41 protein-coding genes are annotated in these 53,582 nt (G+C 39.2%); 22 read left to right on the top strand and 19 right to left on the bottom strand.

Annotated features, from left to right (window positions below; genetic code table 11):
- The first annotated feature begins 254 nt into the window (after positions 1-254).
- From H5201_RS14885 to H5201_RS14870, 4 genes are all read left to right on the top strand, one after another.
- Positions 255-2,192 carry a hypothetical protein gene (locus H5201_RS14885; protein WP_182784996.1) on the top strand — a complete coding sequence of 646 codons (1,938 nt, stop codon included), beginning with the start codon at positions 255-257 and terminating at the stop codon, positions 2,190-2,192.
- Positions 2,193-2,627: 435 nt separating this feature from the next.
- Complete coding sequence (locus H5201_RS14880; protein WP_182784995.1) at positions 2,628-3,860, top strand: M23 family metallopeptidase; 1,233 nt, start codon at positions 2,628-2,630, stop codon at positions 3,858-3,860.
- A 141-nt stretch (positions 3,861-4,001) separates the two neighbouring features.
- Positions 4,002-4,826, top strand: a complete 825-nt coding sequence (locus tag H5201_RS14875) for a M90 family metallopeptidase (protein WP_149982835.1) — start codon at positions 4,002-4,004, stop codon at positions 4,824-4,826.
- A 106-nt stretch (positions 4,827-4,932) separates the two neighbouring features.
- On the top strand, positions 4,933-8,115 hold the full coding sequence (locus H5201_RS14870; RefSeq protein WP_182784994.1) for an amidohydrolase family protein: 3,183 nt from the start codon (positions 4,933-4,935) through the stop codon (positions 8,113-8,115).
- Between the two features lie 46 nt (positions 8,116-8,161).
- Here the strand turns inward: H5201_RS14870 and H5201_RS14865 are convergent, their stop codons facing one another.
- Positions 8,162-8,743: a TetR/AcrR family transcriptional regulator gene (locus H5201_RS14865; protein ID WP_182739944.1), complete on the bottom strand. Its 582-nt coding sequence runs from the start codon at positions 8,741-8,743 to the stop codon at positions 8,162-8,164.
- 99 nt (positions 8,744-8,842) lie between these two features.
- Here H5201_RS14865 and H5201_RS14860 point away from each other — a divergent pair, with 99 nt between their 5' ends.
- A complete protein-coding gene (locus tag H5201_RS14860; RefSeq protein ID WP_182784992.1) occupies positions 8,843-9,316 on the top strand; it encodes an HPP family protein in 474 nt (157 codons plus the stop codon).
- 33 nt (positions 9,317-9,349) lie between these two features.
- Here the strand turns inward: H5201_RS14860 and H5201_RS14855 are convergent, their stop codons facing one another.
- Positions 9,350-9,715 carry a hypothetical protein gene (locus tag H5201_RS14855; protein WP_182739946.1) on the bottom strand — a complete coding sequence of 122 codons (366 nt, stop codon included), beginning with the start codon at positions 9,713-9,715 and terminating at the stop codon, positions 9,350-9,352.
- Positions 9,716-9,865: 150 nt separating this feature from the next.
- Here H5201_RS14855 and H5201_RS14850 point away from each other — a divergent pair, with 150 nt between their 5' ends.
- Positions 9,866-10,618 carry a Nif3-like dinuclear metal center hexameric protein gene (locus H5201_RS14850; RefSeq protein WP_182718427.1) on the top strand — a complete coding sequence of 251 codons (753 nt, stop codon included), beginning with the start codon at positions 9,866-9,868 and terminating at the stop codon, positions 10,616-10,618.
- Positions 10,619-10,652: 34 nt separating this feature from the next.
- Here the strand turns inward: H5201_RS14850 and H5201_RS14845 are convergent, their stop codons facing one another.
- Together H5201_RS14845 and H5201_RS14840 are read right to left on the bottom strand one after the other, a co-directional pair.
- Complete coding sequence (locus tag H5201_RS14845; RefSeq protein WP_182784997.1) at positions 10,653-11,417, bottom strand: ElyC/SanA/YdcF family protein; 765 nt, start codon at positions 11,415-11,417, stop codon at positions 10,653-10,655.
- Positions 11,418-11,469: 52 nt separating this feature from the next.
- Complete coding sequence (locus tag H5201_RS14840; RefSeq protein WP_182718425.1) at positions 11,470-12,357, bottom strand: LysR family transcriptional regulator; 888 nt, start codon at positions 12,355-12,357, stop codon at positions 11,470-11,472.
- A gap of 289 nt (positions 12,358-12,646) precedes the next feature.
- Here H5201_RS14840 and metE point away from each other — a divergent pair, with 289 nt between their 5' ends.
- Entirely contained in the window at positions 12,647-14,920 is a 2,274-nt protein-coding gene (gene metE / locus H5201_RS14835; protein ID WP_182784990.1) for a 5-methyltetrahydropteroyltriglutamate--homocysteine S-methyltransferase, read from the top strand.
- A gap of 39 nt (positions 14,921-14,959) precedes the next feature.
- On the opposite strand, the gene H5201_RS14830 is transcribed toward metE, so the two are convergent.
- Together H5201_RS14830 and H5201_RS14825 are read right to left on the bottom strand one after the other, a co-directional pair.
- Positions 14,960-15,106 (bottom strand): DUF2897 family protein, encoded by a 147-nt coding sequence (locus H5201_RS14830; protein ID WP_145241011.1) that lies wholly within the window; start codon positions 15,104-15,106, stop codon positions 14,960-14,962.
- Positions 15,107-15,160: 54 nt separating this feature from the next.
- Positions 15,161-15,703, bottom strand: coding sequence for an acyloxyacyl hydrolase (locus H5201_RS14825; protein WP_182718423.1), 543 nt, complete (start codon positions 15,701-15,703; stop codon positions 15,161-15,163).
- Between the two features lie 238 nt (positions 15,704-15,941).
- Between H5201_RS14825 and H5201_RS14820 the strand changes: the two genes are divergently transcribed.
- Both H5201_RS14820 and H5201_RS14815 read left to right on the top strand, forming a co-directional pair.
- Positions 15,942-16,538 (top strand): phospholipid-binding protein MlaC, encoded by a 597-nt coding sequence (locus H5201_RS14820; protein WP_149982826.1) that lies wholly within the window; start codon positions 15,942-15,944, stop codon positions 16,536-16,538.
- Positions 16,539-16,798: 260 nt separating this feature from the next.
- Positions 16,799-18,136: an ankyrin repeat domain-containing protein gene (locus H5201_RS14815; protein WP_182718421.1), complete on the top strand. Its 1,338-nt coding sequence runs from the start codon at positions 16,799-16,801 to the stop codon at positions 18,134-18,136.
- Positions 18,137-18,267: 131 nt separating this feature from the next.
- On the opposite strand, the gene H5201_RS14810 is transcribed toward H5201_RS14815, so the two are convergent.
- From H5201_RS14810 to H5201_RS14790, 5 genes are read right to left on the bottom strand one after another with little or no spacing between them, the layout of a single operon-like run.
- Entirely contained in the window at positions 18,268-18,732 is a 465-nt protein-coding gene (locus H5201_RS14810) for a DUF2069 domain-containing protein (protein WP_145241003.1), read from the bottom strand.
- Positions 18,729-19,283 carry an NAD(P)H:quinone oxidoreductase gene (gene wrbA / locus H5201_RS14805; protein ID WP_145241001.1) on the bottom strand — a complete coding sequence of 185 codons (555 nt, stop codon included), beginning with the start codon at positions 19,281-19,283 and terminating at the stop codon, positions 18,729-18,731. The genes H5201_RS14810 and wrbA overlap by 4 nt, the downstream gene beginning before the upstream one ends.
- The gene (gene arsC, locus H5201_RS14800; protein WP_182784987.1) at positions 19,283-19,630 is read right to left on the bottom strand and encodes an arsenate reductase (glutaredoxin); all 348 of its coding nucleotides are present in this window, start codon (positions 19,628-19,630) and stop codon (positions 19,283-19,285) included. Before arsC ends, wrbA begins: the two co-directional genes overlap by 1 nt.
- Positions 19,631-19,684: 54 nt before the next feature.
- Positions 19,685-21,145: a M48 family metalloprotease gene (locus tag H5201_RS14795; RefSeq protein WP_182718419.1), complete on the bottom strand. Its 1,461-nt coding sequence runs from the start codon at positions 21,143-21,145 to the stop codon at positions 19,685-19,687.
- 1 nt (position 21,146) lies between these two features.
- The gene (locus H5201_RS14790; RefSeq protein WP_149982822.1) at positions 21,147-21,812 is read right to left on the bottom strand and encodes a hypothetical protein; all 666 of its coding nucleotides are present in this window, start codon (positions 21,810-21,812) and stop codon (positions 21,147-21,149) included.
- A 133-nt stretch (positions 21,813-21,945) separates the two neighbouring features.
- Here H5201_RS14790 and H5201_RS14785 point away from each other — a divergent pair, with 133 nt between their 5' ends.
- The 3 genes from H5201_RS14785 to H5201_RS14775 all read left to right on the top strand — a co-directional run bounded on the left by H5201_RS14785 (position 21,946) and on the right by H5201_RS14775 (position 25,658).
- On the top strand, positions 21,946-22,164 hold the full coding sequence (locus H5201_RS14785; protein WP_149982821.1) for a sulfurtransferase TusA family protein: 219 nt from the start codon (positions 21,946-21,948) through the stop codon (positions 22,162-22,164).
- Positions 22,157-23,230, top strand: a complete 1,074-nt coding sequence (locus H5201_RS14780; RefSeq protein ID WP_182718418.1) for an AI-2E family transporter — start codon at positions 22,157-22,159, stop codon at positions 23,228-23,230. The genes H5201_RS14785 and H5201_RS14780 overlap by 8 nt, the downstream gene beginning before the upstream one ends.
- Before the next feature lie 178 nt (positions 23,231-23,408).
- Positions 23,409-25,658: an aminotransferase class V-fold PLP-dependent enzyme gene (locus H5201_RS14775; RefSeq protein ID WP_182718417.1), complete on the top strand. Its 2,250-nt coding sequence runs from the start codon at positions 23,409-23,411 to the stop codon at positions 25,656-25,658.
- 81 nt (positions 25,659-25,739) lie between these two features.
- On the opposite strand, the gene H5201_RS14770 is transcribed toward H5201_RS14775, so the two are convergent.
- Complete coding sequence (locus tag H5201_RS14770; RefSeq protein ID WP_182718416.1) at positions 25,740-26,768, bottom strand: LacI family DNA-binding transcriptional regulator; 1,029 nt, start codon at positions 26,766-26,768, stop codon at positions 25,740-25,742.
- A 349-nt stretch (positions 26,769-27,117) separates the two neighbouring features.
- Between H5201_RS14770 and pgi the strand changes: the two genes are divergently transcribed.
- From pgi to H5201_RS14745, 5 genes are all read left to right on the top strand, one after another.
- A complete protein-coding gene (gene pgi, locus H5201_RS14765; protein WP_182767865.1) occupies positions 27,118-28,764 on the top strand; it encodes a glucose-6-phosphate isomerase in 1,647 nt (548 codons plus the stop codon).
- A 302-nt stretch (positions 28,765-29,066) separates the two neighbouring features.
- Positions 29,067-30,539: a glucose-6-phosphate dehydrogenase gene (zwf, locus tag H5201_RS14760; RefSeq protein WP_145240983.1), complete on the top strand. Its 1,473-nt coding sequence runs from the start codon at positions 29,067-29,069 to the stop codon at positions 30,537-30,539.
- Between the two features lie 2 nt (positions 30,540-30,541).
- Entirely contained in the window at positions 30,542-31,252 is a 711-nt protein-coding gene (gene pgl / locus H5201_RS14755; RefSeq protein WP_149982816.1) for a 6-phosphogluconolactonase, read from the top strand.
- 1,016 nt (positions 31,253-32,268) lie between these two features.
- Positions 32,269-34,890, top strand: coding sequence for a TonB-dependent receptor (locus tag H5201_RS14750; RefSeq protein WP_182761277.1), 2,622 nt, complete (start codon positions 32,269-32,271; stop codon positions 34,888-34,890).
- Between the two features lie 57 nt (positions 34,891-34,947).
- Positions 34,948-36,504, top strand: coding sequence for a tryptophan halogenase family protein (locus H5201_RS14745; RefSeq protein WP_182718413.1), 1,557 nt, complete (start codon positions 34,948-34,950; stop codon positions 36,502-36,504).
- A 2-nt stretch (positions 36,505-36,506) separates the two neighbouring features.
- Here the strand turns inward: H5201_RS14745 and H5201_RS14740 are convergent, their stop codons facing one another.
- A complete protein-coding gene (locus H5201_RS14740) occupies positions 36,507-37,187 on the bottom strand; it encodes a DUF6445 family protein (protein ID WP_182739952.1) in 681 nt (226 codons plus the stop codon).
- A gap of 362 nt (positions 37,188-37,549) precedes the next feature.
- Between H5201_RS14740 and H5201_RS14735 the strand changes: the two genes are divergently transcribed.
- Both H5201_RS14735 and H5201_RS14730 read left to right on the top strand, forming a co-directional pair.
- Entirely contained in the window at positions 37,550-38,254 is a 705-nt protein-coding gene (locus H5201_RS14735) for a SapC family protein (protein WP_145240973.1), read from the top strand.
- 123 nt (positions 38,255-38,377) lie between these two features.
- Complete coding sequence (locus tag H5201_RS14730; RefSeq protein WP_182784985.1) at positions 38,378-39,412, top strand: isoaspartyl peptidase/L-asparaginase family protein; 1,035 nt, start codon at positions 38,378-38,380, stop codon at positions 39,410-39,412.
- Between the two features lie 32 nt (positions 39,413-39,444).
- On the opposite strand, the gene H5201_RS14725 is transcribed toward H5201_RS14730, so the two are convergent.
- The 6 genes from H5201_RS14725 to dinG are packed head-to-tail and all read right to left on the bottom strand — an operon-like array spanning position 39,445 to position 44,294.
- A complete protein-coding gene (locus H5201_RS14725; RefSeq protein ID WP_182718410.1) occupies positions 39,445-39,612 on the bottom strand; it encodes a DUF2496 domain-containing protein in 168 nt (55 codons plus the stop codon).
- Positions 39,605-39,877 carry a late competence development ComFB family protein gene (locus H5201_RS14720; RefSeq protein ID WP_182739954.1) on the bottom strand — a complete coding sequence of 91 codons (273 nt, stop codon included), beginning with the start codon at positions 39,875-39,877 and terminating at the stop codon, positions 39,605-39,607. The genes H5201_RS14725 and H5201_RS14720 overlap by 8 nt, the downstream gene beginning before the upstream one ends.
- Positions 39,878-39,915: 38 nt before the next feature.
- Positions 39,916-40,818: a histone deacetylase gene (locus H5201_RS14715; RefSeq protein ID WP_182761274.1), complete on the bottom strand. Its 903-nt coding sequence runs from the start codon at positions 40,816-40,818 to the stop codon at positions 39,916-39,918.
- Positions 40,819-40,820: 2 nt separating this feature from the next.
- Complete coding sequence (locus tag H5201_RS14710) at positions 40,821-41,441, bottom strand: primosomal replication protein (protein ID WP_182767869.1); 621 nt, start codon at positions 41,439-41,441, stop codon at positions 40,821-40,823.
- 1 nt (position 41,442) lies between these two features.
- A complete protein-coding gene (locus tag H5201_RS14705) occupies positions 41,443-42,219 on the bottom strand; it encodes a TSUP family transporter (protein WP_182718406.1) in 777 nt (258 codons plus the stop codon).
- On the bottom strand, positions 42,219-44,294 hold the full coding sequence (gene dinG / locus H5201_RS14700) for an ATP-dependent DNA helicase DinG (protein WP_149982808.1): 2,076 nt from the start codon (positions 44,292-44,294) through the stop codon (positions 42,219-42,221). Before dinG ends, H5201_RS14705 begins: the two co-directional genes overlap by 1 nt.
- A gap of 60 nt (positions 44,295-44,354) precedes the next feature.
- Between dinG and H5201_RS14695 the strand changes: the two genes are divergently transcribed.
- The 3 genes from H5201_RS14695 (at position 44,355) to H5201_RS14685 (ending at position 53,127) form a co-directional block, all read left to right on the top strand.
- Positions 44,355-46,730 carry a DNA polymerase II gene (locus H5201_RS14695; protein WP_182784983.1) on the top strand — a complete coding sequence of 792 codons (2,376 nt, stop codon included), beginning with the start codon at positions 44,355-44,357 and terminating at the stop codon, positions 46,728-46,730.
- Positions 46,731-47,006: 276 nt separating this feature from the next.
- A complete protein-coding gene (locus H5201_RS14690; RefSeq protein ID WP_182718403.1) occupies positions 47,007-49,880 on the top strand; it encodes a TonB-dependent receptor domain-containing protein in 2,874 nt (957 codons plus the stop codon).
- A gap of 499 nt (positions 49,881-50,379) precedes the next feature.
- Positions 50,380-53,127, top strand: a complete 2,748-nt coding sequence (locus H5201_RS14685; RefSeq protein WP_182718402.1) for a TonB-dependent siderophore receptor — start codon at positions 50,380-50,382, stop codon at positions 53,125-53,127.
- Positions 53,128-53,582 lie beyond the last annotated feature (455 nt).

Raw genomic sequence — 53,582 nt, 5'->3', positions numbered from 1 at the left:
AATACTTTAACTTTAACTTTAACTTTAACTTTACTTATTGCTAATGTTATTTTCTATATTAAGTGGACAGTCGATTTTATATATAAATTGCTATAAAAACAAACAACCCAGTTAGTTGTGGGGGATAAATAGACAATTTATCTTATGTTCAGATACTTAAGTCCTGGGATTGTATTGTTGCGTTATAAGCAAGTACTTCGGTATACTTCACATGAGCCCTATCTGGGTAAAAATAATAAATACATGGAGTTTAAATGTTAAGAAAATCTGCTATTGCACTTGCCATTTCATCTAGTTTTTTCCTTTCTGGTTGCCTAGAAGTTGAAGATAATAATGACGATATAGTAGCTGCTATTGAAAATAATACTGATGCTCAAGCTGAGCTAGAAAGTGTAACTTTAACTGGATCAGTTAAACACTTATTAACAGGTGAGTCTGTTAATAATGCCCAAGTATCAATTAAAATTGGTAATGACTGGAGCGAGCCTGTCGCTGCTTCAAACGGTTTATTTGAATTAAATGAGCTACCAAAAAACTCTGACTTTGTTCTGCTTGTCTCCAGTGCTGATGGTTCTTTTCAGGAGCGTGCTTTTTACGGTAAAACGAATTACGGTATAGCTCAATTGGGAAGTTTAGAAGTTTCAAGTGCTGAAACTGTGCAGTTTGAAGTACTGCTTAATGGTGAAAATACACCTGTAGCAGGGCTTGAATTTAGTTACAGTATTTCCACTGCATTTAATATGTACAATGAATTTTCGAATCGTAATGAACATTTTATTCGTTCTACCTATAATGCAGATACTGGTATGTACTCTATTGCTAAAGTAGCCGGTTTTACTGATCTGCTATTAATGGACCTTGATGTTGACAATGATGCTGTTGATGATTTTAGTTATAACAATCAGTCAGACAGTATTAGCCAAATTAATATAAGCGAGTTAACCAACGGAAATACTTTGTATGTTTCTAAAACAGCTGAAAACGCAAAGTTTGAAGTCCGTGTTTCAGTAATTAATGAACTTGGTAATACATTTGATAATTTGAACTTTGTTTCATTAAAAAATCTTACTAAAGGAACGCCAGCAACTTTCGATGCTGATAGTAAAGAGTATATTTTTGAATATAATGGTAGTTCAAAGATGAAACTACTTTTACCTAGTTTCGTAGATAGTTCAGGTAATCGCTATGATACAGGTGAAGTAAATCTTTATGCTACAAATGGTGGGGTGTCAGTTACTAACTCAAGCTTTAATAATTTAAATCGTTTTTATGAACTAGACGATGGTGTTTTATCACTAGTAATAAAGCCAAGAGTATCGTCGTTTTCCTCTAGGCCGCGAGTTGTTAGTGCCATAGCAGATGAAACATCTCAAAACTTCTATATGTTTATGGAAGCGCCTATTGAGTTAGTTGATAGTGCTGCGTCATTAATTAAGAAACGTCAAATAACGGTTGTTAAAGGTACTGATGATGAAAACGATTTTATTGCACAAGGCGTAACGCAAATTTCGTTTAATGACGTTTCTGTTCCTTTTACCTCATCGCTTAAATATAACGATACATTTGTTACTCTGTCACCAGCCGCTCCTCTTGTCGGCGGCCATTATGAGTATAACATTGAAAAAGTCAGTGTGAAGTCTACAGGTGAAGTCGTGAATATCTCAGCCGCAAGCTCATTTCGTATTGCAGATCAATCTCCTTTTGATATCAATCAATTGCGTTGGGATAATAATAACGGATTAACTGACGGCAAAACTATAGTACTTAAGAATACAGCTAATGAAGATGTTGGTTTTAAGCGTAAATCAAACAATGGTAGTCTTTACTTACCAGCATCAATAGCAACCTTAAGTCATTTTAAAGTTAATTTGCTAGGCTATACAGCCAATGGAAAAGTAAATCCTGCACTAATTGAGAGCACAATTGTATCTGATGGCAACATAAATATTAGCGAGATTAATACAGTTTCAGTTGCTGTTAATGAAACTATTTTAATTGATGACTACTCTGTTGATTTCTACACAAGCCTTCCTGATCGTCAGTGGTATAAGTTATCAAATAATACTTATCAAATAGAAAATCTTGATGACAATCAATTAAGCAGTAAAAATAATGTTACTTTTGGTTATGAGTATGCTGTAAAAGGCAGTTCTGAAATTGTTACAGGCAAAATTACCTTACCTGTGCTTTAAAGGTTAGCTGTTTCTACGGGGGGAGTTTTGTACTCTCTCCCTTTTTTATCTTCCTTAAAAGGGGGGTCTCACTGAGTTAATAATGTATTCGACAGATATATTTCCTGTTATTAGATATTGACTATTCTGGGGTCAGATAAACTCGTAAGTGTCATTAACAAAGAGTGCTATACGATGGACTTGTGTATTGATAATTAAGATGATCCCAAATTCAATTTTGAGGTTATATATTTAAATCGCCTAGAAGCTTGGTTTGTTGACAATATGGGTGTATGTTTTTTTGGTAGATAAACACGCTACAGGCCATTGCTTTTCGAGTATATAATATATACTAATACATATATTAAAACATTTTATTAACATTTAGTTGAATTTGATGCTATACCTTTTGTTCCCGCTTTGGGGTCTTTTTGATGTGAACAGAAGGAACAAAAGATGAAAAGTAAGATGATATATGTAGCTTTAGCAGGTGTTTTAGGTGTGTCGCCAGCGTTGTTTGCACAAGGCCATAAGCATAATGATTTTAACTTTACTGCACAGTCCATTGAGTCACTTAAGTTAACCTCCTTGGTGGCTGTGGACGATACTCAGTTTGTGTTCAATAATGACTTGTTGCGTGAAGATTGGGATAATTTCTTTGCACTGCATGCGCCTGTACTGGAAGATAAAAAAGAGCGTGTTTTGCACTGGGCAGGTTATACAAGTATCAACCCTAAAGTTATCTTAGCGTTGATTGAGCTGCAAAGTGGCTTACTTTCTGATCCTGACGCAGATATTAATAATGCTTTTGCAGGTTTATCGGACGAACACGGTTTTGATGCCCAGCTAGAAGATGTGGTAATGATGTTAAGTCAACGTTTTTATGCATATAAACAGTGGCAAGATAGCCAAGCCACCCCGGAAACATCAAAGTATACGGGCGAGGAAATCACCAATAGAGTCAATACCAACAGCAGTACTGCAGCGACAGTAGCATTGGTCAGTGTTCTTAAAAAACAAGTATTAAGCAAAGATAATGTTAATTACGCTAAGAGCGATCTAACCGGCTTTTTAGCGACGTTTGAGCTTCTATTCCCTGATAGTCGCGCTCAGTTACAAAGATCCTCTAAAAGTGCACTACAAAGTAGCAATCAGCAGTTTGCCGCGGCTAGTTTTTCAATGAACTTACCATGGTCATCAGGTTATTATTGGTACAGCGGTGGGGCTCACTCTAATACTGGCTCTGGTTATCCATATTCATCGCTTGATTTTAATGATGGCTCTGGTGGTTGGGGCGCAAATACACCATATGTTCAAGCGGCGCATGGCGGTACTATCACACGTTTTTCGTCATGTAATATCCGCGTAACGCATTCGAGTGGATATTCAACCAACTATTATCATATGTCTAATCTGCAGTATAGTAGCGGTGATTTTGTGCAGCCAGGTGCATGGCTCGGTCGTTATGCGAACAATTATAACCAAGCACTATGTGAAGGGGGACAATCATCAGGTCCTCACGTGCATTTTACTTTGTTGTATAACGGCCAGCAGGTGTCATTACATAATCAATATATTAGTGGTCATCGTATTGATGTCGGCAATAGCAACTACGATGACAATTGTAATCGTTTCTACTTTGAGCGTAATGGTTACCGTACTTGTGCATGGGACCGTTTATATCGTTAATATAATTGATTTTACGTAATAATATAGTTGACCGCCTTTAACATAGTTATGGGCGGTTTTTTAGCTGTTGCTAGGCTAGATGATTGAATTTTATCCTCACAGGACATATTAATAAGCTACACCTGTTGATAGGACCTCGTAATGGTAAATGGATTATTAATATTTGCGCTGATTGCGTTTGTAGTTGTTTATTGGCGTTGGCCGGTTATTCAAAACCGCTTGTGGCAAAAAAAGTATCAAGATTATCGTTTAGATGAAAAGCAAAAAACATTATTGTTACGGTATATGCCTATCTATCAAAAAATGACGGATGCTGATCGGGAAAAATTAGAGCGTCATATTGTCTGGTTTCTAAATGAAAAACGCTTTATTGGTTGTGATGGTTTAATTCTAAACGAGAGTATGAAGTTAATAATTGCTGCGGATGCATGTGTGTTGGTGCTTAATAAACCATGGCCACTTTATCAAAATGTGAAAGAAATTTTGCTGTACCCAAGTGCCTATTACGCGCCGCAGACATCTCGTGATAGTGCCGGATTAGTAAGCTATCATAATACTGTTCGTCAAGGCGAGTCATGGCCTGGAGGGACTTTAGTTCTAAGCTGGCACGATGTGCTTGAAGGGAATCGCTTACCCAGTGACGGACATAATTTAGTGTTTCATGAATTTGCTCACCAACTTGATCAAGAAACAGGTAAAACCACAGGCACGCCTATATTAGCTAAAGAGGCAGATTATAAACAGTGGGGGCGTGTTTTTAGCCGCGCTTATAATCAGTTAAAAACTCATGTTGCGTATAATATGCCGCATGTTATTCATAGTTATGGTGCAACTAATGAAGCCGAATTTTTTGCCGTGATCACCGAAACTTTTCTCGAAAAGCCCAGTGAGCTGCGCCATTATGATCCTGAAATATACAGTTTATTGGTCGGCTATTATCAGTTTGATCCAATAAAATGGCATTAACCGCCAAATAACGACGCTTTATCAGATATCGCTGGTAACTTGCTGCCGTTTTTGTTGCAATCATGTTTATAAGATGAAAACCGCAATAAAAATAAGCGAGAAGGCGATGAAACAAATGCTTCATACAGCAATGGCTGTAGCTGTGTCACTGGCGCTATATGGTCAGGCTCAGGCACAAGATAATGATGACAAAAAATGGCAAGTGGATGCGCCACAAGGGCAATTTGTTGATGCTAATATTAGTGTCTCTCAAGGCACTTGGATGAATATCGATGTCAGTCCTGATGGCAAAACCATTGTGTTTGATTTGCTGGGCGATATTTACACTATGCCGATGGCTGGTGGCACTGCCACTCAACTGACCTCTGATATCGCATGGCAAATGCAACCGCGTTTTAGTCCTGATGGTAAACATATTGCGTTTACCTCTGATCAAGGTGGCGGTGATAATATCTGGTTGATGGATTTAAACGGTGAAAATCAAACGGCGGTAACCGATGAAACGTTTCGCTTATTGAACAGCCCCGCATGGAGTCCCGACGGCGACTATATTGTTGCTCGTAAGCATTTTACAGCGAGCCGTTCATTAGGCGCAGGTGAAGTATGGCTTTATCATAAAGCGGGTGGCAAAGGTGTACAACTCACTAAACGTGAGAATGATCAAAAAGATTTAGGTGAGCCGATGTTCTCACCGGATGGCCGTTATGTGTACTTTTCACATGATGCCACACCGGGTAAAACCTTTCATTATTCAAAAGATTCGGTTGCTGGCATTTATAAAATCAAACGCTATGATCGCCAAACGGGTGAGATAGAAACGATTATTGATGGTATGGGCGGCGCGATCAGACCAACCCCGTCGCCAGACGGTAAAAAGCTTGCGTATATTAAACGAGATGATTTTCAAACTAGCCTCTACCTATATGACTTAACCAGCGGTAAGCATACTAAGCTATATGACAAGCTTGAACGTGATATGCAAGAGACTTGGGCTATTCATGGCGTGTATCCAACCATTGCATGGACACCAGATAATAACCAACTGGTATTTTGGGCTGGCGGTACTATTCATAAACTTGATGTGCAAGATGGCGATGTAGAAACCGTACCATTTGAAGTAAAAACCAGTAAAAAAATTCAACAAGCAGTGCGTTTTACACAAAATATTGATAGCGATGAATTTGCTGTAAAAATGTTGCGTAATGTACAGATTTCGCCGGATGGTGAAACAGCAATTTTTGAAGCGCTAGGACATATTTATAAACGCGATTTAGAGTCAGGAAAAATAAAGCGTTTAACTGAACAAAATGACCACTTTGAGTTGTTCCCGCAGTTTTCCCGTGATGGTAAAAAAATAGTCTATGTAACCTGGGATGATAACGAACAGGGGGCTGTTCGAGTTGTCTCTGCGCGCAGTGGTCGCGGTGATGATATTACCACAGAGCCAGGTAAATATGTTGAGCCAACATTTAGTCCTGATGGCAAAACGGTAGTGTACCGTAAAGCCTCAGGAGGCAGCATTTTAAACCCTGATTGGTCACTGCATCCGGGTATTTATGCAGTGAGTAGCAAAGGCGGGAAAGCTGAGTTAATTTCTAAAAGTGGTTATCAGCCGCAGTTTGCATCAGCTAATGATCGAGTTTTTGTGATGAGCCCATGGCCTAAGCCAACGCTAAGTGTGGTTGAACTTGATTCGAAAAAAATCACTAAGCTTTATGAGTCAGAGCATGCTACTGAGTTTAGAGTATCGCCTGATGGCAAGTACCTCGCTTTTGCTGAACGTTTTAAAGTGTTTGTTACGCCATTAGTGCAAAGTGGTAAAACCATTAATATTGGTCCTAAAGACAGCCAATTTCCGATTGAGCAGTTATCTGTTCGTGCCGGTGAGAATATCAGCTGGAGCGCCAGCAGCGATAAACTGTATTGGACGCTAGGCCCAGAGCTTTATCATGCAAGTTTGGCAGGTTTATTTGATATCAATAAAGCGGATGACGCTGACTTTAAAGTAAAAAGTGGCGATAACATTGGCTTTAGTAGCAAAATGGCTGAACCAAAAGGCATGATAGCTTTAACGGGCGCACGTATTATTACCATGAAAGGCGAGCAAGTCATTGAAAATGGTATACTATTAACCGATGGTAAACATATTAAAGCCGTTGGTACAGCTGTTGATATTAACATTCCAAAAGGCGCACAGGTAATTGATGTATCTGGCAAAACAATTATGCCAGGAATTGTTGATGCGCATGCGCATGGTTCACAAGGCAGCGATGAGATCATTCCTGAGCAAAATTGGAAAAACTTAGCGGGCCTATCGTTAGGCGTCACGACAATTCACGATCCATCAAACGATACAACAGAGATTTTTACAGCCAGCGAAATGCAAAAAGCGGGGACTATTGTAGGCCCACGTATTTTCTCAACCGGTACTATTTTATATGGTGCCAATATGCCAGGTTATACATCACACATTGATTCGTTAGATGATGCTAAATTTCACTTAGAGCGATTAAAGAAAGTTGGCGCGTTTAGTGTTAAATCATACAACCAACCACGACGTGAACAACGCCAACAAGTAATTGAAGCTGGCCGAGAGCTTGAAATGATGGTGGTGCCAGAAGGTGGTTCATTATTACAGCATAATTTAACGATGGTGGTTGATGGTCATACGGGCATTGAGCACTCAATTCCCGTGGCGAATATTTATGATGATATCAAGCAGCTTTGGTCACAAAGTGATGTAGGCTACACGCCAACACTTGGTGTGGCATATGGCGGCATCTGGGGAGAAAACTATTGGTATGATAAGACTGATGTGTGGAATCACCCGCGCTTAAGTAAATTTGTGCCAAAAAACCAATTATTACCACGTTCAATGCGCCGTGTTAAAGCACCCGATCACCACTATAATCACTTTAACAATGCACGGGTAGCAAAAGAGCTACAAGATTTAGGTGTTTTAGTGAATCTAGGTGCACATGGTCAGCGCGAAGGCCTTGCAGCGCACTGGGAGATTTGGATGTTTGCTCAAGGTGGTATGAGTCCACTGGAAGCTATTCGTGCGGCGACGCTTGATCCGGCCAAGTACATCGGCCTTGATCAGAATATCGGCTCATTGGAAGTCGGTAAACTTGCTGACCTAATGGTGATTGATGGTAATCCACTGACTAATATTCGTGATACAGATAAAGTTGATTATACGATGATCAACGGTCGGTTATTTGATGCCGCGACTATGAATGAAGTTGGCAAAAAAGCACGCGACAAATTGTACTTTGAAGATAAGTAATTATTAGTGTTATAACCAATCAAAAGCGGCTGAACAGCCGCTTTTTTTATATGCTACTTGCTATAAGTTGGCGTAATAATACTGGGTCTTGCAATAGTGTATTACTGGAGTGCGTCACTCTAGCCTGACAGATCATACCTTCTTTTAAGGTCATTAATAATTGTGCTAACTGTATGGTTTTTTCTAACTGACCTTTAAGTTGTTCTGTGTGTGAGAGTTTATCGAACAATAATTGTAAAACTGATTCTTTGTGTGCTTTGCAAAGCATCGCGATAGGGTGCTCGCTGTGTGGAAACTCCGCTGCGGTATTAATAAAAAAACAGCCATTAAAAGGTCCAAGCTCAGAGACTTTATTATCTATCCAAGCGGAGAGTGCGCTAAAAAGTGCATTAGCCACTTCGAAGGGGGTATTGCAGTTTTCTAATTGTTCATACAACCACTGATTAAAGCGCTGATCTCTGAGCTCTAAACACGCACAGATCAACTCATCTTTACTGACGAAATGATTATAAAGCGTTTTTTTTGCAACACCTGCTTCTTTAAGTATTTCATTAATGCCTACCGCATGGATCCCTCTTTGATAGAACGCACTGAGTGCGGTATTAATTATCTGGGTACGTTTATCCATGGTTGCTCCTAGTCAAAAAGTAAGCTTGACATAAGTAGACCGACTTGTCTATCATCTAAATGTAGACAAGTCGGTCTACCTCTAAAGGAAGTAATATTAATGAATGATGTATTTTACAAAGCCGTTATCGCGGGTATCTTTTCTGCACTGACACTTTCGGTATTAGCATATTTAGAAAGTTTAGGGAATTATGGTGTATGGCTTATGGCACCATTTGGCGCAACTGCGGTGCTGGTGTTTGGTGTACCAAAAAGCCCTTTAGCAAAAGCAAAAAATGTTATTGTAGGGCATTTCATCACTGCCGTGATAGGTTTGGCTTTTATTAGTTTTATAGGCGTGGATCCGATCAGTATTGCTATTGCGACTGGATTAGCTGTGACCGCAATGATGTTGACTAACACCATACATCCTGCAGCAGGGGCCAACCCTATTTTAATTATGGTCAGTGGTCAAAGTTGGGACTTTTTGATTATGCCAGTTCTTGTTGGTACCGTGTTTATTGTTATCTGTGGGTATATATCAGGGTGGTTGAATACAAAACTCGACGTTGTTGGCCATAAAAAAACCGCTTAAAAGCGGTTTTTTTATGCTACGAGTCTAAAGTTATTACACAACACCGCGAGGTAAGCGGCAATCGTGATCTTTTTTAGCTAGGTACACAATCCAAAACTCTTCGGCAGTGTAACCTTCTTCATTAGCTGTTGTTATAGTAAATGGTGCTTTTTTAACAGCTGCTTTAGCTGGCACTGCTGATTTAGTTTTAGTTTTCTTAGCAGGTGCTGCAGGTTGTGCAGACGTATCGCCTGAAGTTAGCTGCTCTGTTAATTCAGCAACTTCTGCAAGGCGCAAGTTTTTGCCGCCGTCGATGCTGTACCAACCAGGTTTGCTGGTGATTTCAGGTTTCTTACCATTGGCTGCTTGGTATGCTGCTTCAAAGGCATTTAATACTTCTGTTTTGTCTAGTTTGCTCATCAGAGGCCCTATACGTTGTAAACACAGATTGAGAATATTTATTTATACCTATTTTTGACTTACTTTTCAATTTTTTGCGATTTTCCTTCCATTTTAGCCCTATAAACGCCAAAATTTGCACAAAATTTAACGCTAATCTGGAATAAAAAAATGCAGCGCAGAGAATTTAACCAATTACTAAATACCATTTTAAGACCTGATTCTATTCAAGACTTTTGCCCAAATGGGCTACAAGTCGAAGGACGTGAACAGATAAAAAAAATTGTTACAGGTGTCACTGCCAGTCAAGCATTAATCGATGCTGCAATTGCGCATGGCGCAGACACAATATTAGTTCATCATGGTTATTTCTGGAAAGGTGAAGCGCAACCTATTACCGGTATGAAAAAGCGTCGCATAGCTGCGTTACTTAATCATGATATCAATTTATTTGCCTATCATTTACCTCTTGATGTGCATCCATCAATCGGTAATAACGCGCAATTAGCACAGCTACTTGATTTAGAAATACTCGATGGTTTGGAGCCTGTAGCAAATAGTGTCGCAGTCAAAGGGCGTTTAAAAATCCCAATGAGTGGTGAGCAATTTGCACAAAAAATATTAACAGTGCTTGCTCGTGAACCTTTAGTGAGTCTAGTACGTGATGAGCTAATTGAGACCATCGCTTGGTGTACTGGAGGTGGTCAAGGTTATATTGATTTGGCTGCTAGCCAGGGGATTGATGCCTATTTAACAGGCGAGGCTTCAGAGCAGACCATTCACAGTTCGCGTGAGCAAAAGATCGATTTTTTTGCCGCAGGCCATCACGCCACCGAACGCTATGGCATAAAAGCGCTCGGTGAGTTATTGGCTGAGCAACATGGTTTTGATGTAACCTTCATTGATATAGACAACCCAGTTTGAGTTGCCAGCTAATTCACTTTAAGTGAGTTAGACCTTAAAGCGCTTCTGGATCAATCCAGCGGCGCACACTTATCAAAAACATGCCTATTCTTTCATGCCAATCACGGGTCACCGCTAATAGCACATCAGCACTTGGAATATACTGTTTATGGGTAGGCCATTCGCTAAAGTCATGAAAGTCAGTGGCGGCTGGAATAACATCAACGCCTTGGCTATTAAATAGATCTTTTGCTCGTGCCATGTGACTTGCCGAAGTTACCAGTGCAACTTTAAAATCAACTAGAGCAGGTGCTAAAAGCCGTGCTTCATCGGCGGTATCCATAGCCGTAGGATTTTGTTTAATACGCTGCGCATCAATACCTAAACTTATCGCGGTTTGTTGCATCAAACTACTGTTGGTCACTTTATTGTAACCGCCACCTGAAACAATAAGTTGAGCTTGTGGGTACACATATGCTAAGCGCATAGCTTCGATTAGGCGGCTTTTAGCACAATTACCAAGTTGGCTATTGGCGTTAAGTTTTGGGTTAGGATTTATATCACAACCAAGTACCACTATTTTATCGAGTATCGGCTGTTTATTTGTATCAAAAACATACTTTAACTGTGAATTTGGAGCAATTATTTTTTGACCAATAAAAGGGGTACTGATCAGCAATAAACTGGTAATTGCGATTAAACCAATAAATATGCTGACTTTCTTGGTACGCAGTGCGATTAATAAGCAAACAAAGCACAGTAGAGCAAACAGAGGCAATGGCATTAGCATTGCACCGAGGATTTTTTTCAGTTCAAACATCACAGTAGCACACATAAAGGGGTTTTCTGTATGCTACTGGGTTAAACCTATTTTATCGACCGTTATTTAACTTACAGGTATTTAAAAAGTGGCGATACACTGGGTTATCTTTCATATTCTTTTTCATGGCTAAATACATTGGACGGGTTAATCCCAGCGCGCCTAATGGAATCGACTTAATGAGTCCTTGGCTTTCATATGGTGTTACTAACCAATCCGGTAATGCTGCAACCCCCATTCCGGCACTGACAAGCTGAAAAATGAGCAAGCCCTGATCTACGGTTTTCAAGGTGCCATCAAAACGTGCATTTTGAATAAAATGTTTGAAGATATCCTGACGCTCTCGTGGAATAGGGTATGAAATAATCGTCTCGTTTTTCAAATCAAGCGCCGTTACATAGGCTTTTTTCGCTAGTTCATGATCTGGGGCAACAATTAATTTAAGCTTAAAATCAAATAAATGTGCGTATTCAAGTTTATCTGGTTCACGAATGTCTGAAGTGAGTACTAAATCTAATTCATCACTGAGCAGCTCAGGAATAGCGTCATAACTAAAGCCGCGCTCATAATCAACTTTGATATCAGGCCAAAAGTTATTGAATTCTTTAATTGTTGGTAATAACCAATGAAAACAAGCATGGCATTCAACACTGAGTCGTAATTGTGAAATTGGTTGATTAAGACTTTCTTTTAAACGGCATTTGGTTGCTTCAACACGCGGGAGTACTTCGCTGGCAAGTTCAAGTAATAGCATACCTTGTGGGGTAAAGCGCACCGGTTGAGTTTTACGTTCAAATAGTTGGCAATCAAGCTTGTTTTCTAAATCTTTGATTTGATGAGATAAAGCGGATTGAGTCAAAAATAATTCGCGCGCAGTATTTACCAAAGAACCGGTTTCTTTCAAGGTTGCGATGGTCTTTAAGTGTTTTACATCAATCATCTTTAATAATTCTCATGGTAAAGGTGAGTTTAACTCAGATTACAGCCATAATACGCCTTAAATTAAGATGCTTCAACGTCTAGATGGCTATAAATCCCGTTTTTTTACGTGAAATTTACAAGTCTACTATAGCATCATATTTGACAGCGATGTCATTGTGTTTTTTGAGTTTGCAAAAAATCATTTCCATGAATTTACCTCAAGTTGAAACTGAGGAAGCATCAATTGTTTGATGTCAGGTATAGGTTTATGGTTTTAGCTATCTAAACAGCTGGAAGGGAATTTCAACATGGCACAATTACATAACTTAGGTTTTCCTCGCATAGGTAGAAAGCGTGAACTAAAATTTGCAGTAGAATCATACTGGGCTGGTAAAATCAGCCAAGAGCAGTTGCTTGATCAAGGTAAGACGATCCGGGCAGAAAATTGGGCTCTTCAAGCAGATGCTGGGATTGATTTATTACCGGTAGGTGACTTTGCTTGGTATGACCATGTGTTATCTACCTCTTTATTGATTGGCGCAGTGCCCAAGCGTCATCAAAAAGCGGATGGTAGCATTGATCTTGATACATTATTTCGTATTGGGCGTGGTCGTGCACCAAGCGGTTGTTCATGTGCAGCAAGCGAAATGACAAAGTGGTTTAATACTAATTATCATTACATAGTTCCAGAGCTAACTCATGATCAGCAGTTTCAACTAACTTGCACTGAGTTATTCGAGCAAGTTACTCAAGCACAAGCATTGGGGCACAATGCAAAAGTAGTATTGGTCGGCCCCGTCACTTATCTTTACTTAGCAAAATGTGCTGGTGAGGAGTTTGATAAACTTAGCTTACTTGAAAAACTATTAGCTGTTTATCAACACATGTTAGCTAAATTAGCGCAGCAAGGGATTGAATGGGTACAAGTTGATGAGCCTATTTTAGGTTTAGAGCTGACAGAAGATTATCAAGAGGCATTAAAAACAAGCTTTCGTTCACTTGCAGGTCAAGGCGTGAAGTTGTTACTTGCTAGTTATTTTGACTCAGTCACTGCCTACTTTGATGATATTGCAGGTTACCCTGTTGATGGCGTACATTTTGATTGTGTTGCAACAAATGTTGATGTTGCAAAACTAGATATATTATTAAGTACAGATCAAGTTTTATCATTAGGCGTAGTAAATGGCCGTAATATTTGGCGTACTGATTTAGAGGCTGTATTTAATAGCATAAAAGACATTGCGCTAAAGCGCGGTGATAATCTATGGCTTGCCCCATCTTGTTCTTTACTGCATACACCGGTTGATTTAGAGCAAGAAGAAAAGCTCGATGATGAACTTTGTTCATGGCTTGCATTTGCAAAACAAAAAGGCCAAGAGTTGTCATTATTAAAAGCCGCGCTTGAAAGCAATGATAGCAGTGAGCTCGTTGCTTATTCAGCACCTATTAAAGCACGCTTAACCTCTACTCGTGTAAATAATACAGCTGTACAACAGCGTGTAACTGCACTCACCGCAAAAGACGGTAAGCGTAATCATGCATTTGCTCAACGTATTGAAAAACAACATGCAGCACTTAATTTACCGCTACTGCCGACCACCACGATAGGATCATTTCCACAAACTCAAGTAATTCGTCAAGCACGCCGTGATTATAAAGCCGGTGAATTATCTGCGGATGATTATCAAAGGCAAATGAAAGCAGAAATTCGCTACGCTGTTGAAGAGCAAGAGGCGCTTGATTTAGATGTGTTAGTGCACGGCGAAGCGGAGCGTAATGACATGGTTGAATACTTTGCTGAACTATTAGAAGGCTTTGCTTTTACCCAGTTTGGTTGGGTGCAAAGCTACGGCTCGCGATGCGTGAAACCACCTGTAATTTGGGGGGATGTATCACGTGAAAAAGCGATGACGGTTCAGTGGACAAAATACGCACAGTCGCTGACGAGTAAGAAAATGAAAGGCATGCTAACAGGTCCTGTAACTATTCTGTTTTGGTCATTCATTCGTGATGATTTAGACAAACCCACCATCGCTAATCAAATTGCACTTGCGTTACGTGATGAAGTGGTCGATTTACAAAATGCCGGTATTGATATTATTCAAATTGATGAACCTGCATTTCGTGAAGGTATGCCGCTTAAATGTAGCCAATGGCAAGCATATTTAGAATGGGCAGCGTATGCATTTAGGGTCTCAGCAAGCGGTGTGAAAGATGAAACACAAATTCATACTCACATGTGTTACGCCGAATTTAACGGTATTATTGCCGCGATTGCAGATATGGATGCCGATGTGATCACCATTGAAACCTCACGTTCTAACATGGAACTACTTGAAGCATTTGAGAATTTTGATTATCCAAATGATATTGGTCCAGGTGTATATGATATTCACACTCCGAATGTACCGGATATTGCATGGATGAAAACGTTGATCCATAAAGCCGCACGAAAAATACCGGTTGCGCGTTTATGGGTAAACCCGGACTGTGGTTTGAAAACCCGTGGTTGGCAAGAAACGCGACAAGCTCTTGATAATATGGTTAAAGCAACCAAAGAGCTGCGTGAGGAGCTGCAGTAAAGAACATCTCCTACGATGTAAAGCCCTAACAAAACTTAGTTAGGGCTTTTTTTGTTGCTCTGATTTGAGTTCATCTTCATCGGTTGGTTTTTTAAAATCCATTTTTGCTGAGTGTTTGATCAGCAAAATATTACCGATAATGATTGCCAACACTAAGATGATGATGAGTATATGCCAAATTTGCATGGTGATCTCTAATGAGTCATTTATAAGTACTTAGTGTAGCAAAGATTTCTAGGGTTAAAAACGTCTAGAAAACGACAGCGAAATAAAATCAAGACCTGGGTTTGGTCTTTTAAACCCTGCATTTGAATAGTGTAAATAACGCACCGCAGCTTTGGTTTTTCCAAAATCAGCAACAAAGCCTAGTCGGTCTTCAAACTGGTAGTGGGTACTCACATTTTTGCCGGCGAAGTGAGTGTCATTGACTAATGAAACCCCTATGCCGGCTTCGAAATACAAAGGAATACCGCGCACTGAGCTGATCAGATGTTGAAATACCGGGGATATTGCAAGGACAACATTTGTCTGATGGCTATTATCTGCGCCGTATTCCCAAATATTAATACTTGATTCTAAGTAAATATGGGTATTTTCAATTAATGATTGTAGTGCCGGAGCATGGTATTGGTATGCCAGTTTTAAACCTTTAACATCACCTTCCCCCTGAATGTAATCAATGGCATAGCCATGAGGGGAAAGTGTATAGGGCGCGCCATAAGATAGTCTGCTGAACATGGAAATAGATAATAAAATCAATACAGTTAATGTTTTAAATAACATGGAGAAGCTCTTTAGATGAAAACGTTATTTACAAAATAAGGGCGTGGGGGAGGCTAATTCAAGTGGCATAAATTCACAGACTCTGTGTGTTATTGCATGAGCTTAGCTAACAATATGAAATAAAAAGATTAAATCAATTGATGCTGTACTGGCACTAATAAGGTGCTATTTTGAGGCTTTTTAATCTCTTATGAACAGCGTAAATTACGCTACAAGATTTACTTAGGACTTATCAACAATGATTTCACTTGGTCGTTATTTATTATTAATCGCGCTAGTTTTTAGTGCTTCCTTGTTTGCGCAAACACAACAGTCACCTAATCAGTTATTAACTCAGGTAGGCGATCAGCTGTTTAGTGAAATTGGCAAAATAAACAGCCAAGGCACAGCGAGCAAAAGTGACATGGCACACATTGTTGATCAGTATTTAATGCCTAATATAGATGTTAAATTTGTTTCCTATAAATTATTAGGTAAGCATATTAAAGGTATCGATCGCCAACAAGCGACTGCATTTATAAGTGCAGTGGAGCATTACTTAACCACTACCTATGCTAGTGCATTAATGAAATATACCGGGCAAGAAATAAAATTCGAAGAAAGTAACGATGCTGCAGAGAGCGAGTTTGCCACGGTTAAGACGCAAATTATTGCAGATAATGCGCCAACGATTGACTTACACTTTAAGCTTCGCCAAGGTAAAGATGGTAGCTGGAAAGTATATGATATTGTCGCTGAAGGTATTTCGTTACTCAGTGCAAAGCAAAAAGAAGTTATTCAACGAATTTCAGAAGTTGGCCTTGACCAAGTGACAGCTGAGCTTAACAGTAAGTAATCATTTCCAAGTAAGTCTCCAACCTAAAGCACCATGCAGTGTTAACTGCATGGTGCTTTGTTATTTTCTTTTAAAATCACACGGTTTGGCTATAGCGTGTGGTTTTGGGTATGCTAGAATAAGCGCTTACATACCCACTGGTATCACTAATTTACTGGGGTACTTAAAATTATATTAAGCGCAGTGTCAGTTTGTAGTTGTTAAACTCTTTTACTGACCTTTGTACCGAGCAAGATAGACACTGGAGTTGTGTTTTTTTAATGGAAAATGTACTTATTTGGCCTAAAGAATACCCGTTATTAGTCAAAGGACTTATTGAGCAAAACGGTGCATTTATTTTAGACGCTTTAGAAGCATGGCCGGCTTGTCGCTCGACTGAAGAAGACAATGGCGTGTGTACCACTGTGCTACCGCCTATCTATTATTTAACCTGGTTAACTCCCCTTGAGCCATTTGAAGAGTGTTTTTTCCAACATATTTGTGAATATGATGAAGCCGCTCAACAGTATATTTCGGCAGCTAAAGATTACTATTTTGATAACGAGTATAGCCCAGAGAGTTTAGTGCTATTACTTTGCCAACGTCTTGAAAAATATGCAGCTGTAGCGTCACAAACAACGATAGAAACACCCGTTACGTTATTATCTCAGTTATTCTCAAAACGCTATTTTACAATCATCGAGTATGCGCTCAATGCGGGCAGTAAAATGAGTGCTGAAGATGCTTTGGCACTGTGGAAAGAAGTTGATTTTCGTGAACGTTTTAGCACCTTTATACCTGACTCAATCGATGACGTTAATGCGTTAAGTGAATTAGCGGCGAAAAAAGTTGCTGGCGGAAAGGATTATTTCACCTTATTGACCCAAGTATCACCAGATGTTGACTCAGTGGTGCTATTAGAACAAGCACTGTTGGCGCATTTGCGTTTTGACACAGCTAAACAAACGATGGCGATGCGTTTTATAGAGCAAGGTGCAACAGGCACGTTGGCGGATGAAAATGGTAAAACGGCCTTTATGTGGGCAGTTGAAAAAGGGTTTGTTAATTTAGTACAAACCTTATTAGATAAACAAGATAAAAAACAACGTGATGCCCTTGGTAACAGTGCTTTACATTATGCGGTACTAGCAAAAAATGAACCTTTGATGGTGCTATTATTGAAGTCTGGCTATGACTTTCGTGTTCGTAACTGTGATGGCTTAAGTTGTTATCGTTTAGCAGTGAGTGTTAAAGCCAGTCAGTTAGTGAAATGCTTAGAGCGTGATTTTGGTATTAAAGAATTATCGCCGGATGGACAATTTTCGCGGATCAAAAAAGTCCACGCCTTACATGCCATCGTGACTTTATTGTTGCCGCTACAGTTGTTTTTCTTTTTTGATGATTCGATTGCAATTAAAAGTGAACTGACGCTTTGCTTAACCATGTTGGCAATTGTCTGCTTCTTTTTTGCAATTAGTTTGAAGCGCTGCGCTTTATACCCTCATATTAAACACCCATGGGGGTTATTTGTACTGCGTTGTTGCTCATTGATCAGTTTAGTTGGGCAGCTAGGCTTAGCAAGTATTGTTGCATTGGCAACGTTAAGTGAAGTTGTTTAAGCTTCTTGCATGTACCGTAGACAAAAACGCGCTAATTAAGCGCGTTTTTTAGTTGTTATACCAATCGTGTTAAGTTACTGACCATTTAGCTCGCTAGAATGGTTAAATATTTAAGTCGTTTGGTATTAACTTTAGTCTTTTTTATTAAATTCATGAGCCGCTTTTTCTGTTGCTAACTCATCTTTTAGTTTTTGAATTTTTAGCCCCAGCTCTTGACCTCGGTGACGTGCATAATAAGTACAACCAATAAACATCATACTGGCGAACAGCAGCTCTAAAACGACCCATATTAGTTGTTCTTGTGCGACCCACAGTAGGGTAAAACCGTGAATAAAATAGAACATAACAATAAAGTTTGCCCACGCATACGTATAAGGTTTATCTTGAATGATGCCTTTTAGCGGCAGTAAAAGCGGCAGAATATACACAACAAAAATAAATCCATTGCTATGACCTTCTCTAGGCTCTAATAAAAACAACCAAAGTGGCATCAGCAGTAACAAGCCAATATAGCCAATTATTGCAATACGTTGAAAACGGATAGTGATAGCCTTTTTCGGTGTGAGTTGTGGGTTTAAATCGCTGTGCGATGTCATTGTAATTTTCTCGTGATTTTAACTAAGCGTTGGCCAACGCTTTGGCAAATTTTAATTTCGTCTTTACTTAATTGCGCGCTATTTTGTGCACCAGCAACATGGCTTGCACCATAGGGAGTGCCACCGGTTTGTGTGGCAAGTAATTCCGGTACTTCATAGGGCACACCCATTAACAGCATACCGTGGTGTAATAATGGCAGTGACAAATTAAGCAACGTTGCTTCATTGCCGCCATGCATGCTACTTGATGATGAGAATACACAGGCTGGTTTATCTATTAATTGCCCTTTTAACCATAAGTCGCTGGTGGTTTCCCAAAAAGCTTTGGCTTGTGAGGCCATCATACCAAAGCGAGTAGGGGTGCCAAATGCTAACCCATCACACTGGATTAAGTCATCTTTGCTGATCACAATATCGTGAGGTTCTCTAGCTACAAAGGTTCTTAGCAGTGCAGTACCGCCTTGGCATTCAATCGACTCTGCAATTTCATGTGCCATGGCTGCAACAGAGCCGTGACTTGAATGATACAACACAACAATAGTGACGCTCATTAAAGTACGCTTAGTACGTTTTCTGGTGGGCGACCCAGTGCGGCTTTATTGTTATTTACCACAATAGGGCGCTCAATTAATTTTGGATTGCTAACCATGGCTGCAATGAGTACGTTTTCATCATGCTCATTTTTAAGGTCTAACTCTTTGTAAATATCTTCTTTAGTACGCATTAGTTCACGTACTGAAGAAAACCCTAGCTGTTTAACTAAGATGCTGATTTGCTCATGATTCAATGGTGTTTTTAAGTATTCGATTATCTCTGGCTGAATCGATTTTTGCTCAAGTAGGGCTAATGTTTCACGCGATTTTGAACAACGTGGATTATGAAAAATAGTAACAGACATAGTAACAATCCAATTAGATAAAGTAAGGCTATTTTAGGCCAAGCAGCACCAGACTTAAAGCCTTGCGAGCTCTTTTTGCATTTGGCGGTATTGCGTTAACAATGCTTTGAGACGTTGTTGTTTAATTAGCTCTTGTGGTTCTACAAAATTGAGTGCTTTTTGTACTTCGTCAGCGGCTTTTAAGTAGGCGCCGTATTGTGCAAGAACGTCGGCATTTGCTTCATGATAAGCGGCTAAGTTATCTTGCTTTTTATAGGCATCTGCAAGAAGTTGCATGCCTAAATTATGTTCAGGCTTTTCGAGTAAAAATGATTTTAATATTTGCACTGCAACATCGTATTGCTCAGCTTCAAGTGCAGCATTGGCATAGTTTAAGGTAATAACTTGATTGTTAGGACGGTTTTCATGCAACGCGGCTAAAAACTTTACTGCTTCGGCGGCTTTATTCTGAGCTATCAATAGATCAGTATGCGTATCAATATAGAATAAATTTTTAGGATCAGACTTTAAAAGTTCGTCTAAAATAGGCGCCGCTTCATCGAGCTTTTTTTGATCCAATAAACTAATACCCAAGCCATAATTAAGCGCTGTTTTATTATAAAAACTGTTTTCACGTATGAGCTTTCTAAAGAAGTTTTCAGCCGCTTCTGGTGTTTGGTGGTAGCGAGCAATCACGCGGCTTTTGGCAAGGTTAAATTCTAAGCTATCCGGAAGTTGACGTTTTTCAAATTGCTGTGCACGTAAGCGCACATCAGACACGCGGCTCTCAGGTAATGGGTGAGTCAGCAAAAAGGCTGGTGGTTTGTATTTATAACGAATTTGCGCAGCAAGTTTAGTTAAGAATTCACTGGATGCGTAAGGATCAAATCCTGCATTATTTAGTGTTTGCATACCAATGCGGTCGGCTTCTTGCTCAGCTGAGCGGCTATGAGTGAGTTGACTAAATGCGCTTTGTGTTTGACTGGCTGAGATAATCGCGATACCGGCATCAGGAGACACAACGGTTGCTAAAATACCGGCAATCATACCGGCGATAGTGAGTGCGCTGTTATCTTGTTGTTGTTGCATGCGACGTGCAAGGTGGCGCTGGGTAACGTGGGCAATTTCGTGACCAAGTACTGAGGCAAACTGACTTTCGTTATCGGATTGCGCAATTAAACCGGTGTGCACCCCAACATGGCCACCATAAAAAGCAAATGCGTTGATTTCCGGATTGTTGATCCAAAAAAATGAAAACGGAAAGCGTACATCATTGGCATTGGCAACTAGCTTACGGCCAATTGTGGTTAAATATTCATCAAGCACAGGATCATTAACAACCGGTGATGAGCCACGAATTTGCATCATCATCACCTTTCCGATAGCTTGTTCTTTTTCAAGCGGCAAAGCTTGTAATGCTGAAGTACCAAGATCTGGCAATGTAAAATTGGTTTGTGCCTTTAATGGCTCACTTACCAGCACACTAAATGTTAAAAGTGTACTGAATAATGTAATAAAGGCTGATTTAAGCTGCATTTTATTCCTTGTTATGGTTTTCACCTAGCATGAGTTTAGCAATGTCGATTTCGTCACTGCATGCTCTGCTATCTCGTTCGCACAATTGATACAATTCTTTGATTGTGACCCCATCTAGCTTTACAACGTTCAATTCTCGCTGTAAAAAACTAATGATTTTATGTACTACCTTGTGTGCATGGAGAATAAGCGCCTTATCTGCTTTGTCACCACGTTCAAAGTAAAAACCAATAAACTTATGTAATTGGTTAATCCGGATCAAACTTTTCATTGACACTGGATCCCACTCGTTAAACTCCATAAAGCGGTTATCTTTAACGTATTTATCTATTGTAACGTCTTTTGCGTAGGGTTGTGCCCATAATTCAAAGCCTCGGTCGGTGAACACTTGATGCAACGCAATTCTTGGCTTATTTTCACAGTGGATCTCCCCAAGAGTGTCTTCATGACCTCCTAGTAAATCGAGATTCCAATTGCGCCTATCAATTATTTTTTTCACGGCATTATCAAAACCGTGTTCTAATATCCCCTCCGACTCGCTCACTGAAGAGGCGACAAGGTGATAGAAGGGTGGGAGTTCACCCCAATTTATTTGTTTTTTATACCAGTTAATTTCTTTAAGAGTTGGATTACTGGGTAGTTGCGCTTTATTATGCGTGCCAGACATTAACTTATCCTTACTACAAACTATGCTACAAGGATAAACTATTGCGATGCGTGTTTTAAGAAAAAGTTACATTTGTTATTAATAGTACTGATAAAGACCGTATTATTCATTTTTATAGGGTAGATAATTGGTTATGCTAGAGCAAGACTTGCGCGGATTTAAATGCCCGCAGCAATTTATCCAGTTTAAGTTGGCTTTGCGCCAAGCTTTAGCTGCGGCGCAATCGATAAGATTTACACTTTTGGCAGACCAATCTACCAAAGATATGGAGCGCTTTTTGCAAAAAAATCATTATCAGTACAAATTAGAGCAACAACGTGGATTGTTAATCGTGGAGCTAAATCGTGTTTGAATATGTAAAAATGTGGTACGAAAGGAAGTTTTCAGATCCGCATTCAGTGACCTTATTGTTTTTATTACTCGCTTTAATGGCGATGTTTTATTTCTTTGGTGCACTTATTGTACCTGTGCTGATTGCTTTAGTGATTGCTTATCTGCTTGATTGGCCGGTTGCGCATTTAGAGGGTTTTGGCTTACATCGCTTTACTGCCACTATTATAGTGATGTTGATTTTTTCAGGGTTGATGCTGACCTTAGTGATCGGCATGGGCCCAATACTTTGGCAGCAAGCTAGTAATTTAGTGCAAGAAAGCCCGCACATGATAGAGCAGGGAAAATCTTTTTTACTGCACTTGCCTGAGCAATACCCCAGTTTAATTAATGCAGAGCAAGTACAATCAGTGGTCAGCAGTGTTGAAGCCAAAGCAATTGAGTTTGGCCAAGTATTATTATCGGTCTCGTTGACATCATTAAAAGATGTAGTGGCGTGGTTGATCTATCTTATTTTAGTACCATTACTGGTATTCTTTATGCTCAAAGATAAGCTGGAGTTGATCAGAAGTGCAGAAAAACTCGTTCCAAAACAAAGACGCTTAATCTTGCAGGTATGGCACGAAATGAACCAACAGATCATGAATTATATTCGTGGTAAGGTGTTTGAAATTTTGATTGTAGGCTCAGTATCGTTTATCGCGTTCACTATTTTTGATTTACGTTATGCAGCGCTATTGGGCGTATTAGTGGGTTTATCAGTATTGATCCCTTTTGTGGGTGCGGCACTTGTTACCATACCGGTTGCGGCCGTGGCATTATTTCAATTTGGTTTAGAAACCCAGTTTTGGACCATACTGATCATCTACGGCATTATTCAAGCATTAGATGGTAATGTGCTGGTGCCGTTACTATTTTCTGAAGCGGTTGATCTGAACCCGGTATTTATTATTGTTGCGGTACTGTTTTTTGGTGGCTTATGGGGTTTTTGGGGCGTGTTTTTTGCAATTCCACTAGCGTCATTGGTAAAAGCCTTACTCAATGCTTGGTCAACGAAACAAGAAGAACAACTGATTGAGCATAGCTAACACGAACTTTGTTTAATTAGCTTTATACCTAAATCACCTGAAGATTTAGGTATTTTGGGTATAGTATCAAATGGTATAGAAAACGCACTTGAGAGACTAATTGATTCTTACGCGACCCATTAATTTTATGTAGAATGGGTTATAAGATATATCTTTTAGTAATATGGTGCGTTTTTTAATGTCTGATTTAATATTACCTACTGACTCATCGTCACAAATTTACCTTGATGCAAACGCAACAACACCGGTGCTACCTTGTATTGCAGAGGTTGTTTCGCATACTATGCAAATCTGCTTTGGTAACCCTTCTTCTTCACACATTACCGGTATTCAAGCTAAACACTTATTAGAGCAAACACGTCAAAAAGCCCGTGATGTGATAGGTGCACAGCAGGGGGATATTTTATTCACTTCTGGGGCTACCGAAGGAATTCAAACAGCTGTCGTGTCTACGCTCATAGCAGCTAAAGAGCATGCTAAACCAAACCCAGTATTACTGTATGGCGCGACTGAACATAAAGCAGTACCTAATACATTAATACATTGGAATGCCGTATTGGGTATAAACGCAACCGTGCTTGCGATCCCGGTATCGAGTGATGGCCTTTTAGATTTAGATTTTATTGCTCAACACGCTGGTGATGCACTGATGATTTGTACCATGGCAGTTAACAATGAAACCGGTGTTTATCAAGATTTAAAAGCGATTGAAAAGGTAATACGAGCACATAACACGGAAGTTGCGTGGATGGTGGATTGCGTACAAGCGCTAGGGAAAACCGCATTAGCCCTTAGTGATACAACGATTGACTACGCGCCATTTTCAGGCCATAAACTTTACGCACCGAAAGGTATAGGCGTGTTGTATATTCGTCAAGGCAGTGCCTATACGCCATTTATTGCCGGTGGTGGTCAAGAAAGTGGCATGCGCTCCGGTACTGAAAACCTGCCAGGCATCGCAGGTCTTAACAAACTGTTTTGTTTATTGCTGGATAAAACAAACGATACGTTTAAATCAATCGATGTGTTAAACGGCTATCGTGAACAATTACATCAGGCTTTAGTGGATACCTTTGGTAATATAACCTTTAATCATACTTTTGCATTGTCAGTACCAACAACGTTAAATTTTGCTGTTGATGAACTCAGTAGTAAAGAAGTGATGGATTTGTTCGATGCGGCAGGTATTCGTATCAGTGGTGGCTCAGCCTGTAGCTCTGGCGCAAATCGTAGTTTTGTGTTAGATGCCATGGGCGTGAGTGATTGGCGTAGTGAAAATGCAATACGTTTATCATTTGGACCGGCGACAACACAGGCTGAAATAACCACTGCCTGTGCGCGTATTCGTTCACTTAAACCAATATTACAAGCTAATTGTTTGGTGGTTTCAGATTCGTCATCACCACAGCAAGAAGCGTGTGCATTAGGGTTAACACAATTTAGACATCAAGGTGCGTGTTGTTGGTTGTATGTCAGTCAAGATAAACAAGCAGTGATCATTGACCCAATTATTGAGCTTATCCCGCGGCTTGAAAAAATAGTACACACACAAAATTTAGCGGTAGCAGCCATTTTAGACACACATGCCCATCAAGAGCGATGCTGTGCGACTACATTGTTGGCTCAGGCCTTAAAATTCAGTTTGCATGACGAGCATGAATTAGGGTGGCCAGTGCAGCAAACGAGTATTGCATTACCTGAATGCACCATTGAGCGCTTAGCAACACCCGGGCACAGCCAAGATAGTGTTAGTTATTTATTGCGGTGTAACAACTCTCAACAAGTGCTATTTTGCTTTTGCGGTGATTTGCTGCTGCCTGCTGGGCTTGGTAATACTGCAATTGACGGTGGGGATGCGTTAGCTATGGCACACTCATTACGTCAACTATCAACATGCTTAGCAGAGTCGACAGTTATTTGTTCTGGTCATGACTACCAGCAATGTTTTGCTATTAATTGGCAAGTTCAACAGCAGCAAACGCCGTTATTGCATGCATTATTGAACAATGAACTAAGTGATACTGAATTTGCTAACAACAAGCAGCGCAGCGATGAAGACAATTTATGTAAATTTGCAACTTTGTGTGGTTATGCTGACAGTTTAAAATACAGTAGAGCTTACGAACTGAACGCCGTGCAAGCAAAAGATATGTTAACTGCAAGCGATGTCTATTTAATTGATACCCGTGAACCATATGAACATGGGGCAAACAATATTCCTCAGTTATTTGCAGTTAGCCCTGCGCGAGTGATGAATATTCCGCTAAGTAGAATGGCAAATGCATTAGTGGACAGGCAATTGAACCCACAGGGTAAATATATTTTACTTTGTCGCAGTGGTAATCGTTCAAAACAAGCGGCAACTAACTTATCTCAGCTTGGCTTTACTGACGTGTATAATCTCAGCGGTGGAATGGCACTGTTATAATAACAGGGCAGAAGACTGGCAATTGACTGATAATAAATAAGGCGCTTTTAGCGCCTTATTTATTATCAGTCAAGGCTGTAGCTACTGTTTAGGCCCTGAACTTTCACGGATCACAATTGATGGTGTAAATGATGTGATGATGTCTTTATCTTGGTTACGAGCACCGCGAGTTTTGGTAAATAATAACCGTGCTGCATGTTGAGAGATAACATCGTTTGCTTGATGAGCGGTAGTTAACTTTGGCCATGTCTGACGAGAGAAAGGAGAATCCTCAAAGCCAGTAATAGATAACTGTTCAGGAATAGCAATACCCATTAAGCGTGATGCAAATAGGGCGCCAGCGGCCATTTCATCGTTGCCACCTAATATAGCGGTTATAGCCAAGGTGTTATTCTCGGCTAACAAGTGCTTTGCACCTTCAACACCCGACTCAAACGAATATTTACCATCGTAAATAAAGCGTTTATCAAATTCTTTATGATTATCTGCCAGCGCTGCTTTATAACCTTCAAGGCGTTCAGACGTCGATTTATGTTCTTTATCGCCACAGATAAAGCCAATATTTTCATGTCCATGAGTTAAAAGGTGAGTGGTGATCTCATACGCGGCTTTATAATCGTTAACATAAATACAGGTGTCTTGATCATCATCTGATGGTCGCCCAGATAACACCCTAACGTAATGAATATTTAACTCATCGAGTAAATTGGTGATGCTACTTTGCTCTGATAATGGCGGTGTAAGCACAAGCCCAGCTAAGCGAGAGCGCTTTATCATGGTGATAAATTCATCTTTCATGTTTGCATCTGTATAAGTGCATGGATGGATCACCAATTCATAGCCTTCGTCTTTACAGCGAGAAAGCACACCATTTTGCATATCAATCACATAATACGCATTAGGATTGTCATAAACTAAGCCTACCGTAAATGATGACGTGCCAGCTAGGTTTCGTGCTGCAAGATTTGGCTGATAGTTCAGCTCTTTTACAGCATCCATGACTGTATCGTAAGTTTTTTTACGAACAGATGGTTCTTTATTTATTACCCGTGAAACCGTTTTCATCGAAACCCCGGCGAGCCTCGCTACATCATTTATAGTTACTTTCATAGAGTTACTTTTAGGTTATTGTTTTAGTGTTGATATGTTCCTGATAAGAATACACCTAAGTAGACTTAACAAACGTGTTATTCATTATTTCTTCATCAAGACCAGTTAGTGTATCTAATGTTCAGTAAAATTAGCAGTAAAATAATTGAGATAATTTTTATGATACCGGTGTCAAATGAGTAAAAGTACGTTATTATCTCGATTGTAAAATATAAAATTAGCTTGTTGATAGCGTTGTCATTCTAACTTATCGTTAAATTTATTTGTAAGTTAATACGCTATTAGTACACTTTTTTAATCTAAAGATAGTTATAAATCAGTTTGTTGCGAGTTTAAGGGGATGTTAAAAATGAGTTGTCGTTCACAGTTAGCTAGTTGGCAAGCATTACAAGTAAGTGCAAATAAGATGAAGGAAGTTCATCTTAAAGATTTATTTGCCAATAACAGCACGCGATTCGAGCAATTTTCGACTCAGATCCCAGGTGTTTTATTTGATTATTCAAAACAATTGATTGATAACAGTGTGATGACACAGTTACTGTCTTTAGCACAAGAGTGCGATATCGCTAACTGGCGAGATAAAATGTTCAGCGGTGAAAAAATTAATATCACCGAAGATAGAGCCGTGCTTCATACTGCACTTCGTAACCGTAGTGCATCATCATTAGTTGTAGATGGCGAGAATGTAAGTTCGGTGGTTAACGCTGAGTTACAAAAAATTAAGTTGTTCGTTGAAGAAGTACGTAGCGGGCAATGGTTAGGTTATACCGGTAAAGCCGTGAAAGATGTTGTGAGCATTGGTGTTGGTGGTTCAAACTTAGGCCCACAAATGGCCACGGAAGCACTAAAAAGCTATGCAGATGACTCATTAAAAGTACATTACGTTTCAAATGTTGATGGCGTACAAATTGCGTCAGTATTGAAAGACATCGATCCTGAAACAACTTTGTTTGTGATTTCGTCAAAAACCTTTACTACATCTGAAACCATGACCAATGCAAAAACCGCCGTTGCATGGTTTTTAGAGTCAGCCGATGACAAGCAAGCCATTGCTAAGCACTTTGTTGCAGTGAGCACTAATTTAGAAAAAACGGCAGCGTTTGGTATTGCTGATGAAAATGTATTCACAATGTGGGATTGGGTAGGTGGTCGCTTTTCATTATGGAGTGCGATAGGCTTACCAATTGCATTATATTTAGGTTTTGATGCATTTGAAGCGATTCTTGAAGGCGCTTTTGAAGTTGATGAACACTTTAAAACGGCCGAATTTGCAGAAAATGTACCATTGTTAATGGCTTTGTTGAGCGTATGGAATACCAGCTTTTTAGGTTTCGACTCACAGGTTATTTTACCTTACGATCAAGCATTACACATGTTGCCAGCTTATTTGCAGCAAGGTGAAATGGAAAGTAATGGTAAGCACGTTAATTTTGCGGGTAATACCGTACCGTATACTACAGTGCCGATTATTTGGGGTATGACCGGCATTAATGGTCAACATGCTTTTTATCAGTGTTTGCACCAAGGCAATGTGATTGTACCAGCTGATTTTATTGCCTCTATTAAACCTCAGGTTAATATTGGTCAGCATCACGACATTTTATTATCGAACTTTTTTGCACAAACAGAAGCGATGATGATGGGGGTTGATGCCGAGCAAGTTCGCGCTGATTTAACCGCAAAAGGCAAATCAGAGGCTGAAATAGCCGCGCTAATTAATCATAAAATCCACCGTGGTAACCGTCCTACAACATCAATGCTGTTAGATACGGTTGATGCAAAAACGGTGGGGCGATTAATTGCCTTATATGAGCATAAAATTTTCTGCCAAGGCATCATTTTAGAGATCTGTTCTTTCGATCAATGGGGTGTTGAACTTGGTAAAGGTTTAGCCTCAAAAATTGAAGCTGAGTTACTGGATGATAATATAAACCATCCACATGATAGTTCGACAAATGGCTTAATGAGCTATTATAAACAACGTCGAGCGCAGTAAAAAATTCGCACAGCACAATCAATTGTACTGTGTAACCAAATACCTTTGAACGGGTAGCGCTGGAGTTCTTAGGGCCTGTATATTTGTGAGAGGATATACAGAGCCCCTAAGACTCATTTAATTACCAGTTTGAAATGAATACAGCTGAATCAATATTCAGCGATAAAAACAAGCGAATTCAACAGGCTTTTTCTCGAGTACGATGCCAAAAAGCTGACATCAACTAAACAACAAGAATGTATGCCCGCACTATCAATAGTGGATAGTTGACAACTGGGCATAGCAAACGTAGAGAGTAAATTATGTTAAATCCTTTTGATATTGTAATTTTTGGGGGCGGTGGTGATCTTGCATTACGCAAATTATTACCTGCAATGTATCGCGCATATCAAGAAGGCAACCTTCCACAAGGTTCGCGTATTTTACCGACGGTTCGTGAAGAAAGTAAACGTGCGGAATACATAGAAACAGCTCATCAAGCGCTAAAAGAATTTTTAGGTAAAGGTGAGTTTAATGCCAAAGATTGGAAAGCTTTTTCAGCGTGTTTGGTGCCAGTAGTCACGAATGTAACCGAAGCAGACGATGATTGGGATAAACTAAAAACAATACTAGATGAGCACGATGCAGACAAATCTCGGGTGTTCTATTTATCACTTCCACCTGCGGTATATGGTAGCTGCTGTGAAATACTGTCTAGCAAAGGTCTGATCACTGCTACATCACGTGTCGTTGTTGAAAAACCAATTGGTTATTGCGGTAATTCAGCAGAAGAGATCAATGCAAAAATTGCTGAATACTTTAGCGAAGAGCAAATCTTCCGTATTGATCATTACTTAGGTAAAGAAACGGTACAAAACTTAATGGCACTGCGTTTTTCAAATTCATTATTTGAAAATATGTGGGATGCTAAATCAATCGATAATATTCAAATCAGCTTATCTGAAACTGTTGGCCTTGAAAGCCGTGCTGGTTTTTATGATAAAGCCGGTGCTTTACGTGACATGGTGCAAAACCATTTATTACAATTGTTATGTTTAGTCGCGATGGAATCACCAAATAAACTTAATGCAAACAGCATCCGCACCGAAAAGCTGAAAGTATTAGAATCATTGCGCCCACTTGTTGCAACGGATGTAGATGACAACATCATTCGTGGTCAATATGTACCCGGTGATTTGGATGGCAAAATTGTCCCTGGTTACTTAGAAGAGTTAAATGAAGGTTCAAGTAAAACAGAAACATTTGTTGCTATTCGAGCGCATATTGATAACTGGCGTTGGGCGGGCGTGCCATTTTACCTTCGTACAGGTAAACGTATGGCAAAACGTTGTGCCGAAATTGTCGTTGAATACAAAAAAGTATCACACAATGTTTATGGTGATAATGTTGGCAATATTGAACCAAACCGTTTGGTTATACGCCTTCAGCCTGAAGAGACAATTCAATTAACCTTGATGTCAAAGCGTCTTGATAATTTAGAGATGCAATTAGAGCCGGTAACCATGAACATTGAGCTATCGCAAGCTTATAGCAATGGTTTCCATTCAGATGCGTACAAGCGCTTGATGTTAGATGCAGCTGCAAATAATCCATCCCTGTTTATTCATCGTGATGAAGTACGTCAAGCTTGGAAATGGATTGACCCAATTATCGAGCGCTGGCAAGAAAAAGGTAAGCCTGCTTTATACCGTGCTGGTAGCTGGGGGCCTGATGATGCTGATGAACTATTAGCTGAAAATAACCATGTTTGGTTTAACACTGGCGATAAGGCATAACAATGGCAACCATCGTAGAGAAATTTTTTGATTCAAAAGATGCATTAACCGCTGAGTTATCTACAACACTTGAACAAAGTTTAGTCAACGGTATTGAAGCTGATGGCCGTGCCGTACTGATGGTATCAGGTGGTTCATCACCTGCACCCGCTTATAAGCACTTATCTAATCTAGCATTAGATTGGGCAAAGATAGATGTTGCTATGGTTGATGAACGTTGGGTTGATGCAGCACATGAAAAAAGTAATGAAGCGTTTATTAAGAGCACGTTATTACAAAATCATGGGGCGGCAGCTAACTTCATTACTATGAAAAACAATGCCGAGACTGCCCAACAGGGTAGTGCAGAATGTGAAGCTGCGTACCAACAACTGAAACGTCCATTTGATGTAACTATATTAGGCATGGGACCGGATGGTCATACCGCTTCATTATTTCCACATGCGGGCGGTTTACAGCAAGGGCTTGAAACATCACAATTGGTATGTGCAATTAATGCTATAGAAAGTGAAGTAACAGGGAATATTACCGAACGTATGACGTTAACTTTAGCAGCGATTGCGCAGTCTAAAGTGGTTAAGTTACTGATCAGTGGAGAAGAAAAGCTTGCTGTATATAAAGCAGCAAAAGCCGGTGGAGATGAAAACGACATGCCACTACGTGCAGTTTTAAATCACCCAACAATAAATATTGAAGTTTATTGGGCTCCGTAACGACCCCAATCGACCCAAACTTTAAAATGCAGGCTATAAAGCCTGCATTTTTGTTTCTCTTCTAAATTTATCTGTATCGCACTTGCAAGATCTTTATTATTTTCGCTTATTTATTTTTATCGAAAACAACAGTTATACAATCGTGTTAAGTTACTGACCATTTATAGCTTCGCTAGAATGGTTAAATATTTAAGTTGATTGGTATTATATAACGCCCGGCAATTATTAAGTTTGGAGCGTAATGTGATCTATCTGCCAGTGACTTATCTTCACTAAATAACAAGCCTCACAAATAGTGTGAGTTAACTAGTTGTTTGTTGAAATGTGGCTACTTATGCCTACTTTATTAAAAACATGAGGATCTTAGTGGTTTAAAAAACTTCACTAACTACATTAAAAATTATCCATATAGAACAATTATATGAGTAATTTTCACTGATCACTATAGCTCTCTAAAATTTTCAATGAAAAGGGTAGGCTATTGGGGGGAAATAAAGGTAGACATTAATAGCGTAACTCTTTAAAATACAAAAATGACAACGCTGTCATTGGTGTTGATAACTATTAATAAATTCCCCTTGATAAATTATTTGCCCTAATTTATCTACAATATTAATGTGAAAAGGTGTGTTTTTTTCATCCAGCTAAAGTTATATTCTTATCAGCAAATAAGCGAAATATCATTTCTGTATAGTTAAAGTGGAACGTTTTTTTTACACTAAGACTTATCTAAAATCATAAAATTACCTAAAACAGTGCATTTGGTTTTCTGTTTTTGAACTTAACCATGCTATATTCCCGCCGTAAAACTGTAACAATTTATAAACTCTATTTTTTTAATCTATTAATATTCAATTGGTTAGTATTTTTATAGCTATTTTTTTGCACAAAACGGCTAAAAAGATGTAGCACAAATGTAATTTAGAGTGTATGGTTTGTTACTGGATGACAACGCTGTCATCATCACTGGGCAGAAGTGATAAATAAAACCAACAAAATGATTCAAGGGGAATCCTGTGTTAGCTAAAAATTTTAAAAAAAGCTTATTAGCAGTAAATATCGGTCTTGTAATGAGTGCCGGATTCACTGGTGCTGTTTATGCAGCTGACGAAGTAAAAGTTCAAGAAGACGTAGAAGTCATTGAAGTACGTGGTATTCGTCGCTCTTTAGAGGCATCAATCAATACTAAACGGTTTGCTGATGGCGTTGTAGATGCTGTATCAGCAGAGGATATTGGCAAGTTTCCAGATAGTGATGTAGGTGAAGCTTTAGGTCGTATTCCTGGTGTTGCAGTTAATCGCCAGTTTGGTCAAGGGCAGCAAGTTTCTATCCGTGGCGCATCTAATCAACTAACGTTGACTACATTAAATGGTCAAAATGTTGCTTCTACAGGTTGGTATGACCAACAAGCAATTGACCGTAGCTTTAATTACACACTTTTACCACCACAGATGATTTCTGAAATTAAAGTATATAAATCTTCTCAAGCAGATTTACTTGAAGGTGGTGTTGGTGGTTCGGTTGATGTTATTACTCGTAAACCACTGGATCTAGATTCTGGCACTGCATTTATTTCAGCTGAGGGCACATATTCAACGGCTTCTAGCGAAACAGATCCTGCAATTTCAGGCCTCTACAGCTGGAAAAATGATGAAGAAACATTTGGTGTTCTTGCCGCTGTTGCATGGGAAGATACAACATATGTGCGCCGTGGTAATGAAGCATCTTACGCATGGGCAGGTGCAGAGTCTGCTAACTATTTTGAGCAAAATCGTGAGCGTACTGCAGTAGATTTTACAGCTCAATATTCACCTACAGATAATATGAGCTTCGCTCTACATTATATGAATTTAGACTTAAGTGCAGATAATAATAACAACAGTCTTTTTGTCTTCTCTAATACTGATAGTTGCTCACAATTTAACGATGCCGGTGCATGTTTAGTCCGTGAAACAAATGCAGCTAATCCAGCTGGACAAACGTTCTTGCAAACATTCGCTCGTTTTGCATCAATGAATTCAGAAACAATCGATTTATCGTTTGATTACGTTAGCGATAATTTTAAACTTGAAACACAAATAGGCACAACTAAAGCTGAAGGTGGTACTGATTTAACTCTTAATCATGCTGCTTTTATCGGCTCTCCAGAAGATGTTTACGGTACAATTGATGCAACTGGTGAATATACAGATATTGATATTGCTGTGAATGGTTGGAATGAAAATGACATTGATACAGTATGGGCGGATAGAGGTCTTCAAGAGTGGGCAACACAAATTGCGCCAAATGAGGATAAAGAGACATACTTTCAAACTGATTTAACTTTGATGCTGGATAGTGATTTCATTACCAGCGTTAAAACAGGTGTTCGTTGGTCTAACCATGAAGTAACAAGAGAATCTTTGCGAGCAGCACAAGGTGCACACGTTAGCGTTGATCCTTTGCAATACTGGAGTGGTACAGATACTGCTGGTATGCAAGATTTAACAATTCCACTACCAAATATTAACGCGATGAAAGCGAATGGCTTAGCGGCTGTTCAAAACTGGTATGAAGACCGTTCTGGCTTTGGTACTGTTGAAGAGGAAAACCTTTCAGTATATGTAATGGCAAATTTTTCCGGTGAAGCCTATCGCGGTAACTTTGGTGTGCGCTATGTATCAACATATGCGGAGTCAGATTTTTATGCACCAGATCCAACTTTTGTTGACCCAAATGGGATTGCGCAAAATAACGGCCTAAGCTCAACAATCGACACAGACCAAGGTCATTATAGTGAACTTTTACCAAGTTTTAACTTAGCATATGATATAAATCAAGATACTATTTTACGTTTCTCTATTGCGCAAGTTATCTCTCGTCCAAACTATTCAGATATGTTTGCATCGCAATCGTTAGCAGGTTATGGCGATACACAGTTAGGTAATCAGTCGGTTACAAAAGGAAGCCCTTCACTTAGCCCGTTTAAGGCAACTCAGGCTGATATTGGTTTTGAATATTACTATGGTGACTCTAACTTAGTTGCAGTTACTGCTTTTTATAAAGATGTTAGTAACTTCACTACGTCTGAGACATTACGTAACCAAAAAATTGGCATTACAGACCCCGTTTGTAAATGTGATGATTGGACCGTGAACACACAAGTAGACGGTGATGGTGGCGAAATTGCAGGGGTTGAGTTCCAAATTCAACATGCGTTAGCAGGTGGCTTCGGAACCATGTTTAACTATACCTTCGCTGACAGTTCTGCCGATCCGGATAATTTCTCTGATGGCATTGATGTTTTCACTGATAGTTCAGAGCATACAGTTAACGCAGTCGGCTATTATGAGAATGATGACGTTTCTGTACGTCTAGCTTACAATTGGCGTTCAGAGTATATGATCCGTGAAACAGGCTTTTATGGAAACCGCTGGCACGATGATTTTGGTACACTTGATTTAACAGCAAGTTATAATTTAACTGAAAACTTCACATTGCGTTTTGCTGCTACAAACTTACTTGAAGAAGATAGCATTCAATACGCTGCAGCAGATGCAGATAACGAAGCAACTAAAATTTCACTTAAAGATGGCTATCCAGCTTGGTCTTACCAAGGTGAAGCTACTTATGCAATTGGTGTAGATTTCCGCTTCTAAATTAAGATTAAGATATATAATTAAGCCCCGTTTTCGGGGCTTTTTTGTGAGAATACTATGAATAAAAAAAACATAAGGGATATCGTCATTTTAGGTGGGGGGACAGCAGGTTGGCTTACTGCAAACCATATTGCATCTCACTATAAAGAAAGCATAGCAGCAGGTAACCTTTCAGTAAAATTAATTGACTCACCGGATGTAGCGACAATTGGTGTGGGTGAAGGTACAGTGCCAGTAATAAGAGAAACACTCAAAAGTTTTGGGATTTCAGAAACTCAACTATTAGTGCAATGCGATGCAACATTTAAACAAAGTATCAAGTTTGTCGATTGGACTTATAATCCCTCAGAAAAACCCAATAATTTCTACCATCATCTATTTGAATACCCACATTTAGGGAATGATTCAATAAATGCATTTTGGCTGCAGAATAAAGATATATGTCCTGATCATTATGCTTCCTGCGTATCAATACAGCATGACATATGTGAAGCAAATTTAGCCCCTAAAAATATTCAAATTCCAGAATATGGTGGTATTGTTAATTATGCATATCACTTAGATGCAAGTAAATTTACAGAGCTACTAAAAGAAAATGCGATTAATAATTTAGCTGTTAAACATACTCATGCCCATGTGTCTAACGTAAAGCTCTCATCTGATGGTTATATTTGTGAGTTAGAGCTGTTAAATGAGGGCGTGGTTAGTGGTGACTTATTTGTTGATTGTAGTGGCTTTGAAGGAAAGTTAATAAAGAAAACACTTAATGGCTCATTTGTAGATAAATCAGATGTTTTATTATGCGATACCGCACTTGCAATACAAGTTCCTTATGGAGAACACGAAAAAATTATTAAACCTTATACTGTCGCACATGCGAAAAAGGCTGGGTGGATTTGGGATATAGGTTTAACTACAAGAAGAGGGGTTGGTTTAGTTTATTCTAGTAATCATATAAATGAAGAAAGCGCTTATAAAGAACTAGCAAAGTACCTAGGTAAAGAGCCTGTTAATGCGCGCAAAATACCTATGCAAACTGGGTATCAAAAAGAGCCGTGGTTGAAGAATTGTGTTTCAATTGGCTTATCTCAAGGGTTTGTTGAACCGCTTGAGGCAACCGGGCTACTTGTTTTTGATATGACAGCAAAAATATTAGCAACGAAGCTACCAATTAATTTTAATGAGATGCAAAATATTGCCAAAGATTATAACCAGCAAGTAGGTGCAATTTGGGAAAATATTATTGATTTTATAAAACTACATTATTGCATTTCAAAACGTGATGATACGCAATTTTGGCTTGATAATCGTGATGAAGCAAATATTCCTGATGGCCTTTTACAAAAACTAAAGTATTGGCATACCCATATTCCTAGTCAGTTTGATTTTGAACGTACGACAGACCTTTTTAAGCTCGAGAATTACTTATACGTAATGTATGGTATGGATTTTGAGATTGATAGAAATGCAATCTCGCAGAGGTATCCAAGTTTAAGCTCAGCGACAGCTCATATCAGTAAAATACAACAGGCAAGTATATTAGCAATGAAGAGCTTACAGGGGCAAAGAGATTTACTCATTAAGATTAAACTGCATGGTTTAGGGAAAATATAAATCTAAGTAATATTATTATCAAACGAGATAAAGGAAGTAATTGTTAGGCGGCCTTTTGCTATTTCATTATTTAGTTTACATTGCGATGGAATAATCGCTGAGTGTAGTACATTACCTGGGTATATGAATAGTCTAGAAGGCTTAGCTTTACAATATGCTATTAGCTCATAATACTCATTATCTTTATCAATATAGCCATTTAACTTAGCTTGAAGAGCTTCTTCTTTTGCTGTTTGATTAAAGCTTTCCTCTGTTTCAAGATTAATTCTTTCAAGGTTTGTTTTTCTGTGTGAAAACAAACCTGTGCCACCAAACTCTTCACCACATAAGTAGTGCACTATAGCTAGTTGGTTGTTCTTGGTTCCATCATAATGAGGGATTTTTTGTAATTGCGATAATTCTTCACTGGGTGTTTGAGCAATCGCATAATTTGAATTTAAAGATTCAATTTTAGAACCTTCTAAATTAAAGTGATTGACTATTTTTGGTAATATACTTTCAATGAAGGTGAAATATTGAGGTGTTACTCTTGACCAAATTCCTGGATAATAATTTAGTGCTTTGATCCAGTCACCTTTATAAAAGCTTGCACTCTTTTTCCAGAGTTCACAGTCTTCATCAGGTAGGTCAATAATAGCATATGGATTGTTTCCTACTTTAGTCTTTTCAAGCCGGATATTCAAAAAGTAAAGCCTCGATTAATTGATGGAAACACACCATATTTAAGTTAAATATGATTCAGTTTGATTAGGCCACTAAAAGGCACTTTTCTTCGATTACAAATTACTACCCATAAGTTAAGAAAAACTTAATTCGGTATATGCATTAGTATTTGGATGCCGTCTAATTCTATATTTTTTTTCTTGTAGTTTAAAGTAACTTGTCTGACAGCTTCCTAAAGATAGCTACATTAAGCTTCTTATGTTTAAAATCATATGATAACTGCAAATTGCAACAAACATTTCACTTCCATTTTTGTAGCAAAACCTTTAGCCTTAGGGTACTAACAGCAAAAATATAAACTTATTAATAACGGAGCAGTAACATGGCGGAGCAACAAGTACAGCCTTTACACAATGAAAAGCATGCCAACACTAAAATTCAAAACGGCATCAATGTAGAATTTTTAAAAACTCAACACTTAGTGCCTGTCGTTGCACATGAGTTCGCGCGTGTAGCAAATGAGTTTCCAATGTCTTTCGTAAAAAATAACGAGACTGGTCAATTTCAAGCTGTAGCTATGTTTGGTTTAGAGCCTGGCGAAAACCTTTTTGTAAAAGACGGTAAGTGGACTGCAGCGTTTGCTCCTATGGCAACAACACGCTACCCACTGGGTCTAGTTAAACACCCACAAGAAGATCAATACGGTATTGTGATTGACGAAGCAAGCCCATTAGTGGGTGAAACTGAAGGAAATGCATTATTTGAAAACGGTGAAGAGACAGATTACTTAAAACGTCGTAAAGAAGCACTTGTATCATTTATTGAGTTTTCTCATGTAACTGAAGCATTCACAAAATATCTTGCTGATAAAGAGCTTTTAGTAGCGCAAACACTAACAGTTGATATTAAAGGCGAGAAAAAAGACATCAATGGTATTTACCTTATTGATGAGAAAAAACTTAACGAGTTAAGCGACGAAGACTTTTTAGAGCTTCGTAAGCGTGGTTATTTAGCGCCTATTTTCTCTTTCTTAACGTCTACGCATCAAGTAGCACGTTTAGCTCGTTTGAAAGCGCAACAAGCGTAATTTAAACGAAATATTAAAAAGCGCCTTTGGGCGCTTTTTTTATGTCTTTTATCTGGTTAGGGTTGTAATTTAGCGCCAATTTATTCACATTGGTTATACTTATTTCCAACACAAGCTACCTGTATGAACAAGTCACTTTTTAGCGCTTTAGTTAGTGCGTGCTTTATAACGTTTAGCCCATTAGCCATAAGCGCTAGTGCACCTTTCGCTATCGCTATTCACGGTGGGGCGGGCACGATTGAAAAAAGCCGTTTTACTCCAGAGCAACAACAAGCTTATCGCTCTAAACTCAAAGAGGCGGTAGAAACTGGCTATAAAGTACTTGAGCAAGGTGGCGAAAGCCTAGATGCAGTAACCGCTGCAATCAATGTATTAGAAAACTCGCCATACTTTAATGCCGGTCGAGGTGCGGTATATACCTATGACGGCGGCCATGAATTAGATGCGTCAATTATGGATGGTCGTGATCGTCAAGCGGGCGCTGTTGCGGGTGTTAAACATATTGAAAATCCGATTAATTTAGCGCGCTTGGTGATGGAAGAATCGGTTCATGTGATGCTCAGTGGTCAAGGTGCTGAAGAGTTTGCCAAAGAGCAGGGCGTTCCATTGGTCGAAAATAACTTATTCGATACGGATAACCGTTATAAAGCGTTATTAAAAGCAAAAGAAAAACTAGATAAAGCCAAAGCTACCAGTAAAGATTATCAAGCTGCGCATCAGGCGTTACCCCTCAATTATAAAATGGGCACTGTGGGTGCTGTCGCACTTGATAAAAACGGTAACTTGGCGGCAGGTACTTCAACGGGCGGGATGACTGCAAAGCGTTTTGGTCGCATTGGTGATGCCTCTGTAATTGGTGCTGGTACATTTGCTGAAAATGCGTCATGTGCGGTATCTGCCACTGGCCACGGCGAGTATTTCATTCGTTATAATGTCGCGGCTGATATTTGCGCACGAGTTAAATATCAAAGTAAGACTATTACACAAGCGGGTGATGAAGTGATTAATAGTGTGCTAAAGCCGATTGGTGGTACTGGAGGAGTGATCATAGTTGATAGCAAAGGTAATATCAGCTTACCGTTTAATACCAGTGGTATGTATCGGGCCAGCAAATCAAATACGCAAGCGACCTATGTGGCAATTTTTAAAGACGAATAATACGATTATGTAAATGTACTACAGCCAGTAAACTATGCTGGCTGTATGTTAGTATTGAGGCGTTTTTTTTCATAATCGCTTTTGATTATTTCAAGTGCTTTGAGCACATCATCAGCGGCAACGTCATGTTGTTCAAGCAGCATTATTAAGTCTACGGCTAATTTTACGTGTGTAGGTGCTTGGGTTAACTCTTTACTCATGTCCGGCCTTTTTTTTCGCTATTTGGCTGATTGCAACATCAATGGCAATATTTACTCGTTCCTCCATATGAGAGCGTTCAACGTGTGGTAAGTAAAACTCCATATCTACATCATAGCGAATGTATCGGGCAGGTAGTTGGTTTAGTACAGTACAGCAAAAATCAGCCATTACGTCTTCACTATATTGCTTTTCAAGTTGTCGTTTAATGATTTCTTCAATCATAATTTTTTCATAGTAATTGTGTATGTCGTCATGTAATCGCACTGTGTTATCTACCTTAGTAGTATTAAGCTGTTTTTAGTTTATACCAAGTGCGGGTATAAATCGACAATCGCTTGAAAAAGCAGCTTATGAACCTCAACTAACTTTTGTGTATCTCGCTGATAACCGCCACCGAGCGCGCACATTAAAGGAATTGAGTGCTGTTTGCAGGTTGCTAAAACCAGCGAATCGCGTTGATATACACCCTCTAAACTAACATCAAAATAGCCTAATTCGTCTTGGCTACAAATATCAGCTCCGGCGTTATATAAAATAATATCAGGCTGATGAAGACGGATACAAAAAGCCAAGGCATTAGCGACTGTTTTTAAATATTCATTATCGCTGCAGCCAGTGTTGAGTGAGAAATCATAATCAGAATGCTGCTTTAAACGTGGAAAGTTTTGCTGACAATGAATCGAACAGCTAATCACTCCATCAAGAGAGCCACAAATTTCGGCTGTGCCATCACCTTGGTGTACATCACAATCAAAAATCAGCACCGTTGATGCTTGCTCAGTGTTAATGAGGTGAGCGGCGGCAACCACGAGGTCGTTGAAAATACAAAAACCACTGCCGTAAGCATTATAAGCATGATGATATCCGCCGCTGAGATTTACCGCCAGCTGCGTTGTTAAAGCGTATTCAGCGGCTTGAATACTTGCACCAACAGAAAATAAAGTGCGCTCTACCAGTTGATTTGACCATGGGAAACCCATTTTCTTTATTTCTTTGTCAGTTAACTGCCCGCTAATAAAGCGTTCAACATACTCATGGCTGTGGCAAAGCTGGAGCTGTTCATTAGTCGCTTTATTTGGGCTAATAAAGTCAGTAAAACCAAGCTCTGCAATTTCTTGTTTTAGCAATTTATATTTAGCGATTGGAAAACGATGGCGTACAGGCAGTTCAAGCGCAGAGTATAGTGGATGATAAAAAACAGTCATAGCTAGCGTAATTGTTGTTTTTCAACTATTTGAATTTTTTCTTCGGTGGCAGATATTGCCTTACGGCAGCGACCAAGGCGGCCATGAAGAGCAAGGATCTCTAAATTAATAGCTTTGGCTTTTACAGGACCCACGTTTTGCATTCTTAACTTACATTCTTCAACCATCAGCACTAAGCGACGCTCAAACTCGTGATTTTGTTTGAGTTCGTCATATAGCTCATGGGCGGGTTGCATAATTTGTTTTACAGCTTGTTGGTAAGGTGCCGATTTATTGAATGTTTTACTGCGGGCTTTGTAAGTGCTTTTATTTTCTTTTTCCCAAATCGGCGTAGATTTTATAACATTAAATACGGCTTGTACCTGATTACCGATCCGCTCTAAAGCATAATTATGAGCATGGCGACGTTCCAGTGGTGGAAGGCTATTAACTTCATCTTCAATTTCTAACACATAATCAACTAATTTCATGCTTTTAGTAGTAAACACACCTCGGTCAAATAAACTGGGTTGTGCCTGCATATAGCGGTTTTTAGCAAATAACTTGGCTTTATCAAATTGCTCAGCATGCTGCTTTAAGGTTGCAACTTGTTGGCAAAGCTTATCAAAAGAAGCTGTTCGCATTTTATAAATAAGCCTCGTAAATTAGTTTTAACGCTAAAATTATCACCACAGTATTAAAAACAGGACGAATAAACTTACTGCCAAACCGAATTGCTGAATGAGCTCCAAGCCAGGCTCCAAACATCAAAAAGAAGCCCATTGTGATGCCGAGTAAAAAGTTAACATGACCAAGCGCTACAAAAGTGATCAGTGATACAAAATTTGACACAAAATTCATTGAACGGGCTAAACCACAGTTTAGCAGTAAACTCATTTTGTAGAGTAAACTATTTGACGCAGTCCAAAAAGTCCCGGTCCCAGGGCCTGCCAAGCCATCAAAAAAGCCTAAGCTTAAGCCTTGTAGCCATTGTTTTATTTTAGTTGTTTTGTTCAATGGTGGTAATTGATCATGTTCTACCGTACTTAAACTGCCAAATAAGCTGTAGCAGGCTACCATAATGATAACAATAGGCAGTAGTTTGTTTAAAAATTCAATACTCAGGTAGTCAACAATAAGGGTACCAAGTAAAGCGCCAATGGCGGTTGCTATAATTGACGCTGCCCAAAATTGAGGATTAAATAATTGCTTACGGAAGTAAGTAACACTTGCTGTGAGTGAGCCAAAGCTCGCGGCGAGTTTATTAGTGCCGAGTGTTAAATGGGGCGGCAGTCCTGCTGTTAAAAGTGCTGGCACGGTTAACATGCCACCACCACCGGCTATTGCGTCTATAAAGCCTGCGGCAAGTGCCACTGCGCAAAGAAGTGCCCAGGTTGTTGGGTCTAGTGCAAGTTCAAACATTAATAATCTATTTGTCTTTTAAAGGGTGGTAATGTGTCAAGCATGGCTTTGCCATATCGCTTGGTCACTAAACGGCGATCTAGGATTGTAATGCGCCCTTGATCGTTCTCTTTACGCAGCAGTCTACCACAGCTTTGCACTAATTTCTTAGCCGCATCAGGCACCGTGATAGATAAAAACGGATTACCCCCTTTACTTTGTACAAACTCTGCTTGTGCCTCTTCAATGGGGGAGGTGGGCACCGCGAATGGAATTTTAGTGATCACTAAGTTCTCAAGGTATTTACCCGGTAAGTCGAGTCCTTCGGATAAGCTTTGTGTGCCAAATAAGATACTGCCTTTACCCGCATCTATATTCTTTGTATGTTGCTTTAACAGTGCTTCACGCGACATTTCACCTTGTACTAAAATGTCGAGGTTTTTAGCGCGCAAAGCTTTTACTACATGATCCATTTGCCAGTAAGACGCAAACAACACTAAATTAGCATGTTGCGTATTTAAGTGATCCGGCAATACTTTGGCCAGATGATCACTAAATTCTTTATCGGTCGGCTCGATGTGTGATGTTGGTATGTGCAAAGTGGCTTGATTAGGATAATCAAACGGAGAAGGTACTTTTAAGTATTTTACACCTTCTTCTTTAGTAAGACCGCTTTCGTAAGCAAAATGATCGAATGAACCAAGTGCAGTCAGGGTCGCTGAGCATAAAACCGCACCGGCACATTGTCGCCACAGTTTATCTTTTAAATAGTAGCCAACTTCAATAGGGCAATCGCTGAGTAGATGGTCGTGATGGTTTTTGTATTCTAAACGCTTTATCCAACGTGCATGTGGTGTGCCTTCACCCTTGGTGGCGTAGCTATACCAAAGTTTGTTTAGTTGCTCTAAACGATTAATGTAATGACCGCTTTCGCCTAAAATAGGATCGGCAACATAGGGTTTGATATCACCATCACTGACATCTTGTACTAAGGTATCGTGCATTTTATTTAAGCAGCGCAGAGCATCGAGGGTCGCCTCGCTGATATCTTTGGCTTTAGCGTGTAACGATTCAGGTATTTCACCATGTTCAAATCGGTATGTATCGTCTTTTGAATAGTTAAAATCGGCATTATCCAAAATATCGCGAACAACTTTTAAGTCTTTATTGGCATCATTAATACTGTCACAGAGCTTAAAATTTTGCCCTATGGCTTTTTGACCTACTAATACTTTGGCCATTTTGCCACTAAATTTAGTGAGTTTATCAAGCCAATCAATGGTGCCTTTAATCGTCGCTGCGGCAGATGAAAAGTCACGCGTAATATGAGCAAGATGATGAGCTTCATCAATAACGTAAATACTATTATCTGGCTCGGGCAAAATTTTCCCGCCACCTAAATCAAGATCAGCTAATAATAATGAATGGTTAATCACTAATACATCCATTTGCATCAAGCGTTGACGAGCAAGTTGAAAAGGGCAGGTTTGATGTGCTTTCATTTGTCTTTGACAAGCATGTTTATCGCAAGCAATTAATCCCCAAACGCGATCAGGGATAGTATCTGCCCAGCTGTCTCGATCGCCTTGCCACTTTTTATTGGTGTAAGCATCGTAGAGTTGCTGCAAACATTTAGTTTCCATCGCACTCAGTGGCGAAGTAAGGGTGGGCATAAAGTCCATTTGCGTTTGATTATCACCGTTGACAGCATTATGTAGTTTGTGAGCACATAGGTAGCGCTGGCGGCCTTTGACTAAATCAAATTTAAAGTCTAAACCTGAATGTTTTTTAAAAAAGGGGAGTTCTTTACTTATTAATTGCTCTTGAAGGGCTACCGTTGCAGTAGAAATAATTAACTTCTTTTTTTGTGCAAGCGCCAGCGGTAATGCGCCTAAACAATAAGCCAGCGATTTACCCGTACCAGTACCAGCTTCAATAACGCAGATCCGCTGTTTTTTGTGGTACTCGCCCGCCAGTGTTTTTGCAATTTCGGCTACTAAGTAATTTTGGCTACTGCGAGGGCGATAATCACTGAGGTTATCGGCCACATGCTTGTGAATTTTTCTTATCGTCGTTTTTAATGCATCAGAAAGCATGGGTCAATAACCTAAAGTATGTATATAATTACAGTGCTGTATATTAATTGGGATCGAACATTGACACAAGCAATCTATCAAGGCTTTATACTTTCTAGGCAACAATATTCTGCTGATAAGTATAGCCGCCATAGTGGGATCACACTGTGCTATTGGCTAAGCTCTGATCATGGTCCGATAAAAGTGTTAGTGCCAAATCAACAAGCGGTATTTTTTATTTTAATAAAACAACGTGCTTTAGCTGCTCAGTTGTTATCAAAGCACAATATCAATGTCGAATTTAAAGACGTTGCGATTAAACACTTTAGTGGCGAACAATGCATCTCTTGCTATTTTTCAAGCTCACAAGCGTTATATCAAGCAAGGCAGCTTTTAGAAAACCAGATCGCAGTATATGAAGGTGATGTACGCCACAGCGATCGCTTTTTAATGGAGCGTTTTATTCGAGGTAGGGTGTGGGTGACAGGCGACGTTACTCAACAAGCTGGCTTTATCCAAATCGACAATGCCCAGCTAAAAGCAGCTGATTCGTATAAACCACGTTTTAAAACGCTGTCATTGGATATTGAGTGCAGTGGTGAAGGCGTGTTGTTTTCAGTTGGTTTAGTAGGTGAGGGGATTGATTGCGTTATTATGGTTGGCGAGCCACAACAGAGTGAACAGACTATTCATTGGTGCCATGATGAAATTGATTTGCTGACTCAATTACAACAGCTGGTACAACAAGCAGATCCTGACATTATTATTGGTTGGAACGTCATTGAATTTGATTTTAATGTACTTAATCGACGCGCGGATGCCCTTGGCGTTAAATTATTATTGGGTCGAGGTAATGGTCAATTACAGATCAGAGAAGGACATTTTACCCGTTTAACTCTGCCTGGGCGCTGTGTTATCGATGGCATAGATACGCTAAAAAATGCTACTTATCATTTTGATAGTTTCTCACTGGCTAATGTGAGCCATAAAATACTAGGCGAGAAAAAGTTAATCCAAAGCGATAACCGCTTGAGTGAAATTATTCGTCAATATAATGAAGATAAGCTCTCGCTAGCGGCCTATAATCGTCAAGATTGTGTGTTAGTTAATCGTATTTTTGCAAAGTTAAAACTCATTGAATTTGCTATTGTTCGCACGCAGTTAACAGGGCTTGAGCTGGAACGAATGGGTGGCTCAGTGGCTGCTTTTACTAACTTATATTTACCGTTATTGCATCGAAGCGGTTATGTTGCACCGAATCTAGGCGATCATGGTTTATCGTTTGAAAGCCCTGGCGGTTTTGTGATGGAGTCAATTCCTGGGCTTTATAAAAATGTTATCGTGTTGGATTTTAAAAGCTTGTATCCATCGATTATGCAAACGTTTTGTATTGATCCGCTTGGGTTAATTCGCGGCTTAGAGGAGCCTGATAACGCGATTGCAGGTTTTAAAGACGCTTTTTTTTCTCGCACTGAGCATCACCTTCCTAATTTAATAAAAAAGTTAGCCTCATCAAGGCAACACGCAAAAAATACTGCTCAGCCCATGCTGTCGCAAGCTATAAAAATCATCATGAACAGTTTATACGGCGTGTTAGGCTCAAAGGGGTGTCGTTTTTACGATCCACGCTTATCAAGCTCTATTACTTTGCGTGGTCATGAAATAATGCAAACCAGCAGACTGTGGATCGAAGAGCTTGGTTATACTGTTATTTATGGTGATACCGATTCAACATTTGTGAGCCTACCAGATGAACTTGATTCAGATAACTGCAAAGAAATTGGCAAGCAATTAGCTAATACTATTAATGAAAAATGGCAGCAAACAATAAAACAGCGCTTTGCGACACAAAGTTATTTAGAAATAGAATTCGAAACACTTTATAGCCCATTCTTTATGCCGACTATCCGTGGCAAAACCACCGGCTCAAAAAAACGTTATGTTGGCCAGGTACAAGGAGATGATAAAAAAGAATTAATTTTCAAAGGTATGGAAACCGTGCGAAGTGACTGGACAGAATTAGCGCATGAATTTCAAACCGAACTATTTGAAACTTTATTCAGCGACAGTTTTACTGTTGAAATGTTAACACCGATTATTGAAAGTTACATTACCCGTTTGTATGCTGGGGAATTTGACGACAAACTCGTATACAGAAAAAAACTCGGCCAACACTTGGCTGATTATCAAAAAAATATCCCACCTCAAGTCCAAGCTGTCAAAAAACACCAAGCAACTCACCCTGAATTTGTTATAAATAAAGGCCAAATTGTTGAATATGTATACACTCATGTTGGTGCAGAGCTCTATGCAAACGTGCAGCAAACCCAGACAAGTCAAAAATATGACTATGCAATTTATGTCGAAAAACAGCTCAAACCAATCGCACAAATGATCCTTCTTCCCTTGAATAAAGATTTCAATTCGCCCAATAAAGCACAATTACAACTTATTTAAATAGTTCCAAATATCGGTATTGTTAATTTTTTTGTTGCTAAAAAGTGTACTTTTGAAAGTGTTATTAAAATATATTGTTGCTATTTTAATCGTTTTTGTACCGTTTTATTGCATTGTCTGGGTTTTTATGCCGATTAAATTAAATTAATGTGAACAAATGTTGGCATATTGGTTTTTTTTGTTTAGTATCGTGATGCGTTTGCAACATAATTGTTGCGATAGTTTACAAAAGCTAAATAAAAATAATCCACAATATAGTGGTCCAGGGAGAATCAAATGTTAAATAATAAAGTTTCAAAGGCAGTTCGCTTAGCGATCGCTTTTGGTGCAGTGTCAACAGCTGCGTTTTCTGCCAGCTCATTTGCTGCAGAAGAAAAAGATGGCGTTGAAAAAGTTGAACGTATTCAAGTAACAGGTTCTCGCATTAAGCGGACAGATTTAGAGACATCTAGCCCAGTTACTGTAATGACTGCAGAAGAGATTAAACTAAGCGGTTTCACTCGTGTTGAAGATATCTTGAATCAGTTGCCACAAATTGAAGCTGCAGAAAGTTCATTTTTAGCGAATGGCGCAACAGGTACTGCAACAGTAGATTTACGTGGTCTAGGTTCAAACAGAACTTTAGTTTTGATTAACGGCCGAAGAATGCAAGCTGGTAGTATCACATCTCAAGTTGCTGATATAAATCAAATTCCTTCATCACTGATTAAGCGAGTAGATGTTTTAACTGGTGGTGCAGCTGCTGTTTACGGTGCTGATGCTGTTGCTGGTGTTGTTAACTTTGTAATGGATGATCAGTTCGAAGGTATTTCTCTTAACGTAGGTACTTCTGGTTATCAACACAATAATGATAACAAATACATTCAAGGTTTGATGGATGAGAAAGGCTTTGAATACGATACAGGTAGTACAGGTATCGATGGTAAGTCTTACAGCATAGATTTTACTGTTGGTGGTGGATTCGATGGCAGCAAAGGTCACGCTGTAGGTTATGTAACTTACAACCGTCAAACTGAACTGTTACAGGGCTCTCGAGATTATTCATCTTGTGCACTAAATGGCGCGGGTCAATCTTGTGGTGGTTCTGGTACAACTCCAAACCCATTTTTTGATATCTACCCCGTGGTTGATGGTGAAGTTGATTACAAACAAAATTTTTACGGTTACCTAGATCCAAATGGTACAGGTTTTAGAGAGGACGATGGTTATCGTTACAACTATGCTCCAGTTAATCACTTTTTAAGACCAAATGAGCGTTTTACTCTAGGTACTTTCATTGATTATGAAATCAATGAAACTTTCCGTCCATATTTAGAGTTCTCTTTCATGCATAATAGAACAGCAGGTCAGATTGCTGAATCTGGTACGTTCTATAATGAAGAGATTTTATTTGATTACAATAACCCTTTATTATCTGATGCTCAAAAGCAGCAGCTTCAAGGCTTATTCAGTCAAGATGGAACTGATCAATTTGTTGCATACATTGGTAAACGTAATGTAGAAGGTGGCCCTCGTTCAGATAACTTAGAGCATTCGTCATACAGAATACTAACGGGTATGGAAGGTGAACTGAGCGATAACTGGTCATACGATGTTAGCTACAACTACTCTGCAACGACTTCAAGCTCTGTTTACAAAAATGACTTGCTTTCACCGAAAATAGCTCCTCGCGTTGGTGCTGTAGGGACAGAATGTGATGAGGCAGATGGTTGTTTATACTACAACGTATTTGAACTTGGTGGTGTAACACCAGAGCAAGCAGCTCAACTTGCAGGTGTAGGTACTCAAACGGGTCTAGTAACTCAAGTTATTTACAGTGGTTATATTAGTGGTGAGTTTGATTGGACTCTTCCTACGGCATCTCTTCCTATAGGCGCTGTATTTGGTGTTGAGCGTCGTGAACAAGATTACGAACGTGTATCAGACACAGTTTACGAAGAAGGTCAGTTATTAGGTCAAGGTGGACCTTCACCAAGCCTATACGGTGCAATTGACGTGAACGAAGTTTACGGTGAGTTACAAATCCCAGTCTTAGATGAATTAAATGTTTCAGCAGCAGCTCGTTGGTCTGATTATTCAACAACTGGTTCAGATACTACTTACTCAATTGGTGTTGACTATACTCTTGCAGACACATACAAATTTAGAACTAGCTTTGCGAAAGTTGTACGTGCTCCTAACGTAGGTGAGTTATTTGCTGCTCAAAGTATTGGCCTTTGGAGTGGTGCAGACGGTTGTGCTGGTGATCCTACAGCAGCCGATGCAGCTGACAGACCAGCGTACTCAGCAAGCCAATGTGCTAATGCTGGCGTGAATGATTCACAATACGGAAGTATTGGTGAGTCACCTGCAGGACAATATAACCAGCTATCTGGTGGTAACCCAGCACTTCAACCAGAAGAAGGTGAAACGCTTACAATTGGTTTAGTTGCTTCTCCTTTTGAAAACTTTAACTTCTCTGTTGATTACTTCAAAATTGAAATCGAAAAGGTTATTGGTACAGTAGGCGCAGAGCGTATATTAAACAACTGTGCTGAAACTGGTGATGAATTTTTCTGTAATAACATTACTCGTAGTCCATCTGGTAGCCTTTGGTTAGGTCAAGCAGGTTTTGTAACAAACCTAAGTGATAATATTGGTGGTAGAACGTGGGAAGGGATTGATGCTACAGCTGCCTACTCAATGGATCTAGAAAATGCAAGCTTGAAGTTTGACATTAACGGTTACTACAGCATGAAGAAAGAAGTTGAACCTATCTTAGGTGATTCAACCTTAGCTTATGACTGTGCCGGTAATATTAATACAGACTGTTTTGCTTCGCCTAAATGGCGTCATACTGCTAACGTTAATTACATCCGTGATGACTGGCGTGTAGGAGCTAAATGGCGTTACTATGGTGGTATTGACTACGATGGAACAGCAGATGCCTCATTAATTGAAAACGGTGGTATAGGTTCTTATAGTTTTATCGACTTATCTGGTAGTTACTCTATTAACGAACATGTAACGTTTACTGGTGGTATGAATAATATCTTCGATAAAGAACCTCCAATGGTGGGTAATACTATTGCTTCAAATGCAAACACAGTTGCTGGATTTTACGATACATTGGGTCGCTTTATCCACATGAGTGTAAATTTGAAGTTTTAATGGGTTTATAAATCATTAAATTAAAGTTAACAAAAGCCCGATCTATTAGGGCTTTTTTTACGTAATGTAGAGGATAGATTTAATTTTTCGCGATACAAAACACTAACTCAGAAAGTATTAGAGGCACCATAAACGCTTTTGATATCATTACTAAGCAACCTATTGCATAACTTTTTATTGATTTTGTTATAAATTATTGAGTTAGAACTGGTTTTTTACATGGTTATTTTTTTAAAGGAAATCACCTTATAAGCATAAATAAAAGCTTTATTTCTAGATAAAACAATTGGTTATAATGTAACTTTCTTGAATTTATTTGTTCTTTATCTGTAAAACTATTGATTTTCAGGTTAAATAACTGTTGACCTTTGGTCATCTCTAATATTAGTATCGCATTGCTCAATTAGGTACTTAGTGTCATATATTGGCACTTAAGTACTCAATTTATAGTAATTAAAACTAATAAAATCATATATAAATATGACCCAGGGAGAATCAAATGTTAAATAATAAAGTTTCAAAGGCCGTTCGCTTAGCGATCGCTTTTGGTGCGGCTTCAACCGCTGCGTTTTCAGCAAGCTCGATTGCTGCTGAAGAGGGCGCTGATAAAGTTGAAAGAATTCAAGTGACAGGGTCACGTATTAGTCGCACAGATATGGAAACGTCAGTACCTGTTACTACTTATTCATTAGATGACATTAAAGCTACGGGTGCTCCTACCCTTGAGCAATTTGTACAACAATTACCAATTATTAGTGGTGGTTCATACGGTAGTAACGTTAATAACGGTGGTAATGGTAGCGTAACAATGAACCTAAGGGGTTTAGGTGCGAGTCGTACGCTTGTTCTTTTAAATGGTCGTCGTTTCAGTGGTGACATTTCTATTATTCCAATGGCGGCAGTAGCGAGAGTTGATGTTTTACGCGATGGAGCATCAACAATTTATGGCTCTGATGCAATTGCTGGTGTAGTTAACTTTGTTACAAACAATGATTACTCTGGTGCTGAAATAGAATTCCGCCATCAACAGACGAGTGAAAATGACGGCAAAACGTCTAATATCTCGTTCATTACCGGTGTTGAAACTGATAAAGGGAATATTGTATTCTCAGCAGGTTATGAACAACGTGATGCAATTTATGGTGAAGACCGTGATTGGGCAAGTTGTGTGCGCGCAGAAGATATAACAAAAGAAAATGCAGATGGTAGCGTTGAGGGCAAAGTGGTATGTGCTGGTGGCTCTGCAACAACCTCACCAGCTTCATTCTCTATTCCAGGTATTGTCGGTAAAACCTTTGTTAAAGGCGCGGATGGTAAACCTCGAGCAATAGAAAGTGCTGATCGTTATAACTATGCTGATACTAGTATCATTTATCAACCACTTGAAAAATATAATCTTTTCGGTTCCGCTAATTACGAACTTATCGATAGTGGTTTTTCTACTGTAACATTTGTATCTGAAGCATCATTTACACATCGTGTGAATAAAACCCGTTTGGCACCTGTCGGCACTTTCTGGAGTATGCCTGTTCCTGAAACAAATCCAGGGAATACATTTGGTGAAAAGGTATTTGCTCAACGACGTTTAACAGAATCTGAAGGACGTACTTCTGAATTTTCTATTACTGAATATTTAATTACTACTGGTTTTGAAGGTGAATTTAGCAATGGTTGGTATTGGGACACAAGCTATTCGTTCAATAGCCGCCGTAGAACTGAAGAAATCGGTGGGCGTATTCACCAAGAACGTGCTAATACATTGGTAGATCCAGAATTATGTTCTGCTAATGCAGCTTGTCCGGGAGTATGGGACCCGTTCCAAAAAGACTCTCTAACAAATGATATGAGAGATTGGATTATTGTTCCAATGAGCTCAACAAGTAAAGCAGAAGATACACAATTACAGTTCAATATTGCTGGTGAAACAAGCTTTGAATTACCAGCCGGTACTATTGCTTGGGCAACGGGGTATGAACATTTAACGACTCATTATACATCGTTACCGGACGGTGCGGCTGGTCTTGGGGCAATTTATGGTGTAGCACCAGACGGAACTGATGGCGGTTATACAACTGAATCATTTTATGCTGAGATTAATGTGCCTATTTTAGCTGACTTACCGTTTGCTGAGCGTTTAGATTTTACAGCAGCTGCACGTCGCACTGATGTAAGCTTAATTGATGACGCTGAAGTTACTACTAAGTTTGCTATTGAATGGCGCCCATATTCAGATTTATTAGTTCGCGCTAATTTATCAGAGGGCTTCAGAACACCTGGCGTGAGTACTTTATTTGCACCTCGTGCTAATTCAGCTGAAACTTATACTGATCCATGTATTAAATATGGTTCTAATCCTGATGCAAGCGCTGAACTTAAGGCTAACTGTGCTGCAGATGGTCTACCAGGTGATTGGGCACAACCTAACCAACAGTCTGGCTCTTGGGTAGGTGGTAATCCTGATATTGGTCCTGAGCAATCGGAAAGTAAAAATTTAGGCGTTGTATGGGCTCCAGAGTTTATCGAAGGTTTCAGTGTAGCGCTAGATTATTATGATATTGAAATTACAGATATTATAGGTGAGCTTTCAATCGGTACTATTAGTAATGAATGTTATAATAGTAAAGACTTTTCTTCACCATTATGTGCTCAAATTAAAGGCCCAGTTGCTTATGGTACAGTAGGTGGTCCTCGTCGTGATTCGCAAGGTAGTTTAAGTGGTGTTGAATTATCGACTCAGAACTTAGGTATTTTTAATTCAAGTGGTATAGACTTTGACTTAAAATACGGCCTAGATGTATTAGGTGGTGAGTTGAAGTTTAACTTAAATGGTACTTATGTTCTTGAATTAGATCACAATGAAGCTGAAGGTTTGGAAACAACAGAACTTCTTGGTGGATACGGTGCTGATGTTGCAAACGGTGGACGTGGTGCGTTTAATAAACTTCGTGCTAACTTTAGAACAAACTACTCACAAGGTGATTGGGGTCTTACTCATACCATCCAATATCAAAGTGCTGTAGATGACTATGCTGAGCCAAATGGTGTTTTATCTGACCGTGTAGGTACGGTAGCGTATAATGACATCAATGGTTACTATAATTTTGAGCATTTAACTCTTAGTTTAGGTATCAATAATATCTCTGATAAAGAGCCGCCATATGTAAGTAACGGCGATAACGGTGCACTTATTCGTGTTCATCGTTTGACCGGTCGTGAATACTACTTAAAAGCAACATTCAAGTTTTAACAACTAAATATTGCTAACAAGTAACTAGCCATATGAAATACCTGCTAATTTTAATCTGCAGGTATTTTTTTATCAAAAATTGACGTTTTATTTTCATGCATTATCTTAATATCGGTTAATAAAAAGAACTAATTGCCACTTCTAATCTTCGATAATTTAACTAAACAAGCAACAGATATGACTAGGTTAGTAGTTTGTTACGATACTAATGGTATATCAACGTGCTTTCCCTTTAATGGCATAATACCAATCTGCCAAATTATGTGATCTAATTAGCACACTGATACTTATCTACTTTTACTAAATTGAACTTAGAAAAATCCAAGCAACTTTTAGCTTTATCACGTAAAGAGCCTAATGCAAGAAAGCGCATACGCCTGCTTGCTGTTTCATTATTCTTTGAGGGTGAAAACAGAACGAATATTGCTAAGCGCCTAAATACAGCGCGCGGCAGT

This window comes from Pseudoalteromonas sp. SG43-6, from assembly GCF_014164365.1.
Classification (GTDB): domain Bacteria; phylum Pseudomonadota; class Gammaproteobacteria; order Enterobacterales; family Alteromonadaceae; genus Pseudoalteromonas; species Pseudoalteromonas rhizosphaerae.
The sequence above is the reverse complement of the archived record's forward strand: the minus strand, read 5'-3'. Positions and strand labels throughout refer to the sequence as shown.

Bases quoted from the DNA above. Each gene is read 5' to 3' on its own strand.
- H5201_RS14830 (WP_145241011.1), bottom strand. From the start codon at position 15,106: ATGCAAATTTGGCATATACTCATCATCATCTTAGTGTTGGCAATCATT.
- H5201_RS14815 (WP_182718421.1), top strand. From the start codon at position 16,799: ATGGAAAATGTACTTATTTGGCCTAAAGAATACCCGTTATTAGTCAAA.
- H5201_RS14850 (WP_182718427.1), top strand. From the start codon at position 9,866: ATGCAGCGCAGAGAATTTAACCAATTACTAAATACCATTTTAAGACCT.
- H5201_RS14870 (WP_182784994.1), top strand. From the start codon at position 4,933: ATGAAACAAATGCTTCATACAGCAATGGCTGTAGCTGTGTCACTGGCG.
- H5201_RS14705 (WP_182718406.1), bottom strand. From the start codon at position 42,219: ATGTTTGAACTTGCACTAGACCCAACAACCTGGGCACTTCTTTGCGCA.
- H5201_RS14790 (WP_149982822.1), bottom strand. From the start codon at position 21,812: ATGTCTGGCACGCATAATAAAGCGCAACTACCCAGTAATCCAACTCTT.
- H5201_RS14735 (WP_145240973.1), top strand. From the start codon at position 37,550: ATGGCGGAGCAACAAGTACAGCCTTTACACAATGAAAAGCATGCCAAC.
- H5201_RS14855 (WP_182739946.1), bottom strand. From the start codon at position 9,715: ATGAGCAAACTAGACAAAACAGAAGTATTAAATGCCTTTGAAGCAGCA.
- H5201_RS14845 (WP_182784997.1), bottom strand. From the start codon at position 11,417: ATGTTTGAACTGAAAAAAATCCTCGGTGCAATGCTAATGCCATTGCCT.
- H5201_RS14875 (WP_149982835.1), top strand. From the start codon at position 4,002: ATGGTAAATGGATTATTAATATTTGCGCTGATTGCGTTTGTAGTTGTT.
- H5201_RS14725 (WP_182718410.1), bottom strand. From the start codon at position 39,612: ATGAGTAAAGAGTTAACCCAAGCACCTACACACGTAAAATTAGCCGTA.
- dinG (WP_149982808.1), bottom strand. From the start codon at position 44,294: ATGCTTTCTGATGCATTAAAAACGACGATAAGAAAAATTCACAAGCAT.
- H5201_RS14710 (WP_182767869.1), bottom strand. From the start codon at position 41,441: ATGCGAACAGCTTCTTTTGATAAGCTTTGCCAACAAGTTGCAACCTTA.
- H5201_RS14745 (WP_182718413.1), top strand. From the start codon at position 34,948: ATGAATAAAAAAAACATAAGGGATATCGTCATTTTAGGTGGGGGGACA.
- H5201_RS14820 (WP_149982826.1), top strand. From the start codon at position 15,942: ATGATTTCACTTGGTCGTTATTTATTATTAATCGCGCTAGTTTTTAGT.
- H5201_RS14810 (WP_145241003.1), bottom strand. From the start codon at position 18,732: ATGACATCGCACAGCGATTTAAACCCACAACTCACACCGAAAAAGGCT.
- H5201_RS14795 (WP_182718419.1), bottom strand. From the start codon at position 21,145: ATGCAGCTTAAATCAGCCTTTATTACATTATTCAGTACACTTTTAACA.
- H5201_RS14825 (WP_182718423.1), bottom strand. From the start codon at position 15,703: ATGTTATTTAAAACATTAACTGTATTGATTTTATTATCTATTTCCATG.
- pgl (WP_149982816.1), top strand. From the start codon at position 30,542: ATGGCAACCATCGTAGAGAAATTTTTTGATTCAAAAGATGCATTAACC.
- H5201_RS14880 (WP_182784995.1), top strand. From the start codon at position 2,628: ATGAAAAGTAAGATGATATATGTAGCTTTAGCAGGTGTTTTAGGTGTG.
- arsC (WP_182784987.1), bottom strand. From the start codon at position 19,630: ATGTCTGTTACTATTTTTCATAATCCACGTTGTTCAAAATCGCGTGAA.
- H5201_RS14840 (WP_182718425.1), bottom strand. From the start codon at position 12,357: ATGATTGATGTAAAACACTTAAAGACCATCGCAACCTTGAAAGAAACC.
- zwf (WP_145240983.1), top strand. From the start codon at position 29,067: ATGTTAAATCCTTTTGATATTGTAATTTTTGGGGGCGGTGGTGATCTT.
- H5201_RS14860 (WP_182784992.1), top strand. From the start codon at position 8,843: ATGAATGATGTATTTTACAAAGCCGTTATCGCGGGTATCTTTTCTGCA.
- H5201_RS14885 (WP_182784996.1), top strand. From the start codon at position 255: ATGTTAAGAAAATCTGCTATTGCACTTGCCATTTCATCTAGTTTTTTC.
- H5201_RS14685 (WP_182718402.1), top strand. From the start codon at position 50,380: ATGTTAAATAATAAAGTTTCAAAGGCCGTTCGCTTAGCGATCGCTTTT.
- H5201_RS14770 (WP_182718416.1), bottom strand. From the start codon at position 26,768: ATGAAAGTAACTATAAATGATGTAGCGAGGCTCGCCGGGGTTTCGATG.
- H5201_RS14715 (WP_182761274.1), bottom strand. From the start codon at position 40,818: ATGACTGTTTTTTATCATCCACTATACTCTGCGCTTGAACTGCCTGTA.
- metE (WP_182784990.1), top strand. From the start codon at position 12,647: ATGGCACAATTACATAACTTAGGTTTTCCTCGCATAGGTAGAAAGCGT.
- H5201_RS14730 (WP_182784985.1), top strand. From the start codon at position 38,378: ATGAACAAGTCACTTTTTAGCGCTTTAGTTAGTGCGTGCTTTATAACG.
- wrbA (WP_145241001.1), bottom strand. From the start codon at position 19,283: ATGAGCGTCACTATTGTTGTGTTGTATCATTCAAGTCACGGCTCTGTT.
- H5201_RS14865 (WP_182739944.1), bottom strand. From the start codon at position 8,743: ATGGATAAACGTACCCAGATAATTAATACCGCACTCAGTGCGTTCTAT.
- H5201_RS14690 (WP_182718403.1), top strand. From the start codon at position 47,007: ATGTTAAATAATAAAGTTTCAAAGGCAGTTCGCTTAGCGATCGCTTTT.
- H5201_RS14785 (WP_149982821.1), top strand. From the start codon at position 21,946: ATGCTAGAGCAAGACTTGCGCGGATTTAAATGCCCGCAGCAATTTATC.
- H5201_RS14775 (WP_182718417.1), top strand. From the start codon at position 23,409: ATGTCTGATTTAATATTACCTACTGACTCATCGTCACAAATTTACCTT.
- pgi (WP_182767865.1), top strand. From the start codon at position 27,118: ATGAGTTGTCGTTCACAGTTAGCTAGTTGGCAAGCATTACAAGTAAGT.